The following is a 57311-nucleotide window of genomic DNA, read 5'->3' on the forward strand; positions in this document are numbered from 1 at the left end:
CTGGCCCCAGCCACGGTGCGCGCATTCCAGTGCCGCACGCATCACGTTGACGTTGCCGATGCACTCGAAGGTGTGGTCCACGCCCCAGGTGGTCATCTCCACGATGACCTGCTGGATCGGCTTGTCGAAGTCCTTCGGGTTGACGCAGTCGGTGGCACCGAACTGCTTGGCCAGGTCGAACTTGGACGGGTTGGTGTCGATGGCGAAGATGCGGCCGGCCTTGGCCTGGCGCGCGCCCTGGATCACCGCCAGGCCGATGCCGCCCAGCCCGAACACCGCCACCGAATCGCCTTCCTGCACCTTGGCGGTGTTGTGCACCGCACCGATGCCGGTGGTGACGCCGCAGCCCAGCAGGCACACGTGCTCCGGATTCGCCTCGGGGTTGATCTTGGCCAGCGAGACCTCGGCCACCACGGTGTACTCGCTGAAGGTCGAGCAGCCCATGTAGTGGTAGATCGGCTCGCCGTTGTAGCTGAAGCGGGTGGTGCCATCGGGCATCACGCCCTTGCCCTGCGTGGCGCGTACGGCCACGCACAGGTTGGTCTTGCCCGAGGTACAGAACAGGCACTCACCGCATTCGGCGGTGTACAGCGGAATGACGTGGTCGCCCGGCGCGACGCTGGTGACGCCCTCGCCCACTTCCACCACGATGCCGGCGCCTTCATGGCCCAGCACGGCCGGGAACAGGCCTTCGGGATCATCGCCGGACAGGGTGAACGCATCGGTATGGCAGACACCGGTATGGGTGATCTTGACCAGCACTTCGCCCTTCTTCGGCGGGGCGACGTCGATCTCGACGATCTTCAACGGCTGGCCGGGACCAAACGCTACAGCGGCACGGGATTTCATCGGGAACTCTCCAAGGCAAGGAACAAGACAGGTGCGCGCGCGGTTAGCCGCGCGCTTATTTCAGGTAGGAACGGATCAGCGCGCTCATGTCGCGCACACGCTCGGCGCGCTGCGCATCGGACTGCGCCGGCTGGCCGAATTCTTCACGCAGGTGGGCTTCCATCACTTCGGACATCAACCCGTTGACCGCCCCGCGGATCGCCGCGATCTGCTGCAGCACCGGCCCGCACTCGGCCCCGGCGTCCAGCGCCCGGTCCAGCGCATCGCACTGGCCGCGGATGCGGCGCACACGGGCCAGGACCTTCTTCTTTTCTTCCGGGGAGTGCGGCACGGGCGAATGACCAGAGAACTATACTGGGGGATAGTATACACAACCGCTCGCGCGGGTCACTGCGCGGTTGCTTCGGCGCAGGCCATGGGCTAGAACGGTGCTCCCTCCCGTGAACCGCCCGCATGGACCGCCACGCATTCTGGACCCTCATCGAGCAGGCCCGGCAGGACGCCCCGTCGCCGGACGCCGTGCCCGCGCTGCTGACCCGCCGCCTGGCCGCACAGGACGCCGATGCCATCCTCCGCTGGTGCGGGTATTTCCAGATTTACCATGCCCTGTCATGCAAGAGCCGGTTGTGGGCGGCGGCCTACATCATCACCGACGGCTGCAGCGACGATGGCTTCGATTACTTCCGCGGCTGGCTGATCGGGCAGGGTCAGGCGTGTTTCCTCGGCGCACTGCGCGACCCCGATTCCCTGGCCGGCCATCCGCTGGGCGCCACGCCGGCCGAGGGTGAAGACATGCTCGTGGTGGGCGCCAATGCCTGGTTCCAGCGCAGGGGCATGGCGCCGGACTACGCGGCCCTCGCCGAGGCGATGCGCGCGCACGCGCCGAGTGCAGCCGACCACGCCGCGCTCATGGCCACCATCCACTACGCCGCCGATATCGATGCGCCGTGGGACGACGTCGATGGCGACGTGGAGGCGCTGGTGCCGCGGTTGGCGGCGCGGTTCGGCTGAGCCAGAAACCTCCTACCCTTCGCTGTCGCCCTCGCCAGACGCCTTGCTACGCAACCAGTCGAGCACGTCCCGGTGCAACTCGAGCGCCCGTGCCTCGGTGAGCGTACTCCACAGGCTATGCCGCATGCCGGGCACCTCCACGTAGCGGAAGGTAACGCCCGCCCCCTGCATCGCCGTGGCCAGCTTCCGCGCCGACGCCACCGGCACCGAGCCGTCGCGCTCACCGTGCACCACCAGCAACGGGGCACGCAGATCCCGCAGCACGTTGGCCTCCACCGCATCCAGGCGACCGGCCCAGACCGCGAAGGTGTTGGCCTCGCCCATCCAGTCCTTGCCGGGCACCGGCTCGGCGCGGATGGTGTCCATCCGGGCGCGCGGTTCCTGGCGGCAGGTGGTTGGCGTGCCATTGGCTGCACACACCATGTCCTGCATCGATTCGGCCACCGGGCGGAGGGACGACGGTGACGGTCTTTTCGATGACGGCCAAGGCGAAGGATGCGGGCCGTCCACCTGCCGCTGAAGCCACGCCACGCTGTCGTTGAGCGTGGACGGAATGCACAGCGAGCCATCGATGAAGACCAGCAACGGCACCTTTCCCGCCGACGCAGGCCGGTGCACCTGTACATCCAGAAGGGTTCCGTCCACGCGGGGTACGCTCAGCTACTCATGCAGCGGCGACGCGCTTGCCGCGCCCAGGCACAGCACGCCGACCAGTGCCCAGGTGACACGATGAATCGCGTTGATCATGGTGCTTCCATTGGCGGTGTCATTCCGCTGCGAACGACAGCGCGCGCCGCGCACGGAGCGGCGTTTGCGTGCGCGCGGCGTCGGGCGGAAACAGGCTGATGTAACCGGCAGCGATCGCCCGGTCACGCAGGCGCGTGCCCACGCCCTCGGCTGCGACGATGGCCACATGGGTGACGCGCCCCTGCGGGTCCACGTCCATCTGCCATTCCACCCGTCCCACCCAATCCGCGGGCGGAATGTCCGCGTCGTAGTTGGGGCGGCCGTACACATAGGCGATGGCGGGGTCGCGCATGTACGGTGAATCATCCAGCGTGCGATCCACCCGCACGGTGGCGCTGGCATGGCGTCCATCGCCCAGCCACGTGTCCACCGTCCACTGCCCGGGCGCGCCTGCGTGGCCCAGCTGCGCGGGGAAACACTGCTTGCGGCCGCGATAGTCGGCATGGGTGCTGCGGGACACCTCCGTGCCGGCCGCGTCGCGGATCGCCAGAGTCAGGCCCTGCACATCGGTATCCTGCGCATTCGCCGCGACGCACACCTGGTGCACCGGACCATCTTCCAGAACGAACTGCCGCGTCTGTTGCCGTGCCAACGCCCCCACCGGTGTCTTGGCCCACAGAAATTCGATGTAGATGGCCTCGGTACTTGCGGCCTGGCTGGCCTGCGCCGCCGGGCTTGCCAGCAGCAGTATCGACAGCCCGCACCGGATCGTGCTCATCACTGCGTGTGCGCCGCGCATCTCCACTCCCGTCCGTGGTTGGTGGTCCTGATGATGGCCTGCGTGGCACGACACTGACAACCGATGCCTGTCCGCCCGGCTCAGTCGAACGCACCGGCATCGGCCAGTGTCGCCAGCGCATCCACCACGTAGCGCACCTTCGGGCGCAGGTGCCGGGTCTGCGGCCATAGCGCGTGGATCTCCACATGGTGCTGCATGCACTGGCCCAGCACCTGCTGCAACGCGCCCGTCTGCAGGTGTCGCTTCACCAGGAAGTGCGGCATCTGGCAGATGCCCAGGCCGGCGATGGCCGCCTCGATCACCGCATCGCCATCGTTGAGCTGGTGGGTGCCGCTGGGAATGAAGCGCGCTTGCCCGGCGTCTTCTCCGATCCGCCACGCCACCGGCTGGCCGTACCGATAGCCGACGATGCTGCGATGCGCATGCAGGTCGTCCACGGTGGCGGGCGTGCCGTGCGTGCCCAGGTAGGCCGGCGAGGCACAGGTGATCAACCGCTGGGTGCCCAGCCGTCGCGCGACCAGGTGCTGGGCCTGGTCCAGCCCACCGAAGCGGATCAACAGGTCGATGCCTTCTTCGACCGGGTCCACGAAGTGGTCGGTGAAGGTCATCGTGAGCTGCAGTTCGGGGTGTTCGGCACAGATGCGCAGCAGCACCGGCAGGATCATCAGCCGCCCGAACGAGGACGGCATGTCGATGCGCAGGCGCCCTGCAGGCAGGTGCGAGGCCGAGCCCAGGCACGCCTCGGCCGAGGCGATCTCTTCCAGCGCGGTGGCGCAGGAGGCGAAGTAGGCCTGGCCATCGGCGGTGAGCGAAATGCGCCGGGTGGTGCGATGGAACAGCCGCACGCCCAGCCGCTCTTCCAGCCGCGCGATCGCCTTGCCGACCGCCGAGCGCGAGATCCCCAGGGTCTCCGCCGCTTCGGTGAAGGTGCCCGAGCGCGCCGTGGTGACGAAGGTGACGAGCCCGTTCAACGATTCCACCGGCAGCATCACCGCGCTCCATTGGGGACACAATGTCCCACTTGCTGGGAAATTGAAGTCCTTTATGCGCCTCCAGGTCAACCCTATCTTGAAGGGGTCGCGCCGCTGGCGCCCCCTTCCCCACGAGTTCCGCCTTATGACCGCCCTGCTCTTCCAGCCCTACGACCTCGCCGGTACCCCCCTGCGCAACCGCATCGCGATGGCGCCGATGACCCGCGCACGCAACCCCGGCACCGTGGCCAACGCCCTCACCGCGCAGTACTACCGGCAGCGCGCCAGTGCCGGGCTGATCATCAGCGAAGGCACCCCGGTGTCGGCGCAGGGCCAGGGCTACATCGACGTGCCGGGCATGTGGTCGGCCGAACAGGTGGAAGGTTGGAAGCACGTCACCGCGGCCGTGCATGCCGAGCACGGCGCGATCTTCGCCCAGCTCTGGCACGTGGGCCGCATGTCGCACGCCTCGCTGCAGCCCGACGGCGGCCAGCCGGTCAGCGCGGGCACCCGCCCGGTGGCCAGCAACCCGAAGAACACCTCGTTCGTGTACCACGAAGATGGCAGCCGGGGCCACGCCGATCCGACCCCGCCGCGCGCGCTGCGCACCGACGAACTGCCCGGCATCGTGGACGACTTCGCGCGCGCGGCCGACAACGCGATCGCCGCCGGTTTCGATGGCATCGAACTGCACGCGGCCAACGGCTACCTGTTCGAACAGTTCCTCAACCCGGTCACCAATGATCGCACCGACGGGTACGGAGGCACGCTGCAGAACCGCGCGCGTCTGATCCTGGAGACCGTCGATGCGATGGCGGCGCGGATCGGGGCGCACCGCGTCGGCGTGCGGCTGGCACCGAACAACCTGCAGTTCGACATGCCCGAGTACGTCGGCAACGAAGCGGCCTACCTGTACCTGGCGCAGGAACTGGGCAAGCGCGGCCTGGCCTACGTGCACCTCAACGACAACCACGCGCGCGGTGTGTCGGTGCTGAGCGAGGCGTTCCTGCGCACGTTCAAGCAGAGCTACGGCGGCACCCTGATCCTGGCCGGCAGCCTCACCCGCGAGCGCGCGCTGCGGCTGGTGGACGAGGGCATCATCGACCTGGCCGCGTTCGGCCAGCCGTTCATTGCCAACCCGGATCTGGTGGCGCGGCTGGAGAACGACGTGGCATTGGCGGTGCCGGATCGGGCCACGTATTACGGCGGTGGGGTGGAGGGGTATACCGATTACCCGGTTGCCCGCTGATCGTGGGGCCGGCGCGGGCGTGGTGATTCCGTGGGTGCGGGCAGCCACCCGTGGGGTGGCTCTACCGCCCGCCGCGCGCGGTTATCGCAGCAGCAGGCCGCGCCATGGGTTGGGTACGTCGCCCATCAGGGCCACCACCGCCTGGTCCAGTTGCCCGGTGGCGGCCAGGGTCGCCACCGGGTGCGCGCGCAGGTGTGGCGGCAACGTCGGCGGCACCCGTCCGGCATCCAGCGCCAGCAGATGGTCGGCTAGCTGGCGGAAGTCCGCGTCAGTGAGTGCGGCAGGCTCTGGCATGGCCGCTGTCATGCCTGCACGTAGGGAATGCGCTCGTTGATGCGCTCGAACCCGATTACCTCGCGGATCAGCGCATCGGCCTGATCTTCGTGCAGTGCGCCGTTGGCGATGGCCTCGGTTTGCCCGAACCACGTCTCCAGTGCCTGCACCTGGTCGGCACGCAGCCACGCGCGGTGCGTGTCCAGCCAACGCTGCAGGTTGTCGGCCAGCGCGCCGTCGTCCAGCAGCGAATCCTCCAGGTCCAGCACCGACTCCACCATCTTGCGGAACAGGAAGTCCTGGTAGTTCGCGGCCAGCAGGTCGGCGCGGTCGTCGTCGTGCCAGACCAGCAGCACCGGCGGTTCGGCAAAGCCCGGTGCGTTGGTCCAGAAACAGTACACATCGCCGGCACCGGTCTCGGCAAACGGCAGCAGCTGCATGTCCGCGCGCAGCGGGTTGTAGTGGTCGGCGGCGGTCAGGTCCGACCACGCCTCGTGCAGCCGCTCGCGCGCGATCGGCTCGTAGTCGTAGGCATACAGCAGCACCGGCGGTGCGGCCTGCAGGGCCGGAAACACGACCTTGAACCACTCCGGGTGCGGGCCACCAAAGCCCAGCCGGTCCTCGGCGTCCAGCTGCCGGTAGAGCGGCGGGAAGACTTGGCCGGTGGCCTGTTCGATATCGGAAAGCGTGTGCATGCGGAATCCATGAAGCTGAAGAAGGACGCGCTCAGCGCGCGTTGTAACGATAAACCACGCTGGACGAAGAAGGGCTTGCAATCGACTCCCCGGACACAGCGACCACCGGCAGTGCATACCTGCCATCGCGCATCACGCCGGCATTCTCGAAGCGCGCATGGAATGCGTGCGCCTGCGCGGCTAGGCGGCGGTGTCGCGCACCATGTCCACGAACGCGCGCAGCGCCGACGACATCTGCCGTTGCCGCGGGTAATACAGCACGAAGCCGGGGAATGGTTCGCTCCAGTCCTCCAGCACTGCCACCAGGCGGCCATCGTTCAGGAACGGGCGCGCGGCGTCTTCCAGCACGTAGGCCAGGCCAAGCCCGTCGATCACGGCCTGCAGGATGGTGTGCTGGTCGCCCAGGGTGAGCCGGCCGGGTACGTCCACCTCCAGCTCCTGGCCGTCGCGTTCGAACTGCCACTTGTACAGATGGCCACTGGCGAAACGGAAGCGCACGCACTCATGCTGCGCCAGTTCGCGCGGATGCGCTGGAACGCCGCGGCGCTGCAGGTAGGACGGCGCGCCCACGATCAGGCCGCGCAACGGCGGGCCCAGCGGCACCGCCACCATGTCTTCGGGCACCGACTCGTGCAGGCGCACGCCGGCATCGAAACCCTTGGCGACGATATCCACCAGCCCATCGTCCTGCGCCAGTTCAATGCGCACATCCGCATGGGCCTGCAGGAACCGCGCCAGACGCGGGCCCAGCTGGGTCTGCACGGCGGCGCGGGTGGCATTGATGCGCAGCAGCCCGGCCGGGGCGGCGCGGAAGTGATTCATTTCCTCCAGCGCGTCATGTACCTGATCCAATGCCGGCTGCAGCCGTTCGAGCAGGCGCTGGCCGGCCTCGGTGAGGGCCACGCTGCGGGTGGTGCGATGGAACAGGCCCACCCCCAGCCGCTCTTCCAGCGCGCGGATCGCATAGCTCACCGCCGAGGTGGACAGGGCCAGCTCGGCACCGGCCTTGCGGAAGCTGCGGTGGCGGGCCACGGCCGCGAAGGCGGCCAGATGGGTCAAATTATCAGTGGCCATGATTATCCCGTTTCACTTGATGAATCATGCCGATATCCTGACTTTTTGTGCACGGGATCGGGGCGTATTGTAAAGCGCCTTTCTACAAACCTGCCAAGGATTCCCCATGTCCCTCGCCCATGGTTATGCGGTGCACGACCAGACCGCCCCGCTGGTGCCGTTCTCCTTCGAACGTCGCCCGGTCGCCGCTGGCGACGTCCGCATCCAGATTCTGTACAGCGGCATCTGCCACTCCGACCTGCACCAGGCCCGCGACGACTGGGGCAACTCGAAGTTCCCGATGGTGCCGGGCCACGAGATCATCGGCCGGGTGACCGAAGTCGGCGCCGGTGTCACCGCCTTCAAGGTCGGCGACTTCGCCGGCGTCGGCTGCATGGTCGACTCGTGCCGCCATTGCGCGGCCTGTGACGAGTCGCTGGAGCAGTACTGCGAGAAGGGCGCCACCTTCACCTACAACAGCACCGAACGCGACACCGGCCAGCCCACCTTCGGCGGTTACTCGGACCACATCGTGGTCGAGCAGCGCTTCGTGGTGAAGGTGTCCGAGAAGCTCGACCTGAAGGCCGCCGCGCCGCTGCTGTGTGCCGGCATCACCACCTACTCGCCGCTGCGCCACTGGAAGGTGGGCCCCGGCCAGAAGGTAGGCATCATCGGCCTGGGTGGCCTGGGCCACATGGGCGTGAAGTTCGCCAAGGCGATGGGCGCCACGGTGGTGATGATCACCACCACTCCCGAAAAGGGCGCCGATGCTAAGCGCCTGGGCGCCGATGAAGTGCTGGTCTCGCGCGATCCTGCGCAGATGCAGGCCCACGCCGGCAGCTTCGACTTCCTGCTCAACACCATCCCGGTGAGCCACGACACCAACCCGTACATGGGCCTGCTCAAGCGCGACGCCACCATGTGCCTGGTCGGCGTGCTGACCGAACTGGACCCGCCGCTGATGGGCGCTGCGATGATGTTCGGCCGCAAGCACATCACCGGTTCGGCGATCGGTGGCATGGCCGAAACCCAGGAAATGATGGACTTCTGTGCCGAACACAACATCGTCAGCGACGTGGAAGTGATCGACATCAAGACCGTCAACGAAGCCTGGGAGCGCATGGCGAAGAACGACGTGCGCTACCGCTTCGTGATCGACATGGCCACGCTGGAAAAGGCGGCCTGATCCTTCCGCACGGCATGAAAAAACCCCGGCAATGCCGGGGTTTTTTTTCAGCTGTACGCGTGTGGTCGGGCAGTCCAGGCACCGCATGGAACCTGTTGTGTATTCGCCCGGGTCTGTCGCGAGCGTGAGGGCCGCGTAGCAGCCGGTAGACCCCTGGCGCAAATGTCCCCCGGCCGCGGGCGGCCTCCTCCTTTATTTTGCCCAGGAGCCTACCGGCTGCTACGGGGCTCGGCTTGCGGTAAGGAGGGGAAGCCAGTTTTTTCTGGCGCTGTCGGTGGGTCGGGCGCTGGGCGCCCATGCCCTTGGAGGCAAAATAAAGGAGGAGGAGGTGGCCGCAGGCCGACGCCGGGGGACATTTGCCGGAAAGGGCGTGGGCGCCCAGCGCCCGACCCACCGACTACCGCTTTATCCCACTCAGTACGCAAATTCCTTGAACACCGGATCGATGTTGCCGCCCCACTCGCCGTGGAACAGCGCCAGCTTGCGGTCGGCCGGGGTCAGCCCGGAATCGACGATCTCCTGCAGCACGTCCAGGAACTTGCTTTCGTCCTGGCCATCGGCGTTGCGCGCGGCGCGGCGCTTGAGGCCGGCCACGGCGATCTTCAGCGCCTCGCGCGACAGGTCCAGCACGGTGCCGTTGCGGAACGGCAGCTTCAACCCATGCTTCGGCACGCCGTCGCGCAGGACATTGCGCTCGACCAGGCTGAAATCACGCACCAGGTCCCAGGCCGCATCCAGTGCGGCATCGTCGTACAGCAGGCCCACCCAGAACGCCGGCAATGCACACAGGCGGCTCCACGGGCCGGCATCGGCACCGCGCATTTCTAGGTACTTTTTTAGCCGCACTTCGGGGAAGGCGGTGGTCATGTGGTCCGACCAGTCGCGCAGCGTGGGCAGCTGGCCCGGCAGCACCGGCAGCTTGCCGACCATGAAATCGCGGAAGCTCTGGCCGCTGGCATCGTTGTACTTGCCATCGCGGTAGGAGAAGTACATCGGCACGTCGAGCAGGTAGTCGACGTAGCGCTCGTAGCCGAAGCCGTCTTCGAACACGAAGTCGAGCATGCCGGTGCGGTCGTTGTCGGTATCGGTCCAGATGTGCGAGCGGTAGCTCTGGTAGCCGTTCGGCGCGCCTTCGGTGAAGGGCGAATCGGCGAACAGCGCGGTGGCGATCGGCTGCAACGCCAGCGACACGCGGAACTTCTTCACCATGTCCGCTTCGGTGGCGTAGTCCAGGTTGACCTGCACCGTGCAGGTGCGGGTCATCATGTCCAGGCCCAGCGTGCCGACCTTGGGCATGTACTCGCGCATGATCTTGTAGCGCCCCTTGGGCATCCACGGCATTTCATCGCGGGCCCACTTGGGCTGGAAGCCCATGCCCAGGAAACCCAGCTGCAGTTCGCCGGCCACCTGCGCCACTTCATTGAGGTGGGTGCCGGTTTCCACGCAGGTCTGGTGAATGGTTTCCACCGCCGCGCCGGACAGTTCCAGCTGCCCGGCCGGTTCCAGCGTCACCGAAGCGTTGTCGCGCAGCAGCGCGATGGTGCGGCCGTCTTCCTGCACCGGATCCCAGCCGAAGCGGGTCAGGCCGTTGAGCAGGGCTTCGATGCCGCGGTCGCCGTCGAAGGTGGGCGGGCGCAGGTCGTCCAGGCGGAAGCCGAACTTCTCGTGTTCGGTGCCGATGCGCCACTGCGCCTTGGGCTTTTCGCCGGAGGCCAACGTGGCGACCAGTTCATTTCGGTCGGTGATCGGCGTCTCGGCGACGTGGCTGGGGCTCGACAAGGGGAGGCTCGCAGGATTCTGGTCAGGGCGGGGATGTGGGGTTGCAGCCCCCGCATCGCAAGGGCGCACTATATCGTGGCGTCCCCCACCGTCGCGTCACCGTGACGGTTTTCAGCATCCTATGAAAATGGGCTTGACCGGGCCGCAGCGCCGTTGCGACGCATTTCGCCCCGCGCGGCGGGCGCGCCCTACACTGCCCCCATGAGCCGATCCCGACACCCCGAAGTACATCGCTCCGACCGCGCGGGCTGGCTGCGGGCCGCCGTGCTGGGCGCCAATGACGGCATCGTCTCGGTGGCCGGGCTGGTGGTCGGCATTGCCGCCAGCGGTGCCAGTGCCACCACGATACTGGCCACCGGCATCGCCGGCACCGTGGCCGGGGCCATGTCGATGGCGGCCGGCGAGTATGTGTCGGTGCAGTCGCAGGTCGATACCGAGCATGCCGACCTGGCGGTGGAGAAACGCGAGCTGCATGAAGACCCGCACAGCGAGCTGGAGGAACTGGCGGCCATTTACCGGCAGCGCGGCCTGACCCCCGACCTGGCCCACCAGGTGGCGGTGCAGTTGACCGCCCATGATGCCCTGGCCGCGCATGCGCGCGACGAGCTGGGCATCACCGAAGAACTGCGCGCACGCCCGCTGCAGGCCGCGATGGCCTCGGCCGGTGCCTTCATCTGCGGCGCGGCGCTGCCGGTGCTGACCGCACTGCTGGCCCCGCATGTGTACGTTGCACAGGTCACCACCGCCGCCACCCTGGTCGGCCTCGGCCTCACCGGTGCGATGGCCGCGCGTGCCGGGGGCGCATCGCCCCTGCGCGGCGCGGTGCGGGTAATGTTCTGGGGCGCACTGGCGGTGGCGGCCGCAGCACTCATCGGCCAGTTGTTCGATACTGCGCACTGATGAACGCCCTCCTCCACCCGACCTCGCTGCTGGACGACATGGCCAGCCTGGCCACCTGCGCGCGCGCCGAGGGCTACGCCTGCGTCACCGCGCGCCGCGAACACGGGGCCTCGTCGGTGGACATCCCGCAGCCGCAGTTCGCGATCCTGCTGCAGGGCCGCAAGCAGGTGACCTGTGGCACGCATTCGCTGACGCTCATGCCCGGCGACCTGTTCCTGGTCACCCGGCGCTGCCGGATCGACGTGGTCAACATTCCCGATCCGCACAGCGGCGTGTACCTCAGCGCGATCGTGCCGCTGTGCAGCGAGGCGCTGGCCGCCGCGCGCGTGCTCTGGAACGAACCGCTACCCGATGCCGGCGACGCGCTGGCGCGGTTGTCGCTGGACGACCACGGCGACACGCTGCGTCAATGGCGCCACGCGCTGGAACACGCGCGCTACACCGAGGCCCGGCTCGCGCTGGCCGCGCTGGTGCTGGCGTTCTGCCGGCGCGGCCACGGCAGCCTGCTGGTGCCTCCCGAGCCGAGCCTGGGCGAGCGCATCCGTGACCTGATCGCCGCACAGCCCGAACGCGACTGGCAATCGCGCGACTTCGAAGCGCAGCTGGGGCTGAGTGGTGCGACGCTGCGGCGGCGGCTGGCCAGCGAGCAGGCCAGCGTGCGTGCGCTGATCGTCGATGCACGCCTGGCGCACGCGATGAACCTGCTGTACACCACGCAGCTGCCGTTGAAGACCGTGGCCGCGCGCGTGGGCTACCGCTCGCTGGGCAGCTTCAACAAGCGCTTTGCCGCGCGCTATGGGCTGGAGCCGGGGGCAATCGGCAACAGTTGAGCCGGCGAGCGGATCACGGCGCATTCTGAGCAGTACGCGGCGACGTCCGCGCGCAGCATGGAGACACCGCGGCACCGCCGCCTTGCGTAGACCCTGCCATGCCGCTTCCCCGCGTTCGCTCACTTGCCGCTGCCCTGTTGCTGGCCACGGCCACCGGCCCGGCGCTGGCCACCACCACGCACACGCCCTCGGCACAGGTGCCCGGCGTCTACCACCAGCAGATCGGCACGCTGCAGGTCACCGCGCTGTTCGACGGCACCGTGGCACTGGGCCGGCAGGAACTGACCGGGATCGATGCCGGTGCAGTGACCCGGCTGCTCGACCACCGGTATGTGCCCGAAGACGGCAAGGGCCTGCAGACCGCAGTCAACGCCTACCTGGTGCAGCGGGGCAACCACCTGACCTTGGTGGATACCGGCACCGCCACCTGCTTCGGGCCCGGCCTGGGCCAGGTGCTGGGCAACCTGCGCGCAGCCGGTTACGACCCGGCCGAGGTGGACGACGTGCTGCTCACCCATGCCCACCCGGACCACTTGTGCGGGCTGCTGGATGCGCAGGACAAGGTCGCCTACCCCAATGCCACGGTCTGGTTGTCGGCCGCCGACGCGGCGTATTGGCTGGACCCGGCCAGCGAAGCCACCGCGCCGCAGGGCGTGCGCTTTGCCTTCGCGCTGGCGCGCAAGGCGGTGGCGCCCTACGAGGCCGCGGGCAAGCTGCGCCGTTTCAGCCCAGGCCAGGTGCTTCCGGCGGGGGTGACCGCGCTGGACAGCCATGGGCATACGCCGGGCCATGTGTCCTGGAAGCTGGACACCGGCAACGGCCCGTCGCTGCTGGTGTGGGGCGACATCGTGCATTTCCACGCGGTGCAGTTCGCCCAGCCCCAGGCGGCCTACGAGGCCGACAGCGAACGCACGGCCGCCGTCGCCAGCCGCCGCGCGATGATGGCGCAGGCCGCGGACGGGGGCTGGTGGGTGGCCGGTGCGCACCTGCCGTTCCCGGGGCTGGGCCACGTGCGGCGCGAGGGCGAGGCGTTTGCGTGGGTGCCGGGCGAGTTTGCGCCGTTGCCGGGCCGTTGACCCTGGGGTGCGCGGCATTCGTTGGCGGGCCGCGAGCTGACCGGGTAGTGGCGGCCGCTGGCCGGCTCCTCTTTCGGCCGGATCTATCGGGAGCCGGCCAGCGGCCGGCACTACCGGAATCCGCGCACCGTTACCGGGCCAGCCAGGGGCCGGAATTACCGGAATGCGTGCGCCGTTGGCCGGTAACCCGGCCCACGGTCACGGGGCCGCACGGTATTACGCGGTTTCGGGGGCCGGCTTGTTCAGGCCCAGCCAGCCGCCGATGATGCCGCGGGCTTCGTCCACGCCCTGGCGGGCCGGACCGGAGAAGGTCTGCACGCTGACGGTGTCGCCGAACGAGGACTGCAGTTCCTTGCGCACCTTCTGCAGGGCAATGCCCTGCTGGCCACGGCCCAGCTTGTCGGCCTTGGTCAGCAGCGCGTGCGCGGGCAGGCCGCGCTGCACCGCATAGGCCAGCATCTGGCGGTCGTAGTCCTTCAGCGGGTGACGGATGTCCATCACCACCACCAGGCCACGCAGCGCCTCGCGGGTACGGAAGTACTGGTCGATGAAGGCCTGCCAGTGGGCCTGCAGGTCCAGCGGCACCTTGGCGTAGCCGTACCCGGGCAGATCGACCAGCTTGGCCTCCGGGGTGACTTCGAAGAACACCAGCTGCTGGGTGCGGCCGGGAGTCTTGGAGACCCGGGCCAGGCTGTTCTGGCGGGTCAGGGCGTTGAGGGCGCTGGATTTGCCGGCGTTGGAGCGCCCGGCAAAGGCAACTTCGGCCCCGACATCCTCCGGCAATTGCCGGGTGTTGTGGGCCGAAAGCAGATAGTGGGCACGTTCGAGGAGCAATGACATGCCCATAGGATCGCATGTCCGGGCCGGATCCGCGCTGCCGCGGCCGGTTTTGCTGCACCCTGCGTTGACCGTGGCGTGAAAGCGCATGGATAATCGGGCGATCCCCGCGGGTGCACCCTGCACCTGCCAGGCCGGTCCACACGGAGCTTCCGCATGCGCCACGCTCGCGTTCTTGCCGTTTCCGCTGTTGCTGTATCGCTGCTGGCCGCTGTCGCGGTCGCCCAGACCTCGATCACGCCCCTGCCTGACAACGGGCCGATCAAGACCGCGTCGCTGGAGGTCGATTTCAGCAAGACCACCTGGGGGGATGCCAAGGCCGGCCAGGCCAAGGCGGCCGCCTGCGCGGCCTGCCACTCGGCCGATGGCAACTCCACCGTGGAGATGTATCCCAGCATCGCCGGGCAGAGCGAACGCTATACCGCCCAGCAGATGGCCTTGATCGCCAACGGGCAGCGCACCTCCGGGGCCTCGGCGGCGATGGTGCCGTTCGTGCAGGACCTCACCCCGCAGGACATGCGCGACATCGGGGCGTATTTCGCAACGCAGAAGGCCAGCGCCGGGCTTGCCGACGATGGCCTGGTGGGCGAAGGTCCGTACGCCGGCAAGAAGTTCTACGAGATCGGGCAGCAGCTGTATCGCGGGGGCGATGCCGAACGCGGCATCCCGGCGTGCATGGCCTGCCACGGTCCCACCGGCGCCGGCAACCCGGGCCCGGCCTACCCGCATATCGGCGGGCAGCATGCGGCCTACGTGGCGCGGCGGCTGCAGGAGTATCAGGCCGGCACCACCCAGGAAACCGACAAGGCACACTTCCAGATCATGGCCACCATTGCAAAGCAGCTGACCGAGCAGGAGATCCAAGCCCTGGGCAGCTACCTGCAGGGCCTGCACAACCGCGCCGACGATGTCGCCTCGGCCACCCCCGCACAACCGGCGAAGGCCCCGTAAAGACCGCTCGGCGGCGCAATGGCCGCCCCGCCCCCGTGGCGGGTTATGTTCACCGCCACGCCGGCACTGGGCCGGCGTTGTTTTTTCCGATGGAGATGGATGTAGATGATGTTGATGCCCCGCCTGATGCTGTTGCTGCTGGCCCTGAGCCCCCTGTCCACGCTGGCGGCCGCGCCGGTCGCCCTGGTCGAAGGCACCGACTACGAACTGATCGAACAGCCCGGCCCGTATGCGCCGCTGGCCGGCAAGGTCGAAGTGGTGGAAATGTTCGGCTACACCTGCCCGCATTGCGCGCGCTTCGAGCCGCAGCTGGAAGCCTGGGCCGCCAAGCTGCCCAAGGATGTGCGCTTCACCCCCGTGCCGGCCGCGTTCGGCGGTGTCTGGGATTCGTTCGCACGCGCCTACTTCAGCGCCGACCAGCTGGGCGTGTCCAAGCGCAGCCATCGCGCCATGTTCGAGGCGCTGCATGAAAAGAACAGCCTGCCCATGCAGAACGTCTCGCCGGATGAGCTGGCCGTGTTCTACAAGGACTACGGCGTGGCACCGGAGCGCTTCCTGGCCACCATCAAGGGCGATGCGGTCGAGCAGAAGCTGAAGGCCGCCCGCGCCTTCGCCCAGCGGACCAAGGTTCCCGGCACCCCGGCCCTGGTGATCAATGGCCGTTACCTGGTCAAGGGTGACTCGTTCGAGGCGCTGCTGCGCAATGCCGACGCCCTCATCGTCAAGGCCCGCAGCGAACGCACGCGCTGAGTGCAGGCTCGCTGAACCGTCACACACCGTCCACGCCGGACGCGCGTTGGCGCATGCCATCATTCCCCTCTGGCCGGCACCCCGGGTGCCGGCCCCACCATGTTCATCCGCTGGAGATGCCTAGATGAAGACCCGTTTCGCGATTTCGCTGCTGGCCCTGCTGCCGATCCTGGCGGCCTGCAAGGCCCAGGACGGCACCGCCAACACCACCGCCCCGACCGAACCGGCCACCCCGAGCAGCACCCCGGCCGCCGAGCCGGCCGCGCCGTCCACCGAGGCGCCCGCTGCCAGCGGTGACACCGCCGCCGCCGAAACCGCCGCTGCTGCCGCGACCACCCCGGCCCCGGCTGCGGCGTCCTCGCGCCCGACCGGCCCGGAGCCGGTGGCAGGCACCGATTACCTGCTGATCGAAAACGGCCAGCCGTTCCAGCCGGCCGCCGGCAAGATCGAAGTGGCCGAGATCTTCGGTTACGTGTGCCCGGCCTGCGCCGCGTTCCAGCCGCTGATCGGGCCGTGGAAGGCCGGTCTGCCGAGCGACGTCAACTTCGTCTACGTGCCGGCCATGTTCGGCGGTACCTGGGACAACTACGCGCGTGCCTTCTATGCGGCACAGAGCATGGGTCTGCAGGAAAAGACCCATGAAGCGCTGTATTCGGCCATCCATGCCGAGCAGACCCTGAAGGGCGAGCGCGGTCGTGATTCGGTCGAAGACATCGCCGCCTTCTACGGCAAGCACGGTGCCGACGCCAAGCAGTTCGCCAGCACCATGAGCAGCTTCGCGGTGAATGCCAAGACCAATGCCGCCAAGCAGTTCGCCCAGCGCAGCCAGATCACCGGCACGCCGTCGGTGATCGTCAACGGCAAGTACTTGGTCAAGGGCAAGAGCTTCCCCGACATGCTGCGCATCGCCGATCACCTGATCGCCCGCGAACGCGCCGCCAAGGGCAACTGATCCTTACCGAGCCTGCCACCGTCGTGAATTCCCCCACCACGCGGACCCTGCGCCTGCTGACGGCAAACATCCAGGCCGGCAGCAGCACCCGCCGCTACAGCGACTATGTGACCCGCAGCTGGTCGCATGCGCTGCCGGCGGGGCGCAAGCGCACCAGCCTGGACGCCATTGCCCAGCTGGCGCGCGGTCATGACATCGTCGGCCTGCAGGAGGCCGATCCGGGCAGCCTGCGCTCGGGCTTCACCAACCAGACCCACTACCTGGCCGAGCGCGCCGGCTTCAATTACTGGAGCCACCAGCCCAACCGCCGCATGGGCGGGGTGGCCTCCAGCGCGAACGGCCTGCTGAGCAGGCTGGAGCCGGTGGAAGTACAGGACCACGCCCTGCCCGGCCGCATCGGCGGGCGCGGCGTGCTGCTGGCCAAGTTCGGCGAAGGCAGTGAAGGCCTGGCCGTTGCCGTGGCGCACCTGTCGCTGGGGACCAACTCGCGGATGTCGCAGTTGGCCTTCATTGCCGACCTGCTTACCGACCATCCCAACGCGGTGCTGATGGGCGATTTCAACTGCCTGGCCGACCGCCCGGAAATGCAGGCGCTGTACCAGAAGACCACCCTGCAACCGCCGGGCTGCGCGGTGCCGACGTTCCCGAGCTGGCGCCCGGACCGGGCCATCGACCACATCCTGCTCAGCACCGGCCTGCAGCAACGCAGCGCCGAGGCGGTCCCGGCCGCGTTTTCGGACCACCTGGCGCTGGCCATGGAAATCGACGTCCCCAGCCACGCGCTGCGCTGACACGTCCCGTAGAGCGGGGCTCTGCCCCGCTGCACTTCGCATGCACCCCGACAGCCGGGCAGAGCCCGGCTCTACGCCCAGGTGCAGTGCCGCGCCCTCGCACGTAGAGCGGGGCTCTGCCCCGCTGCACTTCGCATGCACCCCGACAGCCGGGCAGAGCCCGGCTCTACGCCCAGGTGCAGTGCCGCGCCTTCGCACGTAGAGCGGGGCTCTGCCCCGCTGCACTTCGCATGCACCCCGACAGCCGGGCAGAGCCCGGCTCTACGGCCCAGGTGCAGTGCCGCGCCTTCGCACGTAGAGCGGGGCTCTGCCCCGCTGCACTTCGCATGCACCCCGACAGCCGGGCAGAGCCCGGCTCTACGCCCAGGTGCAGTGCCGCGCCTTCGCACGTAGAGCGGGGCTCTGCCCCGCTGCACTTCGCATGCACCCCGACAGCCGGGCAGAGCCCGGCTCTACGGCCCAGGTGCAGTGCCGCGCCTTCGCACGTAGAGCGGGGCTCTGCCCCGCTGCATTTCGCATGCACCCCGACAGCCGGGCAGAGCCCGGCTCTACGCACAGGTGCAGTGCCGCGCCCTCGCACGTAGAGCGGGGCTCTGCCCCGCTGCACTTCGCATGCACCCCGGCAGCCGGGCAGAGCCCGGCTCTACGCCCAGGTGCAGTGCCGCGCCTTCGCACGTAGAGCGGGGCTCTGCCCCGCTGCATTTCGCATGCACCCCGACAGCCGGGCAGAGCCCGGCTTTACGCCCAGGTGCAGAGCCGCGCCTTCGCACGTAGAGCGGGGCTCTGCCCCGCTGCACTTCGCATGCACCCCGACAGCCGGGCAGAGCCCGGCTCCACGCCCAGGTGCAGTGCCGCGCCTTCGCACGTAGAGCGGGGCTCTGCCCCGCTGCACTTCGCATGCACCCCGACAGCCGGGCAGAGCCCGGCTCTACGCCCAGGTGCAGTGCCGCGCCCTCGCACGTAGAGCGGGGCTCTGCCCCGCTGCATTTCGCATGTACCCCGACAGCCGGGCAGAGCCCGGCTCTACGTCGCTGCATCAGCCGGGCAGAGCCCGGCTCTACGTCTCTGCATCAGCCGGGCAGAGCCCGGCTCTACGTCGCTGCATCAGCCGGCCAGAGCCCGGCTCTACGGTTCCGACGGTCGCGTAAACAGCCCCTCCACAGCCGCTATGCGCTAATGCTCCGGGTCTGCCGAGTTCGGCATTGAGAGCCTTCCCTCCCCATGAGCGCTGTGGAGTCGCCTCCCTACGAGGTACGCACGCTTCGACCGGTCTTCCTGCTTGCCGCCACGATCGTGGCGGCATTTGCCATTCTGGTCGCCGCGTTTCCCATCCAGTCCGGCAGCCTGCTGCTGGATGCACAGACCTGGGCGTCGCGCAACGTCGGCTGGTACTACCTGCTGGCGATGACCGTGTACCTGGTCTTCGTGGTCGGCGTGGCCTTGTCCGGCTACGGCAACGTCAAGCTGGGCGCGGATCATGACGAACCGGAGTTCAGCTATCTGTCCTGGGCCGGCATGCTGTTCGCCGCCGGTATCAGCATCACGCTGTTCTTCTTCTGCGTATCCGAACCGCTTACCCATTACCTGCTGCCCCCGCAGGGCGGCGTGGGCGAAGGCGAGGCCAGCGCGCGCCAGGCGATGCAGCTGCTGTTCCTGCATTGGGGCCTGCACGGCTGGGGCGTATTCGCGCTGGCCGCCATGGCGCTGGCCTACTTCGCCTACCGCCACAACCTGCCGCTGGCGCTGCGCTCGGCGCTGTATCCGCTGATCGGCAAGCGCATCAACGGGCCCATCGGCTACACCGTGGATGCGCTGGGCATCGTGGCCACCGTGTTCGGGCTGGGCGCGGACATGGGCTTTGGCGTGCTGCACCTCAACGCCGGGCTCAACACCCTGTTCCCGGTGCCGCATGCGGCCTGGGTGCAGGTGGGGCTGATCGTGCTGATGATGGGCGCGGCGATTACCGTGGCGGTGTCCGGCGTGGAAAAAGGCGTGCGCTGGATGTCCAACATCAACATGCTGCTGGCGATCGGCCTACTGCTCTTCATGCTGTTCGCCGGCCCCACCCAGTACCTGCTCAACGCGCTCATGCAGAACATGGGCGACTACCTGGGCAACGTGGTCGGCAAGAGTTTCGATGTGTATGCCTACGGCGGACGTCCGGACTGGCTGGGCAACTGGACGGTGTTCTACTGGGCCTGGTGGATCGGCTGGGCGCCGTTCGTGGGGCTGTTCATCGCGCGCATCTCGCGCGGCCGCACCATCCGCGAGTTCGTGCTCGGCGTGCTGCTGATCCCGCTGGGCTTCACCCTGGCGTGGCTGTCGATCTTCGGCAACAGCGCACTGGACCAGATCCTGCACCATGGCCACGCGCACCTGGCGCAGATGGCGGTGGATAACCCGCCCACCGTGCTCTACGCGCTGCTGGAAAGCTACCCGTGGAGCCGTGCGGTCATCGCGGTCACGGTGATCGTCAGCTTCGTGTTCTTCGTCACCTCGGCCGACTCGGGCACGGTGGTGCTGTCCACGTTGTCCTCGCATGGCGGCGCCCCGGAAGACGACGGCCCGCGCTGGCTGCGCGTGTTCTGGGGCGTGATGACCGCGCTGGTCACCGCCGGGTTGCTGCTGGCCGGCAGCATGGACGCGCTCAAGTCGGCGGTGGTTCTGGCCTCGTTGCCGTTCTCGGTGGTGCTGCTGCTGATGATCTGGGGGCTGACCCGCGCCTTGGGCGAGGAGTCGCAACGGAAGAAGGCCTCGCAGTATTCACCGATCCCGCTGATCGGGCAGTCGCGGCACCAGCGTGGCTGGCGCCAGCGCATCACCCAGGCCGTGCATTTCCCGGTGCGCGACGAGGTGTACCGGTTCATGGACACCGACGTGAAACCGGCCATCGAAGCGGTGGCCGCGCAGCTGGGCGAACAGGGCCTGGACGTACAGACGAAGTTCGAGCCCGGCCAGATGGAACTGACCGTGGACCATGGCGAGCAGCAGGTGTTCACCTACCAGGTGATCATGCGCGGCTACCTCACCCCGTCGTTTGCTGCACAGCGCTTCCGCAACCTGCGCTACTACCGCGCTGAAGTGCATCTCTATGAAGGTGGACAGGACTACGAGCTGTTCGGCTACAGCCGGCAGCAGATCATCAACGACATCATCGACCAGTACGAGCGCCACCTGCAGTTCCTGCATCTGACCCGTTGAACCGCTGGTCTCCCGCTGCAAAGGAGTCATCGACATGCCTACATTCCCCGACCAACAGCTCTACATCGGTGGCCGCTACGTTCCCTCGCAGGGCGGACGCACCTTCGAGGTCGTCAACCCGGCCACCGGCGCGGTGCTGGCCAAGGTGCACAACGCCAACAGCGACGACCTCGATGCGGCCGTTGAAAGCGCGCAGGCCGGCCAGAAGGTGTGGGCCGCGCTGACCACGGTGGAGCGCTCGCGCATCCTGCTGCGTGCTGTCGCCCTGCTGCGCGAGCGCAACGACGCCCTGGCCGAACTGGAAACGCTCAACACCGGCAAGCCGCTCAGCGAAACCCGCAGCGTGGACATCGTCACCGGCGCCGACGTGCTGGAGTACTACGCCGGGGTGATGCACGGGCTGGAAGGCAGCCAGGTGCCGCTGCGCGACGGCAGTTTCTTCTACACCCGGCAGGAGCCGCTGGGCGTGGTCGGCGCGATCGGCGCATGGAACTACCCGATCCAGATCGCCCTGTGGAAGGCCGCCCCGGCGCTGGCCGCCGGCAACGCAATGATCTTCAAGCCCAGCGAAGTGACCCCGCTGACCGCGCTGAAGCTGGCCGAGATCTTCACCGAAGCCGGCCTGCCCGATGGCGTGTTCAACGTGCTGCCCGGCGATGGCGCGGGCGTGGGCACGGCACTGACCGAGCACCCCGGCATCGAGAAGATCTCCTTCACCGGCGGCACCAGCACCGGGCGCAAGGTGATGGCCAGCGCCTCCAGCTCCACCCTCAAGGAAGTGACCATGGAACTGGGCGGCAAGTCGCCGCTGATCGTCTGCGCCGACGCCGACATCGCGCTGGCCGCCGACGTCGCGATGATGGCCAACTTCTACAGTTCCGGGCAGGTCTGCACCAACGGTACCCGCGTGTTCGTACCGCAGGCGCTGCTCACCGACTTCGAGCAGGCGTTGAGCGAACGGATCGCGCGCATCCGCATTGGCGATCCGTTGAACGAGGACACCAACTTCGGCCCGCTGGTCAGCGCCGCGCACATGCAGCGCGTGCTGGACCACATCGCCAGCGGCAAGGCCGAGGGCGCGCGCCTGGTCTGTGGTGGCGAGCGGCTCACCGACGGTGCATTGGGCAAAGGCTGCTATGTGGCCCCCACCGTGTTCAGCGACTGCCGCGATGATATGCGCATCGTGCGCGAGGAGATCTTCGGGCCGGTCCTGAGCCTGCTGGCCTACCAGACCGAAGAGGAGGCCGTACGCCGCGCCAACGCCACCGAGTACGGCCTGGCCGCGGGCGTGGTCAGCAGCGACCTGAGCCGCGCGCACCGCCTGATCCACCAGTTGGAGGCCGGCATCTGCTGGGTCAACTGCTGGGGCGAATCGCCGGCGCAGATGCCGGTGGGCGGCTACAAGCAGTCCGGCGTGGGCCGCGAGAACGGCCTGGCCACGCTGCGCGCCTACACCCGCACCAAGTCCATCCAGATCGAACTGGACCGCTACGCGTCGGTGTTCTGAACCGGCCTGACAGGAGACCACCGCGATGAAGCGCGAATACGACTACATCATCATCGGCGCCGGCTCGGCCGGCAACACGCTGGCCGCGCGCCTCACCGAGGACGCCGGCGTGAGCGTGCTGCTGCTGGAAGCCGGCGGCCCCGACTACCGCCTGGATTTCCGCACCCAGATGCCGGCCGCGCTGGCCTACCCGCTGCAGGGCCGCCGCTATAACTGGGCCTATGAAACCGAGCCGGAACCGCACATGGACAACCGGCGCATGGAGTGCGGGCGCGGCAAGGGGCTGGGCGGCTCGTCGCTGATCAACGGCATGTGCTACATCCGCGGCAACGCGCTGGACTTCGACAACTGGGCCCGCTTCGACGGCCTGGAAGACTGGAGCTACCACGACGTGCTGCCGTACTTCCGCAAGGCCGAAACGCGCGACATCGGCCCCAACGATTACCACGGTGGCGAAGGCCCGGTCAGCGTGGCCACGCCGAAGAACGGCAACAACGTGCTGTTCCACGCAATGGTGGAGGCCGGCGTGCAGGCTGGCTACCCGCGCACCGACGACCTCAACGGCTACCAGCAGGAAGGCTTCGGCCCGATGGACCGGACCGTGACCCCGCGCGGCCGCCGCTCGAGCACCGCACGCGGCTACCTGGACATGGCCAAGGACCGTGCCGGGCTGGAGATCGTGGTGCATGCCACCACCGACCGCATCCTGTTCGCCGGCAAGCGCGCGGTGGGCGTGCGCTACCTGGCCGGCAATAGCGCCGAGCCGATCGACGCCACCGCGCGCCGCGAAGTACTGCTGTGCGCCGGTGCCATCGCCTCGCCGCAGATCCTGCAGCGCTCCGGCGTGGGCGCCCCGGCGTTGCTGGCGGCGCTCGGCGTGCCACTGGTGCACGACCTGCCCGGCGTGGGCGAGAACCTGCAGGACCACCTGGAGGTGTACATGCAGTACGCCTGCAAGAAGCCGGTGTCGCTGTACCCGGCGCTGCAGTGGTGGAACCAGCCGGCCATCGGTGCGGAGTGGCTGTTCGCCGGCACCGGCATCGGCGCGAGCAACCAGTTCGAGGCCGGCGGGTTCATCCGCACCCGCGACGAATTCGAATGGCCCAACATCCAGTACCACTTCCTGCCGGTGGCGATCAATTACAACGGCACCAATGCGGTCAAGGAACACGGGTTCCAGGCCCACGTGGGCTCGATGCGCACGCCCAGCCGCGGCCGCGTGCATGCCAAATCGCTGGACCCGCATGCGCATCCGTCGATCCTGTTCAATTACCAGTCCACCGACCAGGACTGGCAGGAATTCCGCGACGCCATCCGCATCACCCGCGAGATCATCGCCCAGCCCGCGCTGGACGAATACCGGGGCCGCGAGATCAGTCCGAGTGCGGACTGCAAGACCGATGCGGAGCTGGATGCGTTCGTGCGGGCGCGCGCCGAGACCGCCTACCACCCGTCGTGCTCGTGTGCGATGGGCACCGATGCGATGAGCGTGGTGGATGGCCAGGGCCGCGTACATGGCCTGGAAAGCCTGCGCGTGGTGGACGCCTCGATCATGCCGCGCATCATCACCGGCAACCTCAATGCCACCACCATCATGATCGCCGAGAAGATCGCCGACCGCATCCGCGGCCGCGCGCCATTGCCGCGCAGCACCGCGCAGTACTACGTGGCCGGGGATGCGCCGGTAAGGCGCTGACACGCCGGGCTCTGCCCGGCTGCTCCATGTTCCAACACCGCGCGCCGTAGAGCCGGGCTCTGCCCGGCTGCTCCACGTCCCAGCACCGCGCACCGTAGAGCCGGGCTCTGCCCGGCTGCTCTGCGTTCCAGAACCACCTAGCCGGGCAGAGCCCGGCTCTACGCCGCTGGCACCACCTAGCCGGGCAAAGCCCGGCTCTACGCCGCTGGCACCGCGCAGCCGGGCAAAGCCCGGCTCTACGCGCTTGTGACCGGTACGGCTGGCGCCACCCGCCGTGCCGTTACCGTGCTACCCACCGACGCTACCACCGTGCAGCCAATGGCCGCCCACTGCAGCGGGGTGAGGTGCTCGGCCAGCAGGCCCATCGCCAGCAACGCGGCCACCGCCGGTTCCATGCTGATCAGGATGCCGAACGTCTCCTTCGGCAGCCGCTTCAGCGCCATCATCTCCAGCGACATCGGAATCGCGCTGGAGACGATCGCCACGCCCAGCCCGAACAACAGGATCTTCGGGTCCAGCAAGGCCATGCCGGCGTGCGCGATGCCCACCGGCACCACCACCAGCGCGGCCGCGCACAACCCCAGCGACACCGTGTGCCCGGCATGCAGATGCCCTGCCCGCTTGCCGAAGATGATGTACATCGCCCAACAGGCGGCCGCACCCAGCGCGAACATCACCCCCACCGGATCCAGCGGCGCGCCATGGCCCAGCGGCAACAACAGCAGCAGCCCGACCACCGCGCAGCCCACCCAGACGAAATCGATCGGCCGGCGCGAGGACCACATCGCCACCGCCAGCGGGCCGCAGAACTCGATCGCCACCGCGATGCCGAACGGAATCGTGCGCAACGCCATGTAGAACAGCAGGTTCATCACCCCCAGCGTGATCCCGTAACGCAGGATCGCCCCGGCGTCGGCCCGCGTGGTGGTCCAGCGCCACGGTCGGAACACCGCCAGCAGCACCAGCGCCGAGAACCCCACGCGCAACGCGCTGGTGCCCTGCGCGCCGATCAGCGGGAACAACTGCTTGGCAAAGGAGGTGCCCACGGACAGGGCGGTGACCGAGCCGAGCACGGCCAGGACGGGAATGAGCGAAGCGTAGCGGGAGGTCGACATCCGGCCAGCATATTGCGTAGCGGCCGAAGGAGATGCTCAATTGCAGGGGCCTTCCTGCATGTTTCACTCACCCATGACCGCCGCGTACGCTCCCGACGAATTCGACCGCGCCATCCTGGCCATCCTGCAGCGCGACAACACCACCGCCCAGCGTGAGATCGCCGAGACGGTGCACCTGTCCGCGCCCGCCGTGCAGCGCCGGATCAAGCGCCTGCAGGAGGCGGGCTTCATCCGCGCCAATGTCGCCGTGCTCGACCAGAGCCGGCTCGGCCGCCCGCTGACCATCATGGTCGAGGTGCGCGTGAGCAGCGAACAACCGCATCGTGTGGCCCCGTTCCGCCGCCGCGTGCAGGACGACCCGGCCGTGCAGCAGTGTTATGCGATCACCGGCGACGCCGACTTCCTGCTGATCCTCACCGCCGCGTCCATGGAGGAGTACGAGGCCATCAGCGAACGCCTGTTCGGCAACGACGACAACATCGAGCGCTACCGCACGGCGGTGGCGCTGAGCACGCTGAAGCGGGGGCTGGACGTACCGCTGTAGGACGGCCGGCGCGCCCTTGTTGGGTGCACCAGCAACCCGCGTCCTCAGGGCACGCGCGTGAAGTGGATCGTCATCAGGATCGGCTTGCCGTCCTTGCTGAAAAAGGCCTTCGACTCGGTCATCCGGTTGCCATCGCCGGCCACGGTGTAGATACGCGTGGACGCCGGCGTGCCGTGGTCCACCAGCTGCATCACCAGCACGTTCGGCGCGGGCATGCTGAGCGAGGCCACGTCGGCGCCGTAGTTGCCCGCGATCGGGCCGGGCGTGCCATCCAGCGGCAGGGTGCTGTCGGCGGTCATCTTTCGGCCCTTCGGATCGACGATCTCGGCGCGGGTGGTCCAGCGGCCCGCGCCCGCATCCTTGAATTCCAGCAGCACACTCTTGGGTCGGTCGGCCGCCGGCATCGGCAGCGTGGCGACATCGATGGCCCAGCGCCCGGCCAGGGGGGACGCGGCAGGCGTGGCGGCAAACAGCGCCAGAGGCGCGGCCTGCAGCAAGGCCGTGGTCAGGCAGACGGTGAACATCCTCTTCATGGAAGCTCCTTCATGGATGAATGCACGACGTGAGCCGTGCACGGGGCAACGGTGGCAAGGTCAGCCCCGGATGGCTGCTTCAATCGCCGCTACATCGATCTTGCGCATGGTCATCATCGCCTCGAATGCGCGCCTGGCCACGCCCGGATCCTCGCTGGTGACCGCCTCGGTCAACACGCGCGGGGTGATCTGCCAGGACAGGCCCCATTTGTCGCGGCACCAGCCGCAGGCGCTTTCCTGGCCGCCGTTGCCGACGATGGCGTTCCACAGCCGGTCCGTCTCGGCCTGGTCGTCGGTAGCGATCTGGAAGGAGAACGCCTCGCTGTGCGTGAACGCCGGGCCGCCGTTGAGGCCGATGCACGGAATGCCGGCCACGGTGAAGTCCACGGTCAGCACGTCGCCCTGCCTGCCCGACGGAAAGTCACTGGGCGCATGGTGCACGGCGTTGACCGCACTGTCGGGAAAGGTCTGGGCGTAGAACGTGGCCGCGTCCAGCGCGGTGCCGTCGAACCAGAGGCAGATCGTATTCCTGGCCACCATGGCGGTCTCATGCAGCGATCAAGTGCGGCCAGCCTACGACCGGGGATGTTAAGCGGTTGCCCTGCAGGACCGGACCCAGGCGTGGCAAGGCCTTGGGCGATATCCGGGGGCGGCCCGGCAGAACCGTTCGAATTGCTGATACGACTGATTCGCATTAACATGGCGTTATCCCGTCCGCGCCAGGGAGGCGCTGCGGCGATCAGTGCCTGCGCCCGCGCCTTGTCCTGCAAGGCCTCCGCGAGCCGCGTGCTGACCCCCCACCCACTGCAGCACGCCAGGCCACCGAGGATGTCGGCCATGTGCGTGCTGCCGCCCTGGAACCGCCAATGACCCGTTCTTCCGTTGTGCTGCCCCGCCTGCTGCCGCAGGCCCGCCTGACCCAGGCCCTGCTCGCTGCGCTGTGCGCGCTGGCCGCTGCCCCCGCGTTCGCGCAGGACGCCCCAGCCGACGCCACCACCCTGGACAAGGTGGTGGTCAAGGGCGAGCGCGCCGAAGGCTACTCCGTGCGCAAGACCTCGGCCGGCACCCGCTTCGACCTGGCCCCGCGCGAGATCCCGCAGTCGGTGAGCATCATCAGCCACCAGCGCATCGAAGATCAGAACCTGGACGACATCCTCGACGTGCTGGCCAACACCACCGGCGTCAGCAGCACCCAGTCCGATACCGAACGCACCGAGTTCTACGCCCGCGGCTTCTACATCGACAGCTACCAGTTCGATGGCCTGCCCACGCAGATGGTGCAGAACTGGAGCTACGGCGATTCCGGCTTGGACCTGGCCCTGTATGACCGCGTGGAAGTGGTGCGTGGCGCCACCGGCCTGCTCAGCGGCGCCGGCAATCCCTCCGCCTCGGTGAACCTGATCCGCAAGCATGCCGACAGCGCCGAGCTGACGGGCACCGTGTCGGTCAACGTGGGCAGCTGGGGCCGCACCCGCAGCACGGTGGACGTGACCGCGCCGTTGAACGCCAGCGGCTCGGTGCGCGCGCGCGTGATCGGCAGCTACCTGGACACCGACGCGCAGATGGACCGCTACAACCAGCATAAGACGCTGGGCTATGCGGTGATCGACGCCGACCTGACCCCGGACACGCAGTTGAGCGTGGGCTACGACTACCAGCAGAAGCGGGCCAACGGCGCCACCTGGGGTGGCTTCCCGATGCTGTACTCCGACGGCACCTCGACCGGCTACGACGCATCGTTCAACGCCAGCCCGAACTGGACCTACTGGGACACCACCAGCAAGCGCGCCTTCGCCACGCTGGAACATGGCTTCGCCAACGGCTGGACATTCAAGATCGGTGCAACGCACGACGAGAGCAAGGCCGACGACAAGCTGTTCTACCCGGCGTATAACGACTGGACCTCGGGCGCGTCGAACTTCGACAAGACCACCGGTGCCGGCATCTCGCCGTCGGCCGGCTTCTACAACACCGAGCGCAAGGTCAACGCGGTCGATGGTTTCGTGGACGGTCCGTTCCAGCTGTTCGGCCGCGAGCACCAGTTCATGGCCGGCCTCAGTTACAACAAGCGCGAGTACGCCAACTACGGCGACTACCAGGTAGGTGGCGCAAATCTGCCGTGGGATCCCTTCACCAGCTACCTGAACTGGAATGGCGACATCGCCGAGCCGAACTGGAATGCGCTTGCACTGGCCAGCCGCGGCACCATCACCCAGAAGGCCGGCTACGCCGCCACCCGCCTGTCGCTTGCTGACCCGCTGAAGCTGATCATCGGCGCGCGCTACACCGACTGGAAGAGTGAAGGCGAAGACGCCGACCGCTCGCACAAGGTGACCACGCCGTATGCCGGGCTGGTGTTCGACATCAATGACACCTACTCCACCTATGCGTCCTATACCGAGATCTTCCAGCCGCAGATGCTGAAGAACCGTAACGGCAGCTACCTGGACCCGGTGGACGGCAAGAGCTACGAAGTGGGCGTCAAGGGTGCATGGTTCGACGACCGCTTGAATGCCTCGCTTGCCGTGTTCCGTATCGAGCAGGACAACGTGGGCCAGTCCACCGGCGAACCGGTGGTGGGCGGAACGGGCGGCGAAACTGCCTACATCGCCGCACGCGGCACGGTGAGCCGGGGTTTCGAGTTTGAAGTGAACGGCGAACTGGCCCCGGGCTGGAACGCCACCTTCGGTGCCTCGCGCTACGTGGCCAAGGACATCAACGACGCGGACATCAATACCAACCTGCCGCAGACGACGATCAAGCTGTTCACCAGCTACACCCCGCAATCGCTGACGGCGCTGACCGTGGGCGGCGGTGCCAACTGGCAGAACCGCATCTACTACCCGGTGCCCGCGTACGGCCGCATCGAGCAGGAGGGCTACGCCCTGGTCAGCGCCTTCGTGCGCTACCGCATCTCGCCCGAGTTCAGCGTGCAGGCCAATCTCAACAATCTGCTGGACAAGACGTACTTCTCGCAGATCAACGGCTACGGTGCGTACGGCGACGGCCGCAACGGCTCGATCACGTTCAACTGGTCGTTCTGACCGGTCATTGACCGCAAGCGGACACCAGAGCGCCGGGCATTGCCCGGCGTTCTGCGTTCTGCACGACGCGCGGGGAATGCGCACCCACGCATGGCGTGGCTCTACCGGCTGCGGCGCGGTGCGTCGCGCGGCCACGCCTGGCCGGGCGCCGGTAGTGCCGGCCGCTGGCCGGCAACCTCATGAACGATGACGGTCTTGCCTGGTTGCCGGCCAGCGGCCGGCACTACGGTCGGGCGCGCAGCAGCGCCAGCCCGAAGCCGATGAAGATGGTGCCCACCACGCGATCAAACACCTTGCGCAGGCCCGGGCGCGCCAGATAACTGGCCAGGCCGCGCCCACCGGCGGCGTACACCGCGTACCAGAACATCTCCATCAGCGCGAAGGTGCCTACCAGCACCACGAACTGCGGCAGCTGCGGCTGGCCGAGGTCGACGAACTGCGGCAGGAACGCCGACGCGAACAACAGCAGCTTGGGGTTGCTGATGCCGATGATGAAGCCATCGCGGAACAGGATGCGGCGCTTGCTGGGTGCGATCGCCGCGGTGCTGCCCACATCGATCGGCGCATCGCCGCCACGCCAGGCCTTGATGCCCAGGTAGACCAGGTAGGCCACGCCCGCATAGCGCAGCACGTCGAACACCAGCGGCGAGGCTTTCAGCACCGCACCCAGCCCGGCCGCGGAGATCGACAGGGCCAGCACCAGCGCGGTGAGGCAGCCGGCCATGGCCGCCACGCTGCGACGGAAGCCGACCCGCACGCTGCGGGTCATCACGTGCAGCATGTTCGGCCCCGGCGTGCCGCACAGGACGAACACGGTGACGGCGAAGATCCACCAGGTATGCAGGTTCATGGCAACTACGTTCGGAAGGGGGCAGACCCGGGCTCTGCCCGGCTGCCCATGATGCCTGACGCCACCGCCAGCGGCCGTCCCGCCCCACACAATGGCCGGCACGCGCAACAGATTTGTCCGGCTGCGATGGGCACGGCCAGCCACGTAGAGCCGGGCTCTGCCCGGCTACTGCCAGCATGGACAGCCGGGCAGAGCCCGGCTTAACGTGGTGCCACCGGCCACGGCCCGAGTGCCGGACCGTGGTCGGTGGGTCAGCGCCCGATCAGAACCGCAGGTCCGCGCGCAGGTACCAGTAGCGACCACGCGGGATGTCGTAGGTGGACGCGTCGTAGCCGTTGAGCGAGCACGACAGGCAGATCGGCGGATCCTTGTCGAACACGTTGTTCAAGCCGGCGCTGAGCTGCAGGCCCTTCATCCAGTCCACCTTGTAGCCCACCTGCAGGTCATGGAAGGTGGTGGCATCAAGCGTGTTGGTGCCCTCCTGCTGGTTGCTGCACACCGGGAAGGCCACCGCGTCGCCGCAGTCCTCGGTCAGCTCGGAGATGTGCCGCACGGTCCAGGAGGCGCTCCAGTTGGCCCGGGCCCAGCTCAGCGTCGCGTTGCTGGTCCACTCCGGGATCGAACTGTCGGCCACTTCCACGCCCGGCTTCTGCGGCTGCCGCTGGCCCGCCGCGCCCAGTGCTTCATAGCGCCCCACGAAAGTGTTCTGCCAGCCCAGCTTGAACTGGCCGATGTCGCTCTGCGGGAACGTCCAGAACAGGTCCACGTCCCAGCCGTCGGTCTTGATCGAGCCCAGGTTGGTGAGCCGGTTGTTGAAGCTGCTCACCGCACCGGTGGACGCGCGGCTGATGCCCTCGCAGTAGACCGGATCCAGCGTTTCCACGCACAGGTCCAGCTGGGTCTGCGCGTTGATGGCCTGGATGGCGCCTTCGATGGTGTGGCGGTAGAACGTCACTTCCACGTCGAAGCGCTCCGACCATGACGCATCATTGCCGAACCACGGGCTCCACACGAACCCGGCGCTGAAGCTGCGCGAACGTTCCGGATCCAGTTCGGCGTTGCCGCCGGTGGTGACCGAGATCTGCGAGTTGGCCTGTTGGAAGCCGGTCGGTACGCCGAGCGCGGCGCAGTTGGCCGGATTGCCACGCGGTGCGGTGCCGCCCAGGCCGATCGAGCACGGGTCGAACAGCTGCAGGTCGGCACGCGCCGCCGAGCCATACAGCTCACCGATGGACGGTGCGCGGAAGCCTTCGGCGTAGCTGGTACGCAGCACGAAGTCATTGGTCACCTGCCAGCGCAGGCCGTACTTGGGGGTGAACTCGCCGCCGAAGGTGGAGTAGTCCGAGTAGCGCCCGGCCAGGCTCAGGTCGAGCTTCTCGCCGATCGCGCTCTTGGCGAAGATCGGCACGCTCAGCTCCAGGTACGCTTCATTGACGTCGTAGGAACCGGACGTGGGCAGCGACGGCACGCCGTTGTAATGGCCGATCACCGTGAGCGGATCGGGATCGTAGCGGCCCTCGTACTTGCGGTACTCGTAGCCGGTGGCGAACGACACCGGGCCGGCCGGCAGGTTGAACAGGTCACTGCTCAGGTTGGCGGTGAACAGGCTCAACTCGTTCTGGCTGCGGTCGCGCACCACCGGCTGGATCCAGTCCAGCATCGCCGGGGTGATCGACCCGGCGCCCCCGAAGATGTTCAGCGGCACGCAGCCGGGCGTGGCCGCGCATACCGCCGGGTCGCCCAGGGCCATGTTCACCTTGAAGATGTCATAGCTGCCGTAGTTGGTCTGCTCGGCCTTGTTCTTGCTGTACATGCCGTTGACGTCCCAGAACCAGCTGCGGCTGCCGGCCTCGAACTGGCCCACCAGGCCGGTGGCGAAGTACTGGGTGTTGACCTCCTGCTCGAAGATGCGCGCGCCGCCTTCCACCGGGCGCCGGCCGATCAGGCTCATGTTGCCCGAGGACACCAGGTCGAACCCGAATGGGTTGTATGGGTTGAGTGCGGACACCACGATGTTGTCGGCCAGCGGGTTGCCGGTGGCGCCATCGGGGCCGAAGAACAGCGGCTCCGGGCCGGCTTGGTTGGTCGATTCGCGGCGGTTGCCCAGCGCCTTGATGTACCACTGGATGTTGTCGGTGATGTCGAAACGGAACTGGCCAAAGATGCCCTTACGTTCCGACGGCGTCAGCACCATGTTGTATTCGGCGAAGTTGAAGCGGTCGGCCGAGGTGAAGCAGTGGTAGTCGTCGGTACGGCTGCAACCGGCACTGCCGTCGTAGCGTGGGTTGCTCACCCCGGTATTGGGCACGATGTCCTGCTCGGCGCCGGTGTTGGGGTCGACGAAGGCGAAGCGGCCCTGCGGAATGCCACCGCTGCCGAAGGCCAGCCCGGTGCCCGGGATCGGGAAGCGCGACTGCTCGCGGTCGCGCGCGTACACCGGGTCCTGCTTGGTCCAGCTGGCGCCCAGGAACAGGGTGTAGCGGTCGCCGCTGGTGCCCCAGGCCAGGTCCACGCCCTTCTGGGTGCCGTCGCCCTTGCTGTACTCGCCGTAGTTCAGCGTGACCTGGCCGCCATCGAATTCGCGCCGGGTGATGATGTTGACCACGCCGGCGATGGCGTCGGAGCCGTACAACGACGACGCGCCGTCTTCGAGCACTTCGATGCGCTCGACGATCGCCAGCGGAATGGTATTGAGATCGGTCGCCGCGCCCACGCCGGAGGCCGAGGATTCGTTGACCCAGCGGATACCGTCCACCAGCACCAGCACGCGTTTGGCCCCCAGGTGGCGCAGATCGACCTGGGCCGAACCGGCGCCCACGCCGCTGCCGTCAGGCGGGAAGCCGAAGTTGCCGGAGGAATTGAATTTGGCGTTCAGCGCCGACCCGGACCCGGTGAGCTGCTGCAGCACTTCGCCAATGGAGTTCATGCCGGTGCGTTCGATCTCGGCCCGGGTCAGGGTCTGGATCGGCACCTGGCCTTCCACTTCGGCGCGCTTGATGCGGCTGCCGGTCACCTCGACGCGGTCCAGCTCGGTGGTGGTACGGGGCGCTTCCTGCGCGCCGGCCAGCGCGGGCACTGCCAACAACAGACACAGCGATACAGCGACCGCCAAGGGGCGGTAGTGCAGGTCGTTCATTCGCTCTCTCCACAAAGGAATGTTGGTCTGGGCTGCCGCACCCCCTGCATGGCGGCAACGTCTCCTTTGTAAACAAACGGTAAACGGGCCGACGTGATGGCCGACACTCTTTCACGCGGATGCGACAAATCCGAACAGGCAACATGCCCGCCCTGCAAGGCTTTCGAGAGGCCGTCGTCGCTGCGTACCGCGCAACGAGGCGTGGTCTGGAACTGACGCAACACGGATCAACGCGCGTGCACGCCGTTCAGTCGTCCGAGTCGATCCCCAGGCCCGACATCAGCCCGGCGTTGTCCACGGCAACCATCACCTCGGCCAGGGCCTGGTAGTCGGTGTCACCGGTGGTGCGCAGCCGCACGGTCGGGCGCTGCTGCGCCGGCAGGGTGGAAAAGGCCTGCAGTTGCGCGGCCACTGCGCCCAACGGCAGCGGTACGCCGTTCCAGCGCAGGTGATTGGCCGCGTCCAGCGACAGTTCGATCGGGGGCGGATGCGGCGCGTAGGCCTCCGGACCGCACCATGTTCCCTGCGGCAATGGCAGGGCCAACGGCCGCTGCAGCATCGGGAACGTGGCCACGACCACCACCAGCACCACCAACATCACATCCACCAACGGCGTGAGGTTGGGCATGGCGATGGGGCCGCCGGGCCTGTTACCTGGAAAAACCATCCGCTGCGTCCTGCACCAAGGTGGATGGCCCATCGTGCCATGAAAGCGTGGCCCGTCCACACGGACAGGCCACGACCGTGGTCAGGGACGCACGAAGGCGACGCGCTCCAGGTGCGCGTTGCTGGCAGCCGCCAGCACCTTGGCCATCACCGCATACTCGGCGTCGGGGTCGGTGGCGATTCGCAACTCCGGCAGGTTGCCGGCGTGCGCCTGTGCCTGGTCCTGCATGCGTGCCTGCAGGGAGGCGACCGGCACCACCTGCCCGTTCCAGGTGACCTGGTTGGACGCATCCACGCGCAGCTCGATCGGCGGCGGTGGCTCGGTGGGCGGCACTACGGTGGTGGTGCGTTGCGGCAGGTTGACCGGGATGGGCAAGGACACCATCGGGGCGGTCACGATGAAGATGATCAACAACACCAGCATCACATCGACCAACGGGGTGACGTTGATCTCGGCCAGTGGTCCAGACGTAGCGGCTGCGCGGAATGCCATGCTCTGTCTCTCCCTGGAGCGGGCTGCCCCATGGCCGACACTACGCCGGGCGCGGCCGGTCTTCACCGCGCTGTGCGGCGCTCGTTCATGATCGAGTCGGCTTGCCCTCACCGCCCTTCACCGTGCGCCGTTATGCTTTCGGCCATGACTCGACTTCCCCTGTATTTCCTCAGCGCCTCCGTCCTGCTGGCCTGCACCGGGGTCAGCCCGGTGGCCGATGCGCAGAACCTGGATGCGCAGCGCGCGCAGCTCAAGGCAGCCATCGACAACGCCGAGCGCGGCCAGTACGACCCGGCCCAGGCCGCAGCGCTGGCCAGGCATCCGCTGTACGGCTGGCTGGAATACGCCAACCTGCGCCGGAACATCGACTCGGTCAGCGCCACGCAGGCGCAGGACTTCCTCAAGCGTTACAACGGCCAGGCCGTGGCCAGCAGTTTCCGCAGCGTCTGGCTGCCCGCCCTGGCACGCCGCCAGGAGTGGCCCACGCTGCTGGCCAACTGGGTTCCCACCGACAACGTCGGGTTGCGCTGTGCCCAGCTCAACGCACGCCAGGCCACCGGCAAGGCCGACGCACAGTGGACCAGCGAGGCCCAGGCGATCTGGCGCAGCACCGGCAAGTCCCTGCCCGATGCGTGCGATGCGGTGTTCGCCGTGCTCGATGCCAAGGGCGGCCTGAGTGCCGACCTGCGCTGGGCACGCATCGATGCGGCCGCCGACGAGCAGCAGCCGGCGGTGATGCGCAGCGCGGCGCGCGGCCTGCCCGCCGCCGACCTGGCTCTGGCCAACACCTATGCCGCCTTCGTCGACAAACCCAATGCCAGCGCGTTGAACTGGCCGCGCAATGAGCGCAGCCGGCGCATCGCCACCGATGGCCTGGCCAAGCTGGCCAAGGCCGACCCGGCCGCCACCGAGCAGCAGCTGCCGCAGTACGCCAACGCGCTGCAGCTGAGCCCGGCCCAGCAGGCGCAGGTGCTGTACCAGGTGGCGCTGTGGACGGTGGCCTCGTACGGCCCCGAATCGGCTCGCCGCCTCAACGCGGTGCCCGATTCGGCCTACGACGAGCGCCTGCACGAATGGCGCGCGCGCGAAGCGATGTCGCGCGGCGACTGGCCGCAGGCGCTGGCCGCGATCCGCAAGATGGGCCCGACCCAGCGCAGCGACTCGCGCTGGCGCTACTTCGAGGCCCGCATGCTGGAGAAAACCGGCAAGCGCAGCGAGGCGCAGCCGCTGTACCGCGAGGCGGCACGTGCGGCCACCTTCCATGGCTTCCTCGCCGCCGACCAGCTCGGCCAGTCCACCTACACGCTGTGCCCGTGGGAACCCAATGACAGCGCTCAGGCGCAGGCGGCGGTCGCCCGCGACCCGGCCATCGTGCGGGCCATGGAGCTGTTCAAGATCGAACGCGCCGGCTGGGCCGTCGCCGAGTGGAATGACGCCCTGAGCCGCTACGACGCCACCCAGCGCCGCATCGCGGTGGAAGTGGCGCGCGACAACGGCTGGTTCGACCGTGCGGTGTTCTCGCTGGGCAAGACGCCGGACGAGCAGCGCCTGTATTCGCTGCGCTTCCCGCTGCATCACGACGACGCCATCCGCCGCGAATCGGCCCGCAACGCGATCGACCCGGCCTGGGTGGCCGCCGAGATCCGCGCCGAGAGCATCTTCAACCCGAAGGCGCGCTCCCCGGCCAACGCCATGGGTCTGATGCAGGTGCTGCCGGCCACCGGTGCCAGCGTGGCCAAGTCGATCGGCCTGACCAACTACGGCGGCGCCGCCAGCCTGTACGACCCGGACACCAACATCGCTCTTGGCACGGCCTACCTGCGCCAGCTGATGAACAAGTACGAGGGCCTGCCGTACATCACCATCGCCGCCTACAACGCCGGTCCCACGCCAACCGCGCGCTGGCAGACCCAGCGCCCGGGCTTCGACCCGGACATCTGGATCGAGACCATCAGCTACAAGGAAACCCGCGAGTACGTCGCGCGCATCCTGGCCTTCAGCGTGATCTACGACTGGCGCTTGAACGGCAACGCCCTGCCGGTGACCGACCGCATGAACGGTCGCCTGCAGGCCAAGCGCAAGAATTTCGCGTGTGCGGCCAACGCGGACAAGGGCGGCGACTGAGCCGCCGCGGTATGCCGGCCGCTGGCCGGCTCCTCGCAATGCCCGAAGATTCCCGCGAGCCGGCCAGCGGCCGGCACTACGTCATTGTGCGGGTTCATGGCGAGCCGGCCAGCGGCCGGCACTACCGGTTGGCGTCGCGTTGGCCCACTGCGGCATCATGGGCGCATGAAGATCTATCTTGTTGGCGGCGCCGTACGCGACCGCCTGTTGCAGCAGACCCCCGGTGACCGCGACTGGGTGGTGGTAGGCGCCACCCAGGCGCAGATGGAAGCACAGGGCTACAAGGCCGTGGGCCGCGACTTCCCCGTGTTCCTGCATCCGGACACCGGCGAGGAATACGCACTGGCGCGCACCGAGCGCAAATCCGGGCGCGGCTACCGCGGCTTTGTGGTCGATGCCGACCCGTCAGTGACGCTGGAAGACGACCTGCTGCGCCGCGACTTCACCATCAACGCAATCGCCTGCGACGAGGCCACCGGTACGCTGGTGGACCCGTATGGCGGTGCGCGCGACATCGAGCAGCGTATCCTGCGCCACGTGGGCCCCGCGTTCGTGGAAGACCCGCTGCGGGTACTGCGTGCGGCGCGCTTCATGGCGCGCTTTGCGCCGTTCGGTTTCACCGTGGCCCCGGAAACCCTGGACCTGATGCGCCAGATCGCCGACAGCGGCGAGCTCGATGCGCTGGTACCCGAGCGGGTGTGGCAGGAACTGCGCCGCGCGCTCACCTGCGCCCAGCCCTCGGCTTTCCTGCGCACGTTGCACGAGGCCGGCGCGCTGCGGGCGATCCTGCCGGAACTGGAGGCGCTGTATGGCGTGCCGCAACGCGCCGAATTCCATCCCGAGGTGGATACCGGCGTGCACCAGGAAATGGTCAGCGACATGGCCGCGCGATTGGCGCCAGGCGACGACCTGATCGGCTTTGCCGCGCTTACCCACGACCTGGGCAAGGGCCTGACGCCGCCGTCGGAATGGCCGCGCCACATCATGCACGAGCAGCGCGGCGTCGCCCCGCTGCATGCCCTGTGCGAGCGCCTGAAGGTACCGCTGGACCACCGCCAGCTGGCCGAAGCGGTATGCCGCGACCATCTCAATGTGCACCGCATCGACGAACTGCGCGATGCCACCGTGCTGGACCTGCTGGCCCGCTGCGACGGTTTCCGCCGCCCGGAGCGCATCGCGCAGATCGCGCTGTGCTGCGAGGCCGACAAGCGCGGCCGACTGGGCTTCGAGGACAGCGACTACCCGCAGGGCGCCACGCTCACCCGCCTGCACGAGACGGCACTGGCGATCCAGGCGCGCGACCTGGACCTTACCCACCTGAAGGGGCCGGCAGTGGGTGAAGCGCTGGCCAAGGCGCGTACGCGGGCGATTGCGGCGGTGCGTTGAACGTCTGCGCCCCTACGGCCCGTGCATCAACGGGCCCGCGCGGCGCATCCGGTTTCAGCGTGCATCCACCACCGCAGCGGCCTGTTTGCAGGCCGGCTGCGCAAGCAGCCATTCGCGCGCCAGCGCGGCCGCGTCCTGCCCTGCGCCCACCGTGACGTCAGGCTGCAGGCGGTTGCCGTCGCCTACGCCGTTGCGGTCGGCCATCACGCTGCCCGTCAGCAGCAGCATGCTGCCATCGGGCAGACGCGCCGTGGCATTGGAGGTGGAATAGCCGGCACTGGGCTGGCCGAAGCTGCGCGAGGCTGCCCGGCCGCGGAAGGCCAGCACCGACGCCTCGCCGGAACTGGCAGTGCGCGGCCCGAACAGGACGGCCACCGGCGCGCCCGGGTGGCGCAGCGTGTACCGCGTGTTGCGCGATCCGACCACCGCATTGCCGTCCGACCAGATCGCGCCATCGCGATACGCCCACGGCTGGCGTTTGCCGGCCAGAATGGACATCCCGACCGGATCAGCGCCCTTGGCATCGCCCAGCAACGGGCCCAGGCCAAGCAGCATCGGCCACATGTTGCCGCCACTGTTGCCGCGCAGGTCGACCACCCAGCCACAGCGATTACCATCGTCCTGTTCCTGGATGCGCGTCTGCAGCGCAATGGCCGCCTGCTTGCGGGCCTGGTGCTGCACTTCCTGGGGCTGGGTCTGGTCGTCCATGTAGGCGCCTACCGTGATCCACCCCAGCCGCGCTGTCGGTCCCGTGCTGGCGTCCTCTGTCTGAAGGGGCGCAGCGCCCATCGCTGCCTGCGTGGCCTGTGCGCGTTTCGACGCCGTGCGCTGCTGGTCGGCCGATATCCAACGCCCGTGCCCGCCACTGCTGCGCTGGATCACATCGTCCAGCAACCGCCGCGTCTGCGCCGGGTCACGCGCAGCCGCCAGCGCCGCGCGGGCCTTGGACCAGTCCACGCGGTCGCGATACAGCGACTGCTGCTGCAGCAGATCCAGAATCCGCGCCTGTGCCTCGGCGCTGGGTACGTCCTGTGCGTGTGCAGCGCCACTTGCCGTTGCAAGCGCCACCATCAACAGCCAACCACGTCCTGCGATCATCGTGCTACATCCGTGTAGTGAGGAGGCTGCAGCTTAGCGCTGCACGCGGTCATCGGCACAGTGCACCGTTCGCATTACCAGCGACGCGTGCCACCGCAACGCAGCTGGCATCGCCGATTCCGTCCGGCGTGCCGCCGCGGATGCCCGCCTGCCGTCGCCCTACCAGTCCAGCCGCAGCCCGATATTGCCTTCGATCACCTTGCGTTCCTTGCGTGCGCTGCTTTCCAGGTCACGTGTGTAATCGGCCACCGCAAACGCACTGACATTGCTGTTGAAACGCGCCACCACGCCCACGCCCACTTCCAACGCACGCGCATCCTGCTGGTTGAGGATGCGGTTGCTGTCGAAATCGATGCGGTCTTCCCCGTCCAGGGTCTGCCAGTAGTTGAGCTTGATGTACGGCTGCCAGCCGTTGCCGGCGATGTCGTAGTCGGCAGCCAGGCGCAGGCCGACGCGCCCGGTCCAGGCGTTGTCGTTGTCAAAGCGCAGCGCGGACACCGCGTCGCCGGCATCGTCCACCGCCGTGCGCTGCCAGATCACCTGCAACTGCGGTTCCAGCCACCACGCACTCTGCCCGACGCGCAGCAGCGGCTTGCCCACTTCCAGGGAGGCGGTGGTGCCATCGCCGCGCACGTCGATGCCCAGCCCGCGCGAGGAGGTTGCGTCGCCGTCGTAGCGGCTCTGCATCACCACCGCATCCAGGTAGCCACCGGCACTGCCGACACGGGTCCAATACAGGCCCACGTGCTTGTCATCCAGCCGCGTGCGGCCCACCGCAACGTTTTCCCAGCCGATCGCAAAACCGGTCACGTTGCCCTGCGCGCGGGTGCGCCCGACGAATACGCCGAACTGGTCGCGATGGCTATCGCCCGCGCTGGCGTACAGGTCCAGGCCGGCCTGGATGCCTTGGATGTCGCCATCGAAGCCGGGCTGCGCGTCGCCGTCCCACTGCTGTTCGTGGCTCTGCCCCACCAGCCGCGCCCAGGCCGCGCGCACGCCGCCCTGCCCGGCCAGCAGACGCTGCTCGCCTTGGCGTTCGTGGAAGGTGCCCAGGCTGGCCAGGCTGGTTTCGCGCAGCAGCGGCGGCACCACCGAGTACAGGCCGGTCTCGAAGCGGTACAGCGGAATGATGTCGCCCTGCGCGGGGCGCGCACCGGGCGTGGGCGGCACCGCCAGCGGCCCGGGCACCCCCGCCACGTCGGTGGGCACCGGCGGCGGGGTATCGATGGTGGGCGGCGCGACGTCGGCCGGATCGGCCGGCTCGGGCGGCGGGGCCGGCTCGGGCGCGGCCGGGTTCGGATCATCCGGCGGATTCACGTCCGGCGGCGGCGGCGGTGCCGGCGGCAGGTCGACCGGCGGCGTGCCGGTGCTCTCCGGCGGCGGCGGTGGCAACGTGGTGCCCCCGCCCGGCGGCGGCGAAGGTGCGGGGGTAACGCTGGCCACCAGGGTCGAGCGCAGGTACCAGTTCTCGGCCGTGCCGCCGCTGACCCCGCCCTTGAACAGGAAGTACTCATACGCACCGGCGGCGACCGGGTTGTACAGCGCGAACGCGGTGGGCGCGGTGGTGGCGCCGTTGATCGCCTGCACCACCAGGATGCCGTCGGCCACGGTGGACGCACCGGCACCGCCGGCGTTGAGGATGCCCACGCCCGTGGTGCCGCTGGCGCTGCCGGTGGAGATCACCAACTTGTCCGACGCCGAACTGTCGTCGCCCAGCACCGTGTTGAGATACAGCGCGCCGCCATTGCCAACGTAATTGCCGACCACGGTGAAGGTGTCGCCCACGCCGCCGCCGTTGCTCAGGTCGATACGACCGGCGTTGGTGAGCGTGGCCAGCTGCCCGGCCGTGAACGGGGCGACGCCGCCGTTGCCGCCACCGCCGAACACCGCACTGGTGGCATCGATGTCCAGGCGACCGGTGCCGCTGGCGCTGTCGCCCAGCACCAGGGTGCCGTCGAAGGCCAGCTGGGTGTCGTCGCGCAACGCTACCTGTTCCCAGTTGGCAAAGCGCGCCACGCCGCCGGTCTTGACGTTGTCGAAGCCGAGCACGTCGTTGCCCAGCCCACCGTCGAACACCGGCAGCGCGCCCAGGTGGGCGCTGTTGAGGTTGGTCAGCTGCGCGACGTCATCGCCGTCGCCGAAATCGATGGCGCCGTGCACCACGCCGCCGCCGTTCCAGGTCAGGCTGTCGTTGCCGAAACTCATCCGGATTTCACCACGCACGGTGCCGCCGGTGATGGTCACCGCGTCGTCGCCGCCACTGACGCTGATGTTGCCGCCGATGTAGCCGTCGGACAGCACGATGGTGTCGCGGCCGAAGCCGGTGACCAGGTTGCCATCGATGGTGCCGCCGGACATCAGGAAGGTGTTGTCGTCCAGCTTCATGTTGACCCGGCCGATGCGTCCGCCAGTCATTTCGGCGTAGTCGCCATCGTCGAACGCGCCGACGATGCGCCCGCCGGTCATGCGGAAGCGATCCAGCGCGTCGCCCTGCAGCAGGGCGCCGATGCTGCCGCCGGTCATCAGGAAGGTGTCGATGCCCGACCCTTGCTGCACGGTGCCGGTCACGCTGCCGCCGCTGATCTCCAGGCTGTCCTCGCCACCGCCCTGGTCGACGCTGTCGATCACGCCGTCGCGGATCACCAGGGTGTCGTTGCCCGCGCCCTGCAGCACGCCGCCCTGGATGCTGCCGCCGAGCATGTCGATGCGGTCGTTGCCGGCACCGGACACGACCCCGCCGGTACTGCCGGCAATCGTGCCGCGGTTCACCAGGTAGGTGGTCCCGTTGAGCTGCAGCGCGCGGCCGGCGTTGGCGATGATGCTGCCACTGTTGTTGATGACATGCCCGGTACCGGCCTGCACGGTGATGGCGTTGCCGCTGGCGATACCGAGCTGCGCGTTGGCCAGCACGTTGATGGTGGTGTTGGACGCGCCACCGGCGGTGACGATGGCCACCGGATCCGGATTGGGCGCTGCGCTCGAGCAGGTCACCGTCTGGCCCTGACCGGGCGCGGGGGTGTCACAGCCGGCCCAGGCGGGCGCGCTACCGGCCAGCAGGACCGTACCCAGCGCGCCGCCACAGCCCCGACGCAGCCAATGTGAGATACGGTCTGCCAGCACAGTGCGTGCCGGCGCAACGGGCATCGAGCGCATACGCCTTTCCTGTTCGACAAGAGGGGGTAGGGCAACGGCCCAGTGCTTCTACGCAGACCGGCGTCAGTACTTTTACCGCTGCACCGTGATGGGGGGGTAAAAGAAGGTGATGCCAATCTTAGATTTTGAGGTAGATGCGCCGCGCGTCCAGCGCCCACACCACGCCCCACCACACCGCCACGAAGCCCACCGCACACAGCAGCGAGGCCAGCGCGGGCGCGGTCGGCAGCAGCGTCGATAGGGCGTGATACAGCCATCCCCACGCGCCGCTCGCCATCAGCAGCAGCGCCATCGCTGAGGAGCCGAGGTACGCGGCAATGGCGTTGACGCCGAAGCGTCGGCCCAGCGCCGGCGCACCCCAGCGATCCACCAGCAGGTGGGCCAGCAGCAAGGCCGCCACCGATATCCCGCCCGTCCACAGCACGAAACTGGGGGTCCACAGCTGCTTGTTGAGGGGCAGCCACAGCGTCGCTACACCGCCCAGGAACAGGCATGCCGTGGCCAGCGCCGCCAGCCCACCCACCTGCCCCGCCCGCAGCCACGCGCCCGCACGCAGGCCCAGCAGCGTGCTGGCGAGCGCGCCCAGGCTGCTCAGCAACCCTTCTGGGTCGTGGCCGAGCCCGGTCAGCGGGTCGTACTTGTAGAGCAGCGGCGCGAACAACGTGGTATCCAGGCGGCTGGCCGGGTTGACCCACGGTGCCAGCGAATCGGCCCCCAGCAGGATCACCGCGTACGCAAGGAGCAGCCCGACCAGCACCGCCCATTGCGTGCGCGCACGCGTCTGGATCGCGAGCAGCCCGACCACCGCCACGCACAGCGCAATCCGCTGCAGCACGCCCCACAGCCGGTAGGCCGGCAGGTCCATCAGCCACCACGCCAGCAGGTGCAACACCGCGCCGGCCACCGCGATGCGCAGCGCACGCTGCAACAGGCCACTGCGCAGGGCCGGGCGCAACGCCGGCTCGCCCGCGCGCGGCGACAGGCTGAAGGCCATCGACACACCGGCAATGAACAGGAACAGCGGGAAGATCAGGTCGGTGGGCGTGAAGCCGTGCCAGTCCGCGTGCAGCAGCGGTGCATACACATGGCCCCAGTCGCCGGGGTTGTTGACCAGCAGCATCGCCGCCACGGTCAGCCCGCGCAGGGCATCGATCGAGCCCATGCGCGGCGATGGGGAGGCGGTCATGCGTCCTCGCGCTCGCCAGCGATCCAGGTGGCGCGCACCTGCAGTGCGTTGTCGAGCAGCACCAGGTCGGCCTGGTAGCCCTCGGCGATCTCGCCCAGGCGATCGTCCAGGTTGAGGAACTGCGCCGGGTAACGCGAGGCCATGCGGGCGGCTTCATCCAGCGGCAGGCCGAGCAGGTGCACCGCGTTGCGCACCGCCGTGGCCATGTCCAGCGCCGAGCCCGCCAGCGAACCGGCGGCATTGCGCACAACGCCGTCCACGGCCGTGATCACTTCGCCATACAGCTCGTAGCTGGGGCTGTCAGCGCCTACCGGCGGCATCGCGTCGGTGACCAGCATCACCTTGCCGCGCGGCTTGGCCGCCAGCGCCACGCGCAGGCTGGCCGCATGCACGTGCACGCCGTCGGCGATGATGCCAATCCAGCTGTCGCGGTCTTCCAGCGCCGCGCCCACCGCACCCGGCTCGCGCCCGGTCAACGGCGACATCGCGTTGTACAGATGGGTGAAACCGCGGATGCCGGCGTCCAGCCCGGCGCGCGCTTCTTCGTAACTGGCGGCGGTATGCCCGGCCGCCACGATCACGCCGCGTTCGACCAGCGCGCGGATGCTCTCCAACGGCACCCGTTCGGGGGCCAGGGTCAACAGGGTCACGCCGTTGTCGAGCGAGGCCGCCATCGCGATCTCGTCGGCGTCGGGCACGCGGAATTTGTTGGCGTCGTGCGTGCCCTTGCGCGCCGGCGCGATGTACGGGCCTTCCAGGTGGATGCCGAGCACGCCGGGCACGCCCTGCGCGATGGCCGCGCGGGTGGCGTCGATCGCGCGGCGCATCACCTGCACATCGTCGCTGATCAGCGTGGGCAGCAGCCCGGTGGTGCCGAAGCGGCGGTGCGCGGCAGCCAGCGTGCGCAGGCTGTCCACGTCGGGCGTGTTGTTGAACAGCACGCCACCGCCGCCGTTGACCTGCGCGTCGATGAAGCCCGGCAGCAGCCAGCCACCGCCCAGGTCCACCTGTTCGTCGGCGCTGCCCAGTTGCGGGGCCGCGTCGGAGACCAGCGCGGTGATGCGGCCGTCTTCGATCACCACCGCCAGGTCGTCGCGGAACTCATCGCCGGCCAGGATCCGGGCATTGCGCAGGACGGTTTTCATCAGACGGTTTCCGTCACCTTGTTCAGATGCGGCGGCAGGTCCGGGTTGTGCCCGCGGCGCAGCGCCAGTGCATTGATCGCGCGATAGAACGCCTGCACGGTGAGCAGCGGTGCGCAGGCCGGGTGCGGCGCAACCGGCAGCGCCAGGTCGCCATCGACGTCGGCCAGCCACACCTGCGCGTCGCGCGCGCCAAACTCCTGCAGCACCGCGCGGGTGCCCGCGCCGGTTTCATCGGGCTGGGCAAACGCCAGCACCGGGAAGCCCGGGCCCACCAGCGCCATCGGCCCATGCTTCACTTCGGCCGAGCTATAGGCTTCGGCATGCAGGCCGCAGGTTTCCTTGAACTTCAGCGCGGCTTCCTGGGCCGCGCCCAGGCCCAGGCCGCGGCCAAGCACGAACAGGTTGTGCGCCGGCACCAGGCCGTCGGTCAGCACCGACCAGTCGCTGTTCCAGGCCTGGCGCAGTGCATCTGGCAGCGCCCGCAGCGCGGCGATCAGTGCCACGTCCTGGCTCCAGTAAGCCACCAGCTGCAGGATCGCCGACAACGAGGCCAGGTAGCTCTTGGTCGCCGCCACGCTGCGTTCGGCACCGGCTCCCAGCGGAATCACCGTTTCAGCCAGCTGCGCCAGCGGCGAATCCTCCACGTTCACCAGCGCCACCACGCGCGCACCGGCCACACGCGCGGCCTCGGCGTTGCGCAGCAGGTCCGGGCTCTTGCCCGACTGCGAAATGACGATGTACAGCGCGCCCCGCAGTTTCAGTGGCGCTTCGTACACCGAGCCCACCGACGGCGAGGCCGAGGCGGTGACCAGGCCCAGCCGGGTTTCCAGCAGGTACTTGGCGTAGGTGGCGGCATGGTCCGAGCTGCCCCGCGCGCAGGTCACCACGAACGGCGGCGGCGCCGCGCGCAGGCTGGCGGCCAGCGTTTCCACCGCCACCTGGTTGCGCGCGAACTGCGCGGCAATCACGTCGGCGGCTTCGGCGGCTTCGCGGTACATCAGGGTGTCGTGGGGGGCAGGCAGGGACATGGGAACTCAGGTGGTTTCAGGGGAAGGAGGGCGCGCGCCGGTCGGGCGCATCGGCGCGGTGGAACCACGCACCACCAGCTGCGGTACGAAGCCCTGGTTCTGCAGCTGCAGCGGTGCGTCGTCGTAGGCATCGCTGCGCAGCTGCGCGATCAGCAGGCGCGCGGCATGCCGGGCGATGTCTTCGGTGGCCTGCTTGGCGGTGGTCAGCGGCGGCCACGACTGGCGCGAGAATGGACTGTCCTCGAAGCCGGCAATGGACAGGTCGTACGGCACGTTCATGCCGGCCGACTTGGCCGCGGCCAGCACACCGGCGGCGATTTCATCGTTGGAGCCGAAGATCGCGGTGGGCGGTTCGCGCAGCGCCAGCAGCCGACGTGCGCCGCGGAAGCCGTCGTCGAAGGTGTAGTCGCCCTGCACCACCAGGTGCTTGTCGATGCTCATGCCGTAGTCGCGCAGCGCCGCTTCATAGCCGGCATAGCGTTCACCGCTGGAGCGGTGCGAGGTACCGCCCCAAAGGAAGCCGATGCGCTGGTGGCCCAACTGGATCAGGTGTTCGGTGATTTCATAGGCCGCTTCGCGGTCATCGACGAACACGCACGCGCCGTCTTCGGGGTCGGCGGTGGCGGCGATGATGCGCACCAGCTTGATGCCGCGGGCGGTGAGCGCGGCCACCAGATCCTTGCGCTCGGACATCGGCGCGGTCAGTACCAGCCCGGCCAGGCGCGAACGCTGCACCCAGTCGGCCAGCTCTTCGGCCAGCATCGGCGAACTGGAATCGCACGGATGGATCTGCAACCCGAAGCCGGTCTCGCGGCAGGCCGCCAGCACGCCGTTCTGCACGCCGATGATGTGGTACGGGTTGGGGTTGTCGTACACCAGCCCGACCACCAGCGTGGTGCCCGTGCGCAGGTTGCGCGCGGCGGGATCGGGCTCGTAATCCAGCTCGGCGATCGCGCGCAGGACGCGCGCGCGGGTGGCCTGCATCACCGACGGTTCGTTGTTGATGACCCGCGATACCGTCTTCAGCGACACCTTGGCCCGCTCAGCCACATCCTTGATGGTCGCTCTGCGCATGCTCTTTTCCTGCCGATCCGGTTGGACGTCCATGATCGCCGATCACTGGCCGTCGCGGGGCAGGCCGGCCCGATGGCCGCGCACCGAATAGAACAGGATGTACAGGTAGCACGGCACCATCAGCCCGGCGAACACCCACTGGAAGTCGAAGTGCTGCTTGAGCACGGCAAAGGCCTGCGGAATGATCGCGCCGCCGGCAATGGCCATCACCAGCAGCGCCGAGCCGGTTTCAGTGAACCTGCCCAGGCCGCGGATGGCCAGCGGGAAGATCGCCGGCCACATCATGGCGTTGGCAAACCCCAGCGCGGCCACGAAGCCCACCGACACGTAGCCGTGGGTGAGTAGCGCGCCGATGCAGAACACCACGCCCAGCACTGCCGAGACGCTCAGGTAGCGCGACTGCGAAACCACGTGCGGGATCAACGCCAGCCCGGCCAGGTAGCCGACCAGCATTGCGCCCAGGGTGATCGAGGTGAACATTTTGGTCTGGTCCAGCGGCAGGTCGAAGCCATGGCCGTAGGTGCCGATCGCATCGCCGGCCATCACCTCCACGCCCACGTACACAAACAGGCACAGCACGCCCAGCCACAGGTGCGGGAACTGGAAGATGCTGGTGCGTTCGGCGGTGCCGGGCGCGCGCGCCGGGGTGGCGTTGGCTTCGGCGGTCTTCAGCTCGGGCAGCGGCGAGAACAGCACGCCCACGGCCAGCACCACCAGCAGCCCGGCCATGGCCATGTAGGGCATCTGGATCTTGGCGGCGAAGGTATCCAGCAGCACGGTCTTGGTGGCCGCATCGGCCACTTTCACCTGCGCGTCCAGGTCGCCGATGCCATGCAGCACCAGCGTGCCGATCAGCACCGGGGCCAGCATGCCGGCGATCTTGTTGCAGATGCCCATCAGCGCGATGCGCCGCGCCGCAGTCTCGATCGGGCCCAGGATGCTGATGTACGGGTTCACTGCTGTCTGCAGCAGGGCCAGCCCGCTACCGATGATGAACAGGCCGCTGAGCGCCCCCGGGTACCAGCGCTGCTGGGCGAAGTGGGCAAACACCACCGCGCCGGCGGCCATCACCAGCAGGCTCAGGCTCAAGCCCTTCTTCATGCCGGTGCGCTTGAGGATCCACGAGGCCGGCAGGGCCAGGAAGAAGTAGGACAGGTAGAACACCATCAGCACCAGGAAGGCGCCGACCTCGTCCAGCTCGAAGGCCAGTTTGACGAAGGTGATCAGCGGCCCGTTGAGCCAGGTGAAGAAGCCGATCAGGAAGAACAGCACGCCGATGATCAGGATCGACGTAAGCACGCTCGAACGCGCGGAGGCAGCAGGCACGGCAGACATCAAGAAAGCTCCTGCATCGGCGGGCCGCGATGGCGCGCCGGAAGAGTGGCTGGGAACAACGTTGTCACATTTATTCGTCGCCGCTGCCGGGTTTGTCAACAAGCGGTTTTCATCACGGTGCCGATCCGCACCGTGCTGCACCTGCGCAGATCGCACGCCCCGCCACGCTTGACGGTCCCCGGCCGCGCCATTTCAGGCAGGTTGCAAAAACATGGCGGGCAAGGGATGAAAACGTTTTCTGATGACAGCGCCCGCTGCGGCGCAACATCGAAAGTCTGAGGTTATCGTTGACATCGTTGTCAGAACGATTACAGACTCCGCCTCAATCGCCGGGTCGGACCGGTCCTGCACAATCCAAGGGAGCCCGTGTGACCGCAGCCGCCCACTCTGTACCGGCCCATGCCCTGCCCGCCGCGGTGCCGCCGTTCCTGGCCGCCGATGTGGGTGGCACGCATGTGCGGGTGGCCCGGGTGCAGGCCAGCGCCCAGCCGGACCATCCGGTGCAGCTGCTGGAATACCGCAAGTTCCGCAATGCCGATTACCCCGGGCTGAGCGCGATCCTGGCCGAATTCCTCGGTACCGGCGAGCGCCCGGCGCACTGCGTGGTGGCCACCGCCGGCGTTGCCCGGCGGGATGGCACCGTGATCAGCGCCAACCTGCCATGGCCGTTGTCGGCGCGCCGGATCGAACAGGACGTGGGCCTGGACCAGGTCTACATCGTCAACGACTTTGAAGCGGTGGCCTATGCCGCCGCGCAGGTGGACGCCAGCGGTGTGCTGCAGCTGACCGGCCCGACCAGCGCCCCGCGTGGCCCGACCCTGGTGGTCGGCCCGGGGACCGGACTGGGCGCGGCGGTGTGGATTCCCACCGCGTACGGTGCGGTAGTGCTGGCCACCGAAGCCGGCCAGCCCACCCTGGCCACCACCACCGAACTGGAAATGGCTATCGTGCGCCAGATGCAGCGCGAGCATGCGCATGTGTCGGTGGAACACGCCCTGTCCGGCCCCGGCCTGATGAATCTGTATCGCGCCCTGTGTGCCCTCAACGGCGTGGCCCCCACGCTGGCCACGCCCGATGCGATCACCGCCGCGGCCATGGCCAACCAGGACCCGCTGGCGCGCGAAAGCCTGGAGGTGTTCTGCGGCCTGCTCGGCAGCACCATCGGCGACATGGCCCTGCAGTACGGCATCACCGGCGGGGTCTACCTGGCCGGCGGCATCCTGCCGCAGATCCGCGAATTCCTGTTGAACAGCAGTTTCGTGCGCCGGTACCTCAACAAGGGGCCGATGCGCGAGGCGCTGGAACGCATTCCCGTGAAGGTGGTCGAGCACGGGCAGCTGGGCGTCATCGGCGCCGCCAGCTGGTACCTCGGCCATAGGGACGACCCGCGCGTCTGACGGCGCAGCGGGTACGCAGCAAAAAAGCAGTACGTGGCACCCAGGCGCACCCGGCAACGGGGGGCGCGGCAAAGTCGTACCAGACGCAAGAAGACACGCCGTCGCCGGCGAACCATCGGATTGATGAGGAGAGACATCATGAACCACCGCAAGAGTCTGCTTTCGGCAGCCATTTTCAGCTGTCTGGTGTTCGGCGCGCAGGCGCAGGAAACCGCTACCCCGACCGACCTGGACACGGTCAGCGTCGTGGGTATCCGCGCCAGCCTGGAAAAGTCGCTGGACACCAAGCGCAACAACGTGACCATTTCCGAGGCGATCACCGCCGAGGACATCGGCAAGTTCCCCAGCACCAACGTGGCCGAAGCGCTGTCGCAGCTGCCGGGCATTTCGCTGGATCGTCGCTTCGGCCAGGGTGAGCGCGTCAGCATCGACGGCACCGATCCCAGCCTGAACCTCTCGTTCCTGGATGGCCATCCGGTCGCGCAGGCGATCTGGCTGTATGGCGAACAGCCCAACCGTGGCTTCGACTACACGCTGCTGTCGCCGCTGATCCTGGGCCGCATGGAAGTGATCAAGTCCTCCGAAGCGCGCCTGACCGAAGGCAGCCTGGGCGGCACCATCCTGATGCACACCCGCCAGCCGCTGGACATGCGCGCCAATGAAGTGGCCGCGTCGGTGGGTTACAGCTACAGCGACCAGGCCAGCGAAGGCAAGCCGAACGCCTCGGCGATCTACAGCTGGAAGAACGACGAAGAAACCTTTGGCATCAACGTGGCCGCGCAGCACTATGAAGAGCGCGTGGACCGCCAGGGCATGGAAGTGTTCGGGTACGCCAAGGCATCCACGTTCACCAATGCACCGGGCGTGGATCCCAACGCCGACGTGCCCAACTCGGTCAACGCCGCATGGTTCCAGCAGGACCGCAAGCGCGACAGCGCCGTGGTCAACCTGCAGTTCAAGCCGACCGACGAACTCGAGTTCAACCTGAGCGGCCTGTACATCAAGGAAAACTTCGACAACTACAACCAGTCGATGTATTCCTTCCTGACCTGGAACCCGGGTACCGTGGGTGCGGTCAACCAGCTCGGCGACGTGCGCAACGGCGTGGTCAACAGCGGCCATTCCAACGCCAGCGCCACCGCCAACAGCGGCACGGTGATCTACGACAACAACGTTCGCGAATCCGAAGTGACCACCAAGGGCCTGGACCTGCGCGGCGCGTGGAAGGGCGAAAGCTGGGGCATCAGCGGCCAGGCCGGCCAGAGCAAGTCCGAGAACAAGGACCTGGCCCAGTACTTCATCGAACCGTTCTACAACGGTGGCTTCAGCTGGAACCTGGACAAGGGCATCACCTTCGACAACCCCGATGCGGCGCGCAACCCGGCCAACTGGGGTTCGGCCGGCGGCTGGTTCGGCAACAACGGCATTTTCTCCACGCAGAGCAAGGACACCTACGCACAGCTGGACTTCAACGTGCAGTTCGACAGCATCTTCAACCAGCTGCAATTCGGCGCGCGCCACGGCAAGCATGAAGAGAGCTTCGACCTGAATGTCTACGGCGGCGTGCGCCCGGGCACCCTGGCCGACGTCGGCACCATCGGCCTGACCGACATCCAGGGCTTCAGCGATGGCCAGGGCCGCCATGTCCAGGCCGGGCGCAACAACGTGCTGAACTGGGTCAAGGGCAGCCCGCTGGATTACGCCAACCCGGATCCGGCCAGCTACCTCAACAACACCTGGGCGCTGGAGCAGACCAACAACGCCGCCTATGCGCAGCTGAACTTCTCCAACGGCCCGGTCCGCGGCAACGTCGGCGTGCGCTATGTCGATTCCAAGACCGACGGCAGCGGGTTCGTCTACGGTGGCACCCCCACCCTGACCGACCTGGACAGCAAGTGGCAGACCCAGACCAAGAAGGAAGATTTCCTGCTGCCCTCGGTCAACCTGGTCTACGACACCGCCAATGACTGGGTGTTCCGCTTCGGCGCCAGCAAGGTCATCGCCTGGGCCCCGTACAACCAGATGGTGAACAACACGTTCCTCAACGACACCACGCTCAACGGCAGCGGTGGCAACGCCGACCTGTCCCCGTACGAGTCGTGGAACTACAACCTGTCGGCCGAGTACTACTTCGCCCCGCAGTCGGTGGTGGCCTGGTCGCTGTTCTACAAGAAGATCGACAACTACATCGACAGCAGCGCGGTCATCGAGCGCCAGTACAACTCGATCCGCGACACCTCGCCGGCCACCTGGGCCAACGTGGTGGGCACCAACGGCTGCACCGCCGACGGCTACTGCGACTACAGCATCCAGCGTCCGCGCAATGCCGGCAGCGGCCACGTGAAGGGCTTCAACCTCAGCTTCCAGCAGCCCTTCGGCGAAAGCGGGTTCGGCCTGACCGCCAACTACACCTACGCCAATGGCGAGAACAACTCCGGCGACCCGCTGCCGTACCAGTCGCGCAACTCGGTCGCGTTCAGCCCGTACTACGAGAAGGGCCCGATCAACGCACGCCTGACCTACAACTGGCGTGACAGCTACCTGGCCGGCGGCTACGTTGCAGGCTCGGCCCCGGCCAGCGTGGACGATTACGCCGAACTGGGCGCCAGCTTCGGGTACACCTTCAACGACAACTGGTCGCTGACCCTGGACGCACAGAACCTGCTGAACGAAGAGTATTTCCAGTACCTTGGCGACAAGGACCACCTGGCCTCGCGCTACAAGAGCGGCCGCCGCTACATGGCCACGGTGCACTTCAAGTTCTGATCACCGCCGTACCCTGCTGAACGCCTGATCGACGGGCCCGGACCTCCGGGCCCGTTTTCACAGGTGGAACCCGATTCGCTACAAAGGAATGACCCGATGCACACCCGCACCCGTCGTACCTCGCTGTCGCTGCTGTCTTTCGCACTGGCCCTGTCCCTGGCACCGCTCGCGCACGCCACCGATGCACAGGCGCCCGATGGTCCGCGCGCCCGGCCCGGCGCACTGCCGCTGATCCCCGCACCGGCCCATGTGGAACGCCTTGAGGGCGCGCCCTTCACGATGGCCGCCAGCACCCCGGTGTGGGCGCGCGGTGAAGCAGCCACGCGCGTGGCCAGCCAGTTCAGCACGCTGTTGCGCAGCAGCGGCGGCCCCACCCTGCAGGTCAGGAACGGGAACGGCAAGAACGGCGTCAACTTCGTACTGAACACCGCGTTGAAGACCGGTGCGGAGGGATACCAGCTGCGCTCCAACGGCGATGGCGTGACCGTGGCCGCGGCGACCGAAGCGGGCTTGTTCTACGGTGCGGCGACGTTGTCGCAACTGTTCACCAGCAGCACCGAAGGCGCCCTGCCGGCACTGCGCATCGACGATGCCCCACGTTTCAGCTGGCGCGGCCTGATGCTTGATTCGGCCCGCCACTTCCAGAGCCTGGACGAGATCAAGCGCGTGCTCGACGCGATGGCCGAACAGAAGCTCAACACCTTCCATTGGCATCTCACCGATGACCAGGGCTGGCGCATGGAAATCAAGCGCTACCCGAAGCTGACCGCGGTGGGCAGCTGCCGCATCCCGGCCGGCGATGGTGGCCGCGATCCTGCCACCGGTGCCGAGCGTCCGTACTGCGGGTTCTACACCCAAGACCAGATCCGCGAAGTAATCGCCTATGCAGCCGCGCGCCATATCCAGGTGATCCCCGAGATCGACGTGCCCGGCCACGCCACCGCAGCGATCGCGGCGTATCCCGAACTGGGCACGCTGGATACGCCGCTGAAGCCACTCAGCGAATGGGGCGTGTTCCCGAACCTGTTCAATACCGAAGAAAGCACGTTCACCTTCCTGGAAAACGTGCTGGAAGAAGTGATTGCGTTGTTCCCGGCCAAGTACGTGCACGTGGGCGGCGACGAGGCGGTCAAGGACCAGTGGGAAGCCTCGGCACGCGTACAGGCGCGCATGCGCGAGGTGGGCGCGACCAATGAAATGGAAATGCAGAGCCACCTGATCAAGCGCCTGGAGAAGTACCTGGAGCAGCACGACCGGCGCCTGATCGGCTGGGACGAAATTCTCGAAGGTGGCCTGCCGCCGGAAGCCACGGTGATGTCGTGGCGTGGCACCGAAGGCGGCCTCAAGGCGGCCAGCGAAGGCCACGACGTAGTGATGTCGCCGGTCACCGACATGTACATGGACTACCTGCAGACCACCTCGGACAACGAGCCGCCGGGGCGCCCGCTGGTCACCTCGCTGGCGCGCGTCTACGGTTTCGAGCCGGTACCCGATGCGCTGGCCAAGGACAAGCAGCAGCACATCCTGGGCCTGCAGGCGAACATGTTCACCGAGCACACGCGCACCTACGCGCGCCTGCAGCACAACCTGTTCCCGCGCCTGGCCGCCGTGGCCGAAACCGGCTGGTCGCCGCGCGAACGCCGTGACTACGCCGACTTCCTGGCACGCCTGCCCAGCCAGCTGCAGCGCTGGCAGGCCATGGGCATCGCGTATGCACAGACCCCGTTCCAGGTGGAGCAGGACAGCCGCGATGACCGCAAAGCCGGCACCGCGACGCTGGCACTGAGCACACCGTTGGGCTACGAGATCCACTACAGCGTGGATGGCAGCCCGGTCACCGCGCAGTCGCCGCGCTACACCGCGCCGCTGACCCAGCCGCTGCCGATCACGCTGCAGGCGGCCACGTTCTTCAACGGCAAGGCCCTGGCCAACGCCGCCAGCCGTTTCAACATCACCGCCACGTCGCTGCTCACCCGCAACGATCAGCAGCTGGCGATGTGTCCGGGCGAAGGCAAGCTGCTGCTGCGGCTGGAAGATGACGGCCCAGCCGACGGCGAGCGCGCCATCTTCAACGTCAACATCTTCAACCCGTGCTGGTTGTGGCAGCAGGCCGACGTGGACGGCATCGCCAGGCTGCGCGTGCGTGCCGGGCAGATCCCGTATTACTTCCAGCTGGCCCACGACGAACCGGCGCGGAAATTCAGCCCGGCGCGCAGCGCGCATGGCGAAATGGACGTGCTCAACGGCACCTGCGACGGCAAGCCGCTGGTCAGCGTGCCGCTGCCGGCCACGCCGGGCGCCGACGGCTTCATCACGCTGGACGCCGCGCTGCCGCGGTCGCTGAAGGGCACCCAGGACCTGTGCGTGCGCTTCACCGGTGACACCCGCCCGACCATGTGGGTGGTGGATGAGGTGACGTTGCAGCCGCGTTGATCCGGGCGCGTACCCACCCACGGTGGGTACCTACCCGTGAACCCCGCACCGGCCGCGCGGGTCGGGAGGCGGGGCGACAGCAATGTCACACGGGTGACGACCGTTGGTCGTCACCGCCGCTCACCCGCGCAAACGCACCAACAGGTCGCGCAACGGGGTGAAGGTGAGGCACAGGCCGGCGACAACGCCGATGCTGTTGGCCAGCACGTCCATGGGGTCGGCCATGCGGGTGGCGGTCAGGGCGCCTTGGGCGAACTCGATGCCGATGCCCATACCGACCAGGCCCACGCCCGCCCACACCAGCGCGGCGCGCGTGCGGTAGATCTGCACCGCCGAGCCGGCCAGCAGGAAGTAGGCCAGGAAGTGTTCCACCTTGTCGCTGTTGTCCGGCAGCGCCATCGGCGGCAGCCGGACCAGGCACACGGCGATGGTGGCGGCGATGGCCAACCACCACAGCGCCAGCCAGAACCGCGGCCATCGCAGCGGCTTCAACATCCCTGTCGTGGTCATCTCAGAGCCGCCAGGTGAGATCGCCCAGCGTGAAGGCAGGCTCGAAATCGACATCGCGCTGGAAGCCCATCACCTGGAAGCGCTCCCCCATCGCGGTGGGCAGCGTGAGTTTCTTGACCTGGTCACGCAGGCGCACCTTGCCGAATTCATCGGTCCGCGCATCGGCCTTGGCCAACAACGCATCCAGGCCATTGCCCAGCAGGAAGTTGGCCTGCGTGCAGTACCCGGCCAGTTCGAAGCCCGCACCGGTGCCGGCTTCGGCCAACGCGGTGAAATCCACCGAGGCGGTCAGGTCCTGCAGGCCCGGCCAGCGGTACAGGTCGTTGTGCACCTGGTGGCGGTAGAACGCGCGCACCGTGCCGTCGTCGCGCTCGTCCTGGTAGTACTCGCCGCGCGGGTAGCCGTAGTCGACGAACAACATCGCGCCGCGCTGCATGCCGCCGGCCACGGCCTGGATCCAGTACGGCAGCTGCGGCAGCAGTTCGGACCGGTAGCCATCGGCGAACGGCTTCTCGCGGTAATGCTCGATATGCCGCACCGCCGCGCTCAGCATGGCGTCGGCCGGCTGCGCGCCGCGCATGAAGGCACCGTCGGCATCCAGCTCCACGGTTTCCTCGAAGACCATGCCGTCACGGGCCAGGAAACGCGGGGTGGGCAGCGCGTCGATCACCTCGTTGGCGAACACCATGCCGTCCCAGTCGTCGTCGAACGGGCCGTCCAGCCATTCCACCAGTGCGAACAGCGGCGGCACCAGTGTTTTTTCCAGACGCTCGCGCTGACGCTCGCGCAGGTCAGCGCTGGGTTCCAGGATCGCGTAGCGGTCGGGCAGCGCGTCCAGTTCGAGCATGCGCTTGAGCAGCACCTCGGCAAACGCGCCGCTGCCGCCGCCCAGTTCCATGAAACGCGCCTGCGGTCCCAGCTGCTGCATCACCGGCGCGATCGCGTTGGCCAGGGTGGCGGCGAACAACGGGCCCAGTTCGGGTGCCGTGGTGAAGTCGCCGGATTGGCCGAACTTGCTGGCGCCCGCGCTGTAGTACCCCAGCCCCGGCGTGTACAGGCTCAGTTCCATGAACCGGGCAAACGGCATGGCACCGCCATTGGCCAGGATTTCAGCGCGCAGTGCCGCGGCCAGCTGATCGCTGTGGGCCAGGGCGTCGGTATCGGGGGTCGGCAGTGGGGAATGCATGGTGCAGGCGATTGCGGTGACAATGCACAGCATAGCCGAGCCCGGAGTACCCCCGATGACCGATACCGCACCCGTCGTGCTGATCACTGGCAGCGCACGCCGGATCGGCGCGGCGATCGCCCGCCAGTTCCATGCCTGTGGCTGGTCGGTGGTGCTGCACGCGCATACCTCCACCGCCGAACTGCAGCAGATGGCCTTCGACCTGGACATGCTGCGCCCGGGCAGCGTGCTGGCGCTGCAGGCCGACCTGCGTGACGCCAACGCCCTGCCCGACCTGGTCGAGCAGACCGTGGCCCAGTTCGGGCGGCTGGACGCGCTGGTCAACAACGCCTCCAACTTCTACCCCACCCTGCTGGGCCAGATCACCGCCGAACACTGGGACGACCTGTTCGCGGTCAATGCGCGCGCGCCCCTGCTGCTGGCCCAGGCTGCGGCTCCGCAGCTGCGCCGGCACCAGGGCTGCATCGTCAACCTGACCGACCTGCACGGCACCCAGCCGATGCGTGACCACCCGGTCTACAGCGCGGCCAAGGCGGCGCTGGAAATGGTGACCCGGTCCCTGGCGCTGGAACTGGCCCCCAAGGTGCGGGTGAACGCGGTGGCGCCCGGCGCGATCCTGTGGCCCGAGCAGGGCAAGGATGACTACGCCCAGCAGGCCCTGTTGCTGCGCACGCCGCTGGCGCGTACCGGCACCGTGGAAGAGATCGCCGAGGCGGTGTACTGGCTGGTGACCGACGCACCGTTCATCACCGGGCATACCCTGCGCGTGGATGGTGGGCGGACGTTGTCCTGATGGATGCGTACCGACCAACGGTCGGTACCTACCCCGGCAGCAGGTCCATCGTCTCGAACGTCTCGCCAAACTGGCGGTGCGCGCGCCACAGCGTGGCCAGGTCCAGGCCGCTGACCGGGTCGATGAAGGTCGGTGCGATGTCGGCCAGCGGCTTCAGCACGAAGGCGTGCTTGAGCTCCGGGCGCGGAATGCGCAGATGGCCGGGGCCCTCCACGATCAGGTCGCCGTAGAACACCACGTCCAGGTCCAGGGTACGGTCGGAGAAGCGCGGGC

Annotated in this window: 48 protein-coding genes (2 of these 48 running past the window's edge); 21 read left to right on the forward strand and 27 right to left on the reverse strand. The window is 68.0% G+C overall.

All coding sequences use genetic code 11. The features are described 5' to 3' along the window. Positions 1 to 849 carry the 5' portion of an S-(hydroxymethyl)glutathione dehydrogenase/class III alcohol dehydrogenase gene (locus GQ674_RS16075; protein WP_137190334.1) on the reverse strand. 261 nt of this gene lie to the left of the window's left edge, so 849 of the gene's 1110 nt are visible here — the first part of the coding sequence; it begins with the start codon at positions 847 to 849; its stop codon lies beyond the left edge, outside the window. 55 nt (positions 850 to 904) lie between these two features. Further along, entirely contained in the window at positions 905 to 1180 is a 276-nt protein-coding gene (locus tag GQ674_RS16080; protein WP_038691827.1) for a metal/formaldehyde-sensitive transcriptional repressor, read from the reverse strand. Positions 1181 to 1302: 122 nt separating this feature from the next. On the opposite strand from GQ674_RS16080, the gene GQ674_RS16085 reads away from it, so the two are divergent. Beyond that, a complete protein-coding gene (locus tag GQ674_RS16085) occupies positions 1303 to 1860 on the forward strand; it encodes a DUF4240 domain-containing protein (protein ID WP_159497876.1) in 558 nt (185 codons plus the stop codon). Between the two features lie 12 nt (positions 1861 to 1872). Here GQ674_RS16085 and GQ674_RS16090 read toward each other — a convergent pair whose 3' ends face one another. From GQ674_RS16090 to GQ674_RS16100, 3 genes are all read right to left on the reverse strand, one after another. Next, a complete protein-coding gene (locus GQ674_RS16090; RefSeq protein WP_159497877.1) occupies positions 1873 to 2505 on the reverse strand; it encodes a prolyl oligopeptidase family serine peptidase in 633 nt (210 codons plus the stop codon). Between the two features lie 121 nt (positions 2506 to 2626). After that, on the reverse strand, positions 2627 to 3346 hold the full coding sequence (locus GQ674_RS21655; protein WP_236546104.1) for a hypothetical protein: 720 nt from the start codon (positions 3344 to 3346) through the stop codon (positions 2627 to 2629). 80 nt (positions 3347 to 3426) lie between these two features. Continuing rightward, positions 3427 to 4335, reverse strand: coding sequence for a LysR substrate-binding domain-containing protein (locus GQ674_RS16100; protein WP_159497878.1), 909 nt, complete (start codon positions 4333 to 4335; stop codon positions 3427 to 3429). A 127-nt stretch (positions 4336 to 4462) separates the two neighbouring features. Here GQ674_RS16100 and GQ674_RS16105 point away from each other — a divergent pair, with 127 nt between their 5' ends. Further along, on the forward strand, positions 4463 to 5566 hold the full coding sequence (locus GQ674_RS16105; RefSeq protein WP_159497879.1) for an alkene reductase: 1104 nt from the start codon (positions 4463 to 4465) through the stop codon (positions 5564 to 5566). 81 nt (positions 5567 to 5647) lie between these two features. Here GQ674_RS16105 and GQ674_RS16110 read toward each other — a convergent pair whose 3' ends face one another. From GQ674_RS16110 to GQ674_RS16120, 3 genes are all read right to left on the reverse strand, one after another. Beyond that, the gene (locus GQ674_RS16110) at positions 5648 to 5860 is read right to left on the reverse strand and encodes a hypothetical protein (protein WP_159497880.1); all 213 of its coding nucleotides are present in this window, start codon (positions 5858 to 5860) and stop codon (positions 5648 to 5650) included. Positions 5861 to 5868: 8 nt separating this feature from the next. Next, positions 5869 to 6534: an SMI1/KNR4 family protein gene (locus GQ674_RS16115; RefSeq protein ID WP_159497881.1), complete on the reverse strand. Its 666-nt coding sequence runs from the start codon at positions 6532 to 6534 to the stop codon at positions 5869 to 5871. A gap of 180 nt (positions 6535 to 6714) precedes the next feature. Then, positions 6715 to 7608 (reverse strand): LysR family transcriptional regulator, encoded by an 894-nt coding sequence (locus GQ674_RS16120; protein ID WP_159497882.1) that lies wholly within the window; start codon positions 7606 to 7608, stop codon positions 6715 to 6717. A gap of 106 nt (positions 7609 to 7714) precedes the next feature. Between GQ674_RS16120 and GQ674_RS16125 the strand changes: the two genes are divergently transcribed. Beyond that, complete coding sequence (locus GQ674_RS16125; protein ID WP_159497883.1) at positions 7715 to 8773, forward strand: NAD(P)-dependent alcohol dehydrogenase; 1059 nt, start codon at positions 7715 to 7717, stop codon at positions 8771 to 8773. 414 nt (positions 8774 to 9187) lie between these two features. Here the strand turns inward: GQ674_RS16125 and GQ674_RS16130 are convergent, their stop codons facing one another. Further along, positions 9188 to 10552 (reverse strand): glutamate--cysteine ligase, encoded by a 1365-nt coding sequence (locus GQ674_RS16130; protein ID WP_159497884.1) that lies wholly within the window; start codon positions 10550 to 10552, stop codon positions 9188 to 9190. A 201-nt stretch (positions 10553 to 10753) separates the two neighbouring features. Here GQ674_RS16130 and GQ674_RS16135 point away from each other — a divergent pair, with 201 nt between their 5' ends. The 3 genes from GQ674_RS16135 (at position 10754) to GQ674_RS16145 (ending at position 13358) form a co-directional block, all read left to right on the forward strand. Beyond that, positions 10754 to 11452 (forward strand): VIT family protein, encoded by a 699-nt coding sequence (locus tag GQ674_RS16135; protein ID WP_159497885.1) that lies wholly within the window; start codon positions 10754 to 10756, stop codon positions 11450 to 11452. Continuing rightward, the gene (locus GQ674_RS16140; RefSeq protein WP_159497886.1) at positions 11452 to 12282 is read left to right on the forward strand and encodes a helix-turn-helix domain-containing protein; all 831 of its coding nucleotides are present in this window, start codon (positions 11452 to 11454) and stop codon (positions 12280 to 12282) included. The genes GQ674_RS16135 and GQ674_RS16140 overlap by 1 nt, the downstream gene beginning before the upstream one ends. Before the next feature lie 98 nt (positions 12283 to 12380). Continuing rightward, positions 12381 to 13358, forward strand: coding sequence for an MBL fold metallo-hydrolase (locus GQ674_RS16145; protein ID WP_159497887.1), 978 nt, complete (start codon positions 12381 to 12383; stop codon positions 13356 to 13358). Between the two features lie 216 nt (positions 13359 to 13574). Here GQ674_RS16145 and yihA read toward each other — a convergent pair whose 3' ends face one another. Beyond that, positions 13575 to 14198, reverse strand: coding sequence for a ribosome biogenesis GTP-binding protein YihA/YsxC (gene yihA, locus GQ674_RS16150; RefSeq protein ID WP_038686269.1), 624 nt, complete (start codon positions 14196 to 14198; stop codon positions 13575 to 13577). Between the two features lie 153 nt (positions 14199 to 14351). Between yihA and GQ674_RS16155 the strand changes: the two genes are divergently transcribed. From GQ674_RS16155 to betA, 7 genes are all read left to right on the forward strand, one after another. After that, entirely contained in the window at positions 14352 to 15146 is a 795-nt protein-coding gene (locus GQ674_RS16155) for a c-type cytochrome (protein ID WP_159497888.1), read from the forward strand. Between the two features lie 105 nt (positions 15147 to 15251). Beyond that, complete coding sequence (locus GQ674_RS16160) at positions 15252 to 15896, forward strand: thiol:disulfide interchange protein DsbA/DsbL (protein ID WP_159497889.1); 645 nt, start codon at positions 15252 to 15254, stop codon at positions 15894 to 15896. A 124-nt stretch (positions 15897 to 16020) separates the two neighbouring features. Continuing rightward, on the forward strand, positions 16021 to 16848 hold the full coding sequence (locus GQ674_RS16165) for a thiol:disulfide interchange protein DsbA/DsbL (RefSeq protein ID WP_159497890.1): 828 nt from the start codon (positions 16021 to 16023) through the stop codon (positions 16846 to 16848). 53 nt (positions 16849 to 16901) lie between these two features. Continuing rightward, positions 16902 to 17639: an endonuclease/exonuclease/phosphatase family protein gene (locus GQ674_RS16170; protein WP_181394082.1), complete on the forward strand. Its 738-nt coding sequence runs from the start codon at positions 16902 to 16904 to the stop codon at positions 17637 to 17639. Between the two features lie 1221 nt (positions 17640 to 18860). Beyond that, positions 18861 to 20840, forward strand: a complete 1980-nt coding sequence (gene betT / locus GQ674_RS16175; RefSeq protein ID WP_128097979.1) for a choline BCCT transporter BetT — start codon at positions 18861 to 18863, stop codon at positions 20838 to 20840. Positions 20841 to 20874: 34 nt separating this feature from the next. Further along, on the forward strand, positions 20875 to 22347 hold the full coding sequence (gene betB, locus GQ674_RS16180) for a betaine-aldehyde dehydrogenase (RefSeq protein ID WP_159497891.1): 1473 nt from the start codon (positions 20875 to 20877) through the stop codon (positions 22345 to 22347). 25 nt (positions 22348 to 22372) lie between these two features. Next, positions 22373 to 24043, forward strand: a complete 1671-nt coding sequence (gene betA / locus GQ674_RS16185; protein WP_159497892.1) for a choline dehydrogenase — start codon at positions 22373 to 22375, stop codon at positions 24041 to 24043. Positions 24044 to 24279: 236 nt separating this feature from the next. Here betA and GQ674_RS16190 read toward each other — a convergent pair whose 3' ends face one another. Beyond that, on the reverse strand, positions 24280 to 25158 hold the full coding sequence (locus tag GQ674_RS16190) for an EamA family transporter (protein ID WP_159497893.1): 879 nt from the start codon (positions 25156 to 25158) through the stop codon (positions 24280 to 24282). A gap of 73 nt (positions 25159 to 25231) precedes the next feature. Between GQ674_RS16190 and GQ674_RS16195 the strand changes: the two genes are divergently transcribed. Continuing rightward, positions 25232 to 25702 carry an Lrp/AsnC family transcriptional regulator gene (locus GQ674_RS16195; RefSeq protein WP_159497894.1) on the forward strand — a complete coding sequence of 157 codons (471 nt, stop codon included), beginning with the start codon at positions 25232 to 25234 and terminating at the stop codon, positions 25700 to 25702. A gap of 44 nt (positions 25703 to 25746) precedes the next feature. On the opposite strand, the gene GQ674_RS16200 is transcribed toward GQ674_RS16195, so the two are convergent. Together GQ674_RS16200 and GQ674_RS16205 are read right to left on the reverse strand one after the other, a co-directional pair. Further along, on the reverse strand, positions 25747 to 26211 hold the full coding sequence (locus GQ674_RS16200) for a LuxR family transcriptional regulator (RefSeq protein WP_159499506.1): 465 nt from the start codon (positions 26209 to 26211) through the stop codon (positions 25747 to 25749). A gap of 84 nt (positions 26212 to 26295) precedes the next feature. Then, positions 26296 to 26775, reverse strand: coding sequence for a VOC family protein (locus GQ674_RS16205; protein ID WP_159497895.1), 480 nt, complete (start codon positions 26773 to 26775; stop codon positions 26296 to 26298). Positions 26776 to 27101: 326 nt separating this feature from the next. On the opposite strand from GQ674_RS16205, the gene fhuE reads away from it, so the two are divergent. After that, entirely contained in the window at positions 27102 to 29279 is a 2178-nt protein-coding gene (gene fhuE / locus GQ674_RS16210) for a ferric-rhodotorulic acid/ferric-coprogen receptor FhuE (protein WP_159497896.1), read from the forward strand. A 223-nt stretch (positions 29280 to 29502) separates the two neighbouring features. On the opposite strand, the gene GQ674_RS16215 is transcribed toward fhuE, so the two are convergent. The 4 genes from GQ674_RS16215 to GQ674_RS16230 all read right to left on the reverse strand — a co-directional run bounded on the left by GQ674_RS16215 (position 29503) and on the right by GQ674_RS16230 (position 34424). Further along, positions 29503 to 30129: a LysE family translocator gene (locus tag GQ674_RS16215; protein ID WP_159497897.1), complete on the reverse strand. Its 627-nt coding sequence runs from the start codon at positions 30127 to 30129 to the stop codon at positions 29503 to 29505. Between the two features lie 262 nt (positions 30130 to 30391). After that, entirely contained in the window at positions 30392 to 33265 is a 2874-nt protein-coding gene (locus GQ674_RS16220; RefSeq protein ID WP_159497898.1) for a TonB-dependent receptor, read from the reverse strand. A 247-nt stretch (positions 33266 to 33512) separates the two neighbouring features. Next, a complete protein-coding gene (locus tag GQ674_RS16225; RefSeq protein ID WP_159497899.1) occupies positions 33513 to 33893 on the reverse strand; it encodes a biopolymer transporter ExbD in 381 nt (126 codons plus the stop codon). Positions 33894 to 34013: 120 nt separating this feature from the next. Continuing rightward, positions 34014 to 34424, reverse strand: a complete 411-nt coding sequence (locus GQ674_RS16230) for a biopolymer transporter ExbD (protein ID WP_159497900.1) — start codon at positions 34422 to 34424, stop codon at positions 34014 to 34016. Between the two features lie 132 nt (positions 34425 to 34556). Between GQ674_RS16230 and GQ674_RS16235 the strand changes: the two genes are divergently transcribed. Together GQ674_RS16235 and GQ674_RS16240 are read left to right on the forward strand one after the other, a co-directional pair. Then, positions 34557 to 36548 (forward strand): transglycosylase SLT domain-containing protein, encoded by a 1992-nt coding sequence (locus tag GQ674_RS16235; protein WP_159497901.1) that lies wholly within the window; start codon positions 34557 to 34559, stop codon positions 36546 to 36548. 165 nt (positions 36549 to 36713) lie between these two features. Next, positions 36714 to 37934, forward strand: a complete 1221-nt coding sequence (locus GQ674_RS16240) for a multifunctional CCA addition/repair protein (protein WP_159497902.1) — start codon at positions 36714 to 36716, stop codon at positions 37932 to 37934. Positions 37935 to 37988: 54 nt separating this feature from the next. Here GQ674_RS16240 and GQ674_RS16245 read toward each other — a convergent pair whose 3' ends face one another. The 7 genes from GQ674_RS16245 to GQ674_RS16275 all read right to left on the reverse strand — a co-directional run bounded on the left by GQ674_RS16245 (position 37989) and on the right by GQ674_RS16275 (position 47953). Further along, positions 37989 to 39032, reverse strand: coding sequence for a S41 family peptidase (locus tag GQ674_RS16245; protein ID WP_236546105.1), 1044 nt, complete (start codon positions 39030 to 39032; stop codon positions 37989 to 37991). 159 nt (positions 39033 to 39191) lie between these two features. Next, positions 39192 to 42185 (reverse strand): autotransporter domain-containing protein, encoded by a 2994-nt coding sequence (locus GQ674_RS16250; protein ID WP_236546106.1) that lies wholly within the window; start codon positions 42183 to 42185, stop codon positions 39192 to 39194. Positions 42186 to 42303: 118 nt separating this feature from the next. Then, complete coding sequence (locus tag GQ674_RS16255; RefSeq protein WP_159497903.1) at positions 42304 to 43371, reverse strand: heparan-alpha-glucosaminide N-acetyltransferase domain-containing protein; 1068 nt, start codon at positions 43369 to 43371, stop codon at positions 42304 to 42306. Continuing rightward, positions 43368 to 44516 carry an N-acetylglucosamine-6-phosphate deacetylase gene (gene nagA / locus GQ674_RS16260; protein ID WP_159497904.1) on the reverse strand — a complete coding sequence of 383 codons (1149 nt, stop codon included), beginning with the start codon at positions 44514 to 44516 and terminating at the stop codon, positions 43368 to 43370. Before nagA ends, GQ674_RS16255 begins: the two co-directional genes overlap by 4 nt. Next, entirely contained in the window at positions 44516 to 45544 is a 1029-nt protein-coding gene (locus GQ674_RS16265; RefSeq protein WP_159497905.1) for an SIS domain-containing protein, read from the reverse strand. The genes nagA and GQ674_RS16265 overlap by 1 nt, the downstream gene beginning before the upstream one ends. A 6-nt stretch (positions 45545 to 45550) precedes the next feature. Then, positions 45551 to 46618, reverse strand: coding sequence for a LacI family DNA-binding transcriptional regulator (locus GQ674_RS16270; protein WP_137190372.1), 1068 nt, complete (start codon positions 46616 to 46618; stop codon positions 45551 to 45553). A 42-nt stretch (positions 46619 to 46660) separates the two neighbouring features. Further along, the gene (locus tag GQ674_RS16275; RefSeq protein ID WP_137190373.1) at positions 46661 to 47953 is read right to left on the reverse strand and encodes a sugar MFS transporter; all 1293 of its coding nucleotides are present in this window, start codon (positions 47951 to 47953) and stop codon (positions 46661 to 46663) included. Positions 47954 to 48321: 368 nt separating this feature from the next. On the opposite strand from GQ674_RS16275, the gene GQ674_RS16280 reads away from it, so the two are divergent. The 3 genes from GQ674_RS16280 (at position 48322) to GQ674_RS16290 (ending at position 54549) form a co-directional block, all read left to right on the forward strand. After that, positions 48322 to 49350 carry a glucokinase family protein gene (locus tag GQ674_RS16280; RefSeq protein ID WP_159497906.1) on the forward strand — a complete coding sequence of 343 codons (1029 nt, stop codon included), beginning with the start codon at positions 48322 to 48324 and terminating at the stop codon, positions 49348 to 49350. A gap of 138 nt (positions 49351 to 49488) precedes the next feature. Then, complete coding sequence (locus tag GQ674_RS16285; protein ID WP_159497907.1) at positions 49489 to 52116, forward strand: TonB-dependent receptor; 2628 nt, start codon at positions 49489 to 49491, stop codon at positions 52114 to 52116. 96 nt (positions 52117 to 52212) lie between these two features. Then, positions 52213 to 54549 carry a family 20 glycosylhydrolase gene (locus GQ674_RS16290; RefSeq protein ID WP_159497908.1) on the forward strand — a complete coding sequence of 779 codons (2337 nt, stop codon included), beginning with the start codon at positions 52213 to 52215 and terminating at the stop codon, positions 54547 to 54549. Positions 54550 to 54669: 120 nt separating this feature from the next. Here the strand turns inward: GQ674_RS16290 and GQ674_RS16295 are convergent, their stop codons facing one another. Together GQ674_RS16295 and GQ674_RS16300 are read right to left on the reverse strand one after the other, a co-directional pair. After that, the gene (locus GQ674_RS16295; RefSeq protein ID WP_128098000.1) at positions 54670 to 55059 is read right to left on the reverse strand and encodes a VanZ family protein; all 390 of its coding nucleotides are present in this window, start codon (positions 55057 to 55059) and stop codon (positions 54670 to 54672) included. A gap of 1 nt (position 55060) precedes the next feature. Further along, on the reverse strand, positions 55061 to 56245 hold the full coding sequence (locus tag GQ674_RS16300) for a class I SAM-dependent methyltransferase (RefSeq protein ID WP_038691815.1): 1185 nt from the start codon (positions 56243 to 56245) through the stop codon (positions 55061 to 55063). 55 nt (positions 56246 to 56300) lie between these two features. On the opposite strand from GQ674_RS16300, the gene GQ674_RS16305 reads away from it, so the two are divergent. Next, the gene (locus GQ674_RS16305; protein WP_159497909.1) at positions 56301 to 57038 is read left to right on the forward strand and encodes a pteridine reductase; all 738 of its coding nucleotides are present in this window, start codon (positions 56301 to 56303) and stop codon (positions 57036 to 57038) included. A gap of 28 nt (positions 57039 to 57066) precedes the next feature. Here the strand turns inward: GQ674_RS16305 and folK are convergent, their stop codons facing one another. After that, positions 57067 to 57311, reverse strand: partial view of a 2-amino-4-hydroxy-6-hydroxymethyldihydropteridine diphosphokinase gene (gene folK / locus GQ674_RS16310; protein WP_159497910.1) — the final stretch only. 247 nt of this gene lie beyond the right edge of the window; 245 of the gene's 492 nt are visible here — the last part of the coding sequence; its start codon lies off the right edge, out of view; its stop codon occupies positions 57067 to 57069.

Origin of the sequence: Stenotrophomonas sp. 364 (assembly GCF_009832905.1) — a bacterium.
GTDB classification, from domain to species: Bacteria; Pseudomonadota; Gammaproteobacteria; order Xanthomonadales; family Xanthomonadaceae; genus Stenotrophomonas; species Stenotrophomonas maltophilia_AP.

Excerpts from the sequence above, each read along its gene's own strand:
- GQ674_RS16285 (WP_159497907.1), top strand. The coding sequence starts at position 49,489 with ATGAACCACCGCAAGAGTCTGCTTTCGGCAGCCATTTTCAGCTGTCTG.
- GQ674_RS16235 (WP_159497901.1), top strand. The coding sequence starts at position 34,557 with ATGCTTTCGGCCATGACTCGACTTCCCCTGTATTTCCTCAGCGCCTCC.
- GQ674_RS16145 (WP_159497887.1), top strand. The coding sequence starts at position 12,381 with ATGCCGCTTCCCCGCGTTCGCTCACTTGCCGCTGCCCTGTTGCTGGCC.
- GQ674_RS16195 (WP_159497894.1), top strand. The coding sequence starts at position 25,232 with ATGACCGCCGCGTACGCTCCCGACGAATTCGACCGCGCCATCCTGGCC.
- GQ674_RS16290 (WP_159497908.1), top strand. The coding sequence starts at position 52,213 with ATGCACACCCGCACCCGTCGTACCTCGCTGTCGCTGCTGTCTTTCGCA.
- GQ674_RS16140 (WP_159497886.1), top strand. The coding sequence starts at position 11,452 with ATGAACGCCCTCCTCCACCCGACCTCGCTGCTGGACGACATGGCCAGC.
- GQ674_RS16265 (WP_159497905.1), bottom strand. The coding sequence starts at position 45,544 with ATGTCCCTGCCTGCCCCCCACGACACCCTGATGTACCGCGAAGCCGCC.
- GQ674_RS16120 (WP_159497882.1), bottom strand. The coding sequence starts at position 7,608 with ATGGCCACTGATAATTTGACCCATCTGGCCGCCTTCGCGGCCGTGGCC.
- GQ674_RS16110 (WP_159497880.1), bottom strand. The coding sequence starts at position 5,860 with ATGCCAGAGCCTGCCGCACTCACTGACGCGGACTTCCGCCAGCTAGCC.
- GQ674_RS16125 (WP_159497883.1), top strand. The coding sequence starts at position 7,715 with ATGTCCCTCGCCCATGGTTATGCGGTGCACGACCAGACCGCCCCGCTG.
- GQ674_RS16305 (WP_159497909.1), top strand. The coding sequence starts at position 56,301 with ATGACCGATACCGCACCCGTCGTGCTGATCACTGGCAGCGCACGCCGG.
- GQ674_RS16275 (WP_137190373.1), bottom strand. The coding sequence starts at position 47,953 with ATGTCTGCCGTGCCTGCTGCCTCCGCGCGTTCGAGCGTGCTTACGTCG.
- GQ674_RS16220 (WP_159497898.1), bottom strand. The coding sequence starts at position 33,265 with ATGAACGACCTGCACTACCGCCCCTTGGCGGTCGCTGTATCGCTGTGT.
- GQ674_RS16190 (WP_159497893.1), bottom strand. The coding sequence starts at position 25,158 with ATGTCGACCTCCCGCTACGCTTCGCTCATTCCCGTCCTGGCCGTGCTC.
- GQ674_RS16255 (WP_159497903.1), bottom strand. The coding sequence starts at position 43,371 with ATGACCGCCTCCCCATCGCCGCGCATGGGCTCGATCGATGCCCTGCGC.
- GQ674_RS16230 (WP_159497900.1), bottom strand. The coding sequence starts at position 34,424 with ATGGCATTCCGCGCAGCCGCTACGTCTGGACCACTGGCCGAGATCAAC.
- fhuE (WP_159497896.1), top strand. The coding sequence starts at position 27,102 with ATGACCCGTTCTTCCGTTGTGCTGCCCCGCCTGCTGCCGCAGGCCCGC.
- GQ674_RS16155 (WP_159497888.1), top strand. The coding sequence starts at position 14,352 with ATGCGCCACGCTCGCGTTCTTGCCGTTTCCGCTGTTGCTGTATCGCTG.
- GQ674_RS16100 (WP_159497878.1), bottom strand. The coding sequence starts at position 4,335 with ATGCTGCCGGTGGAATCGTTGAACGGGCTCGTCACCTTCGTCACCACG.
- GQ674_RS16295 (WP_128098000.1), bottom strand. The coding sequence starts at position 55,059 with ATGACCACGACAGGGATGTTGAAGCCGCTGCGATGGCCGCGGTTCTGG.
- betA (WP_159497892.1), top strand. The coding sequence starts at position 22,373 with ATGAAGCGCGAATACGACTACATCATCATCGGCGCCGGCTCGGCCGGC.
- GQ674_RS16250 (WP_236546106.1), bottom strand. The coding sequence starts at position 42,185 with ATGCGCTCGATGCCCGTTGCGCCGGCACGCACTGTGCTGGCAGACCGT.
- nagA (WP_159497904.1), bottom strand. The coding sequence starts at position 44,516 with ATGAAAACCGTCCTGCGCAATGCCCGGATCCTGGCCGGCGATGAGTTC.
- GQ674_RS16135 (WP_159497885.1), top strand. The coding sequence starts at position 10,754 with ATGAGCCGATCCCGACACCCCGAAGTACATCGCTCCGACCGCGCGGGC.
- yihA (WP_038686269.1), bottom strand. The coding sequence starts at position 14,198 with ATGTCATTGCTCCTCGAACGTGCCCACTATCTGCTTTCGGCCCACAAC.
- GQ674_RS16205 (WP_159497895.1), bottom strand. The coding sequence starts at position 26,775 with ATGGTGGCCAGGAATACGATCTGCCTCTGGTTCGACGGCACCGCGCTG.
- GQ674_RS16105 (WP_159497879.1), top strand. The coding sequence starts at position 4,463 with ATGACCGCCCTGCTCTTCCAGCCCTACGACCTCGCCGGTACCCCCCTG.
- GQ674_RS16300 (WP_038691815.1), bottom strand. The coding sequence starts at position 56,245 with ATGCATTCCCCACTGCCGACCCCCGATACCGACGCCCTGGCCCACAGC.
- betB (WP_159497891.1), top strand. The coding sequence starts at position 20,875 with ATGCCTACATTCCCCGACCAACAGCTCTACATCGGTGGCCGCTACGTT.
- GQ674_RS16115 (WP_159497881.1), bottom strand. The coding sequence starts at position 6,534 with ATGCACACGCTTTCCGATATCGAACAGGCCACCGGCCAAGTCTTCCCG.
- GQ674_RS16245 (WP_236546105.1), bottom strand. The coding sequence starts at position 39,032 with ATGATCGCAGGACGTGGTTGGCTGTTGATGGTGGCGCTTGCAACGGCA.
- GQ674_RS16270 (WP_137190372.1), bottom strand. The coding sequence starts at position 46,618 with ATGCGCAGAGCGACCATCAAGGATGTGGCTGAGCGGGCCAAGGTGTCG.
- GQ674_RS16085 (WP_159497876.1), top strand. The coding sequence starts at position 1,303 with ATGGACCGCCACGCATTCTGGACCCTCATCGAGCAGGCCCGGCAGGAC.
- GQ674_RS16160 (WP_159497889.1), top strand. The coding sequence starts at position 15,252 with ATGATGTTGATGCCCCGCCTGATGCTGTTGCTGCTGGCCCTGAGCCCC.
- GQ674_RS16225 (WP_159497899.1), bottom strand. The coding sequence starts at position 33,893 with ATGCCCAACCTCACGCCGTTGGTGGATGTGATGTTGGTGGTGCTGGTG.
- GQ674_RS21655 (WP_236546104.1), bottom strand. The coding sequence starts at position 3,346 with ATGCGCGGCGCACACGCAGTGATGAGCACGATCCGGTGCGGGCTGTCG.
- GQ674_RS16215 (WP_159497897.1), bottom strand. The coding sequence starts at position 30,129 with ATGAACCTGCATACCTGGTGGATCTTCGCCGTCACCGTGTTCGTCCTG.
- GQ674_RS16240 (WP_159497902.1), top strand. The coding sequence starts at position 36,714 with ATGAAGATCTATCTTGTTGGCGGCGCCGTACGCGACCGCCTGTTGCAG.
- betT (WP_128097979.1), top strand. The coding sequence starts at position 18,861 with ATGAGCGCTGTGGAGTCGCCTCCCTACGAGGTACGCACGCTTCGACCG.
- GQ674_RS16165 (WP_159497890.1), top strand. The coding sequence starts at position 16,021 with ATGAAGACCCGTTTCGCGATTTCGCTGCTGGCCCTGCTGCCGATCCTG.